We start from the raw sequence: 55,503 nt of genomic DNA on the forward strand, positions 1-55,503 counted from the left end.
CGACAGAGTGTGCACCTCGCGGTTCGGATCGAGCGGCAGATCGTAGGTCTTGAGGATGTCGCCGACGCGCTGCTGCAACTCGCGCCAGCTGAAGGAATGGTCGAGGCCGAGCGCGATGTTTTCCAGAACCGTCATCGCCTCGAACAGCGAGAAATGCTGAAAGACCATGCCGATGCCGAGCCGCCGCGCGGCCTTCGGATTGGCGATCGACACCGGCTCGCCGTCCCACAGCACCCGGCCTTCGTCGGCCTGCAGGACGCCGTAGATGATCTTGACGAGCGTCGATTTGCCCGCCCCGTTCTCGCCGAGAAGCGCGTGGATCTCGCCCGGCGCGACGGAGAAGCTCACATCATCATTGGCGAGAACGCCCGGAAAACGCTTGGTAATACCTTCAAGCGCGAGCCGTGGCGGTTTGCCTTCCGTCGCCATGTCTTTCCCTGCATGTCCGTGTGGCTATCGCATCCGCCTGCACGGATGGCCGTTTTTCCAACAAGCAGACCGCCACCTCCGCCGCGACGAGCGCGGCAATCACAGGCGGCCTCTTGTCCTTCAAGGTTCTGCTTCCGATCGGCAGGATCAGCCGGTCCACATTGGCGCGCGCGAGCCCTTCCCCGCAAGCCCAGCGCTCGAACTGTGCCCGTTTCGTTTTCGATCCGATCATCCCGGTATAGGCAAAATCGCGGCGTTTCAGTGCGGCATAGGCGACGGCGAAGTCGAGCGCATGGCTGTGCGTGGCGATGATCGCGGCCGAACCCGGCGCCGCCTCGGCGATGACGGCCTCCGGCAGCGCCGTCCAGACCGTCTCCACGCCCTCCGGCAGGTCGCTGAGCATTTCCGCGCGCGGATCGACGATGGTCGTGCGAAAGGGGAGTGGTGCCAGAGCCATGGCGAGCGCCCGGCCGACATGGCCCGCCCCGAAGACGACGACGCTCGGAGAGATCTCGCGCTCGGCCGTCTCACGAGCCTCCATCTCCGCCGCCAGCGCCCGATCGACGCGCCGGAAGGAGAGGCCGACACGGCCGCCGCAGCACTGACCGAGATCGGGGCCGAGCGGAACCTCGCGCGCGTCGGGGCCTCGCTCGCCCGCCAGCATCCGGCGGGCCTCGGCCAGCGCCCCGTATTCGAGCATGCCACCGCCGATCGTGCCGGCGAAGTCCGTCTCCGTCACCAGCATCGCCGCCCCCGCCTCGCGCGGCGTGGAACCTTTCGCCTCGTCGACTTCGACGAGGATCGCCGGCCGGCCTTCGTCGAGCGCGGCGCGCATCTTCTGGCCGAGCCCGCTCATGCGGCCGTCTCTCCCGCCGCCTGCCGGCGCACGTCGTCCACGGCAAAGAGAATGCGTTCGGGCGTCGCCGGCGCGTCGAGATCGGGGAAGACCTTGTAATCGGAGGCCGCCGAAACCGCGTCCGCGAGCGCGGAAAAAACGGAAATCGCCAGCATCAAGGGCGGCTCGCCGACGGCCTTGGAGCGATAGATCGTCTCCGCCTGGCTCTCGCCCTTCTCCCAGATCTTGATGCGCATATCGTCCGGGCGATCGTTCGCCGTCGGGATCTTATAGGTCGAGGGCGCATGCGTGGTGAGCTCGCCTTTGCCGTTCCAGCAGAGCTCTTCCGTCGTCAGCCAGCCCATGCCTTGAATGAAGCCGCCCTCGATCTGGCCCATATCGACGGCCGGATTGAGCGAGCGGCCGACCTCATGAAGGATATCGACGCGCAAGACCTTGTTCTCGCCGGTCAACGTGTCGATCGCGACCTCTGAACAGGCCGCGCCATAGGCGAAATAGAAGAAGGGATGGCCCGTCGCCGTCTCGCGGTCATAGGTGATACCGGGCGTCGCGTAGAAGCCCGTGGCCGACAGCGAGATGCGGGCGAGATAGGCCTCTTCCACGAGTTCGGCGAAGCTCATCTCCTCGTCGCCGATCTCAACCCGGTTCGGCCGAAAGACGATCTTTTCGCGCGACACGCCGTAAGCCTCGGCCGCAAAGGCAATGAGCCGCTCCTTGATGGTGCGCGCCGCCGCCTGCGCCGCCATGCCGTTGATGTCGGAGCCGGAGGAGGCCGCCGTCGCCGAGGTGTTCGGCACCTTGTCGGTGCGCGTGGAAGTGATCTTCACCCTGGCGAGGTCGATCTGGAACTCCTCCGCCACCACCTGCGCGACCTTGACGAAGAGCCCCTGCCCCATCTCCGTGCCGCCGTGATTGAGCATGACGGAGCCGTCCTTGTAGACATGGACGAGGGCGCCGGCCTGATTGAGATGCCGGGTCGTGAAGGAAATGCCGAATTTCACCGGCGTCAGAGCGAGCCCCTTCTTCACCACCGGGCTCGTCGCGTTGAAGGCGCGGACCGCCGCGCGCCGCGCGCGGTAGTCGGAGCTCTTTTCAAGCTCCTCCACCATCTCGGCGATGACGCTGTCCGTCACCTCCATATGATAGGGCGTGAGCGCACCGCCCCCCGCCGGATAGAAATTCGCCTTGCGGATATCGAGCGGGTCCTTGCCGAGCGCGAAGGCGATCTTCTCGATCATGCGCTCCGTCGCCACCATGCCCTGCGGCCCGCCGAAGCCGCGAAAGGCGGTGTTCGACACCGTATGCGTCTTCAGGCGCCGCGAGCGGATGCGCGCCGCGTTCAGGGCATAGGCGTTGTCGGCGTGAAACATCGCCCGATCGGCAATCGCACCTGAAAGATCCGCAGAATAGCCGCAGCGCATCGCCTGATCGAAGGCCGCGCCGGCAATGCGCCCCTCGCCGTCGAAGCCCACCTCGTAATCGATGAGGAAATCGTGCCGCTTGCCGGTCATCACCATGTCGTCGTCACGGTCGAGGCGGAGTTTGGCGGGCCTCCCCGTCTTCGCCGCGACAAGCGCCGCGATCGCCGCAAACAGCGCCGGCTGGCTTTCCTTGCCGCCGAAGCCGCCGCCCATGCGCCGGACCTCGATCGTCACGGCATGGTCGGGCAGACCCAGCACCTTCGCCACGTTGTGCTGCACCTCGCTCGGATGCTGAGTGGAGGAATGCACGACGATGTCGCCATCCTCGCCCGGCAGCGCATAGGCGATCTGGCCTTCCAGATAAAAATGATCCTGGCCGCCGATGCGCACGCGGCCTGAAACTCTGTGCGGCGCTTGTGCGAGCACGCCGTCGTAATCGCCGAGCCGCATTTCGTGCGGCGGCAGAAGATCGGCACCGGCTTCGAGCGCCTCGTCGAGCGTGATCACCGCATCGCGGTCCTCGTAGACGATCTCCGCTCTGTCGGCCGCCGCGCGCGCCAGCGCCAGCGTCTCGGCCGCCACCGCAAAAATCGACTGGCCGTGATACTCGACGATCTTGTCGGCAAACACCGGATCGTCGCCGAAGACCGGGCTTGCATCGTTTTCACCCGGAATGTCGGCGGCCGTCAGCACGCAGGCGACACCATGGGCGGCGCGCACGTTTTCAAGATCCAGCTTCTTGATCTCGGCATGGGCGCGGTCGCTCATCGCCACATAGATGTGCAGCGTGCCCGGCAATTCGGCCATGTCGTCGATGTAGCGCGCCTCGCCCGAGACGTGCCTTGCGCCGCTGTCATGCGGCTCGGGCCGGGCGACGCCGCCCGCAATCCTTTCCCGGCTCTCGTGCCGCGCCGCCGCATGCGGCCTCGCCTGCCGCGCGGTGCCGGCGACACCGCGGTCCTGGATGAGGTTTTCATCCATCAGGCAAGCTCCAGGACGCTGGGCACGCGCTCTCCGTCATCGGTTCGATCCATGGAAAACCGAAGGAGCAAATTCTGCGCCACTTTCAACCGGTAGGCGGCGGAGGCGCGCATATCGTCGAGCGGGGTGAAATCCTCCGCAAGCGCCGCCGCAGCCTTCCGGAACGCCGCCTCGCCGAAAGTCTCGCCGACAAGCGCCGCCTCGGCTGTCGCCGCCCGCTTCGGCCTCGCCGCCATGCCGCCGAAGGCGAGCCTTGCTGCAACGATCTTCTCGCCGTCAAGGTCGACGCGGAAGGCGCCCATCACGGCGGAAATATCCTGGTCGAAGCGTTTGGAGATCTTGTAGCAGCCGAAGCGTGCATTCTCCGGCAGCTTGTCGATCACCACTTTTTCCACGAATTCGCCGCGCCTGCGGTCCTGGCGGCCATAGGCGAGGAAGAAGTCTTCAAGCGGCAGTTGGCGTTCTTCGTCGCGCCGGCGCAGATGAAGACGGCTCCCAAGCGCCATCAACGCGGGCGGCAAATCGCCGATCGGCGAACCATTGGCGATGTTACCGCCGACCGTGCCGGTATTGCGGATCTGCACGGAGGCGAAGCGGCGCATCAGCTCGCCGAGATCCGCATGGATCACCCCGAGCCGCTCCGCCGCCCGGCGATGCGACACGGCCGCGCCGAACGACAGCGTCTCCTCGGTCTCGGCGATCTCCTGGAGCTCCTCGACCCGGGTGACGTCGATCACCGTCTTCAAAAACCGCCGTTTCTTCGTCACCCAGAGCCCGACATCGGTGGCGCCCGCAACCAGCACGGCATCGGGATAGCCGGAATAGGTGACGGCGAGTTCCTCGATGGAGCGCGGCGTGAACCAGCGCTGCTCGCGGCCCGTCTCGTCGCGGTGCGAAATGCGCAGCATGGCGCCGTTGTCGAGGCTTTTGAGTTTCGCGACCGTCTCCGCCGCCTCGGGCCGGCCCGCGCCGCGGCCATGGCCGCCGTCCTTCAGCGCGGCGACGCCGGCCTCGATGATCGGCCCATAACCTGTGCAGCGGCAGAGATTGCCGGCGATCCAGTCTTTCACCTCCTGCCGGCTCGTCGCCTCGCCCGTCAGAAAGCCAGCGTAGAGCTGCATGACGAAGCCCGGCGTGCAGAAGCCGCATTGCGAGCCGTGATGCGCGACCATCGCCTGCTGCACCGGATGGAGGCTGCCATCGTCACGTTTCAGATGTTCCACGGTGAGAAGCTGGCGCCCATGCAAAGAGGGCAGAAACTGGATGCAGGAATTGACGCTGCGATAGGCCATGCCACCCGTCTCGTCCGGCTCGCCCAGAACCACAGTGCAGGCGCCGCAATCACCCTCCGCGCAGCCTTCCTTGGTGCCCGGCAGACGTTCCTCCCGGCGCAGATATTCGAGGATCGTCTCCGTCGGCGGGCGATCCGTGACGCGGCGCGGCTCGTCGCCGAGAAGAAAGCAGATCGCCTTGCCCATCAGCTCCCCCGATAGGTGGAATAGCCGTAGGGCGAGACGAGAAGCGGCACATGGTAATGCGCGCCGGGATCAGCGATGCCGAAGCGCACGGGCACCACATCGAGAAAAGCGGGATCGGGCAGATCCACGCCGCTCCCGCGAAAATAATCGCCCACATGGAAAAGAAGCTCGTAGCGCCCCGCCTTGAAATCGGAGCCTTCGAGAAGCGGGGCGTCGCAGCGCCCGTCGGCGTTCGTGGAAACCTCGCGAAGCTTTTCGCCGGCCGCGTCGAAGAGCTCGATCCTGAGGCCCGATGCGGGACGGCCCGCGGCCGTATCCAAGACATGCGTGGTCAAACGGCCTTGGCTCATGCACACTCCGCGCGATCTTGTCTGCCCCTCTGCCCAAAGGTGCGCCACAGCCATTCTTTGCACAACCCCTTCGCGCAACGCCTCGCCCGTTTCCGCGCGGGAGGGGCTTGCCGAGGGGAGGCGCAGGGTCCGAAAAACCCGCCTCGATCCCGCGGCAGGCTCTCGCGCGACCGCCACGTGCGGTCGCGAGCGGATTGACGGGCCAGCGCCCGGGGGTGCAAACGCAAAGGCCCGCGCGGCAAGCCCTTCGCCGGCGGCAGGCCATCTCAGGCAAGAGCCTACGGATTTGACATCATGACCAGTTCCAACCGTTACCCTCGCGATCTCCTCGGTTACGGACGCACGCCCCCCAAGGCGAACTGGCCCCAAGAGGCCGCGATCGCGGTCCAGTTCGTGGTCAATTACGAAGAGGGCGGCGAAAACGCGCTTCTCCACGGCGACGAGGCCTCGGAAGCCTTCCTCTCCGACATCGTCGGCGCACAGCCCTGGCCTGGCCAGCGCCACATGAACATGGAATCGCATTACGAATACGGCTCGCGCGCCGGCTTCTGGCGACTGTGGCGGCTGTTCAGCCAGCGCCAGGTGCCGGTCACGGTCTTCGGCGTCGCGACCGCGCTCGCCCGCAATCCGGAGGCTGTCGCCGCCATGCAGGAGGCCGATTGGGAGATCGCCTCGCACGGCTACAAATGGATCGACTACAAGGATTTCTCCGCCGCCGACGAGCGCGTCCATATGGAAAAGGCGATCGCGCTGCATCAGGCGGCAACCGGCGAACGCCCCTTCGGCTGGTATACGGGCCGCTCGTCTGAACATTCGGCGCGGCTCGCGATGGAGGAAGGCGGTTTCGTCTATTCCTCCGATTCCTATGCCGACGACCTCCCCTATTGGGTGGAGGGGGAGACGGGCCCGCATCTCATCGTCCCCTACACGCTCGAAGCCAACGACATGCGCTTCGTCGCCGCGCAGGGGTTCGGCTCGGGCACCGATTTCTTCACCTATCTCAAGGACGCCTTCGACACGTTGCGTGCGGAAGGGCTCGCGGGCGAGCCCAAAATGCTGTCGATCGGGCTGCATTGCCGCCTTGCCGGGCGCCCCGGCCGCTTCGCCGCGCTGAAGCGCTTCCTCGGCTACATCCAGAGCCTCGACGATGTGTGGATCGCACGGCGCATCGACATCGCCCGCCACTGGCATGCCCACCACCCGCCGCATGGTTTCGTGCGGCCGAGCCAGATGGGCCGCGAGGCCTTCATGATGCGCTTCGGCAGCGTCTTTGAATCCTCGCCCTGGGTCGCCAAGCGCACCTATAAGAGCGAGCTCGGGCCGGCGCATGACACGGCACGCGGCCTCTTCGGCGCAATGGCGGCCGCCTTCCGTTCCGCCAGCGCCGAAAAACGCCTCTCGGTGCTCGAAGCCCATCCCGACCTCGCCGGCAAACTCGCCGAGGCGCAGGCGCTCACCGATGCCTCCACCGCCGAACAGGCCTCCGCCGGGCTCGACCAGCTCGATGCCGGAGAACGCGAGCATTTCCGCGATCTCAACCGGCGCTACCGGGAAAAATTCGGATTTCCCTTCATCATGGCGGTCAAGGGACGCAACAAGGACGAGATCCGCACCGCCTTCGAAGACCGCCTCGCGCATGACCGGGAGACGGAATTCGCGACGGCCTGCCGCGAGGTCGAAAAGATCGCTCTCCTGCGCCTTCAGGACATGCTGCCGGAGCGGCAGGCGTGAGCATCGCCGCCGGTCGCTCGTCCACCTTTGTCCACAGCGCCATCGGGCGGCGCGTTCCGTGGAGCCTTTCAAGCATCCAGCGGTTACAAACCTGCCTGGGCGGGCGTCCTCGCAGCCGCCGCAATCTCAGCCGCAACCTCACAGCAATCTCCTAAGGACCGATGCCGATGTTGGCCAAAGCCGAAGACATGTTGCGGCTTGCCGCGCAAGAAGGCGCCGACCTCGTCTTCGTGTCGGAATTCGTTCTGCCGGTGCGCATCGGCGCCTATCAGCGTGAGCGGCACGGGCCACAACAGGTGCGCTTCGACATGACGGTCGCGACGCGGCCGCGCGCGACCCCTCCTGCCGGCGAACCGGTGAAGCTCGACGACGTTCTCTCTTATGACGCTTTGACGGATGCGATCGAAACCATCGTCGCCGAAGGGCATTTCGACCTTGTAGAGACCCTGGCGGAGAAAATCGCCGCCCGGATCCTGGAAGAGCCGCTTGCCGCGATCGTCGCGCTTCGGGTGGAAAAGCTCGAACTGGAAAAGGCGCGCGCCGGCACCACGATCATCCGCCGCAAGGAGGCGCCCGGCGCGTAGGACGCTGAGGGCCCCCGCGGCCAGCCGAGGGAGCCTTTCATGGCCGAAACCCGCCGCTTCTCAGATCACGACGCCACCGCACAAGCCAAGACACGTCTGCCGGAATGGCGCGTCGAAGACGGCTATCTCTGCCGCAGCTACAAAACCAAGAATTTCGTCAAAAGCCTGCTCGCCGCAAACGCCATCGGCCATTTCGCCGAAGCCGCCGACCACCACCCGGACCTCACCGTCAAATACGGCACCCTCGACGTCGCGCTGCGCACCCACGACGCCGATTCCCTGACGGAAAAAGACTTTGCGCTCGCAGAGAAGATTGAGGGAGTGATGGGGTAGTCTGCCTCGACGCCGACACACAGGATAGGCTGGCGCAAACCAACTCGCGCTAGTTGGTTCTCGAACGGGGCGCGTCCCACTATCCAGCCGGAACCTATTGGCGCTCAAGCCACTGATGTGGGGGGGCATAGAGTAAGCTCGAACCCTCCAATCCCGCATGTCCGGAAGGATGCTTTCCGAAGCAATTCAGGGCCATGAACTCTTGATCAATCCTGGCGAACACATCCCATCTGCGACACAACGCGTCTTCTGGACTAACATCTAAAAATCGCCTTGCCATGGATGCTCAAATCAAGCCAGCATTAAATACTGATGTGTAAGTGGGGGAGATTGAGGCATGCCCAGTCACAAGAATTGGTTTCATGCGGCAAAGATTATCTGGCAACCCTTGGTCGAAGCAGCAACTTCCCGTTCACTGTTGCACTACGAGGATTTGGCACCTCTGATCCCAACCAACAATCTGAACGTAGGTCGGGCACTCGGCCCGGTGCAGACGTTCTGCATGGAAACCGCACGGCCCCCTTTGACTGCGCTAGTGGTAAATAAAAACGAGCTGGTTCCGGGCCCCGGCTTTATCGCTTGGGATATTGAAGACCTCGACAGAGCACACGCTGCTGTCTTCGACTACGATTGGCGGAGCCTCAAAAATCCGTTTGGCGAGATCACACCCGAGGATAGCCTCGAGTCGTTAACCGGTCAGCTGCTAGCCGACCCGCACCAATCAGAGACCGTCTACCGCCTCGTTCCAGATCGGGGCGTAGGTCAACAGGTCTTTCGTCACGCGCTTCTTGAGGCTTACGACGGGGCTTGCGCGATGTGCGGCCTAACCTTCCCAGAGGCTCTCAGCGCAGCGCACATCGTCCCTTGGTATCAGTCAAGCCCCCAGCAGAAACTTGACGTCAGAAACGGGCTGCTCCTCTGCGGGACCCATCATCTGCTGTTTGATCAAGGACTGATGCGAGTAACAACCGACTATCGGATCGTGTACAATAACAAATATCCCGATTTGAGCACGTACTCGGACTCGGACAAAGCCGCGACGCTGAAGCTCGACGGCCAGAAGCTGCGTCTTCCGGAAGACGAGCGCCTGCATCCACAATTCCCAGAATAAGCGAGAGAGCCTTACGGCAAGCAGGCCACCCAACGTGTTGGCAATGGTGCCGCAGGGGAGGATTGAACTCCCGACCTCACCCTTACCAAGGGTGCGCTCTACCACTGAGCTACTGCGGCTTTCGGTGACCGTGCCGTCCGAAAGGCGCCCGCGGGGCGTCCCGGACCGGCGCAACCGTTCCTCAGGCGCCCGGTCCATGCCACAAGCGCCCGCGCCATGCAACTGCGAAGGCGCGCAATCTCACGCCTGAGGCAAGCTCGACACAGGCCAGCCGCCTTTCCCCCGCTCAATTTGGGCCGGCGCCGTCATCCCCTGCGCCGGCTGGGACCCGGCCCTGGCCTGGCCTCTGCCCGTTCTTTGCGCCGCCGCAACGGCCCTGTCTCCGCAGGTTCGGCACCGCGTTTCGTCTCCCGTTCCGGCCTCTCGGCTCTTTCCAATCTCTCGGGTCTTCCCAGTCTCTCGGTCCGTTCCTCTCTCCCGGCATGGCGCCCTTTTGCCGCTCTTTGCGGCAGCCCGTCGTGGCCGACGCCGTTTCGGGCTCTGTTGCCCTCAGAACACGCAAGGGCCCGGCCTGCCGCTCCACCCCGCCCGAGCCTCGTTTTCGCCCGATTGCAACTGGACTTCCTTGCATGCGGCAGCTCGTCTATGAAGGATCGATGCGGGGCGCAAAACCGGACAAGAACGAGGCGCGAGACGCGGCGCGCAAGGCGCGCGAGCAAAGGCTCGCCGAGGCGCTGAGGGCGAATCTGAAACGACGCAAGGACAAGGCCCGCGCGGCAAGCGACGGGTCTGCGGCGGATCGATCCGCGGACGCGGTTTCCGACAAGACGTAAGCGGCAAAGCGGGACGAACCCGGGCGAGACGCCGCAAGAGGAGCATTGATGGATTGTATTCGCATTCGTGGCGGCAATCGCCTGAACGGGACGATCCCGATTTCAGGCGCCAAGAACGCCACCCTGCCCTTGATGATCGCAAGCCTCCTCTCCCGGGAGACGCTGACGCTCAAGAATGTGCCGAATCTCGCCGACGTGTCCCTGCTGAAGCGCATTCTCGGCAATCACGGCGTCGATCACACGGTGCGCGGCAAACGCTCCGCGCATGAGGTCGTGGCCGGCGAGACGGTGGAGCTTTCCGCCCGCGAGATCGTCGATACGACAGCGCCCTATGAACTCGTGTCGCGCATGCGCGCCTCGTTCTGGGTGATCGGCCCGCTCTTGGCCCGCATGGGCGAAGCGCGCGTGTCGCTGCCGGGCGGCTGCGCCATCGGCACGCGCCCGGTCGATTTCTATCTGCACGGGCTTCAGGCGCTCGGCGCGGAGCTGTCCGTCGAAGGCGGCTATGTGGAGGCGCGCGCGCCAAAAGGTCTCGTCGGCGGACGCGTGATCTTTCCGCGCGTCTCGGTCGGCGCGACGCATACGGTGATGATGGCAGCCGCCCTCGCCAAAGGCGAAACCGTCATCGAAAACGCCGCACGCGAGCCGGAAGTCGTCGATGTCGCCGAATGCCTCATGAAGATGGGCGCTCAGATCGAAGGCGCCGGCACCCGCGAAATCCACATCGAGGGCGTGCCGTCGCTCTCCGCGGCGGAGCATTCCGTGCTTCCCGACCGCATCGAAACCGGCACCTACGCCATGGCGGTGGCGGCGACCGGCGGCGAGGTGACGTTGACCGGCGCGCGCCCCGATCTCCTGCGCGCCGCGCTCGACACGCTCGTCGACGCCGGCATCGAGATCGCGGAGACCAACGAAGGCATCCGCGTGGCGCGCAATGGCGGCCCGCTCAAAGCCGTCGAAGTCACCACCCAGCCCTTCCCCGGCTTCCCGACCGACCTGCAGGCGCAGCTAATGGCCTTGATGGCGCGGGCGGACGGAACCTCGCACATCACCGAAACGATCTTCGAAAATCGCTTCATGCATGTGCAGGAATTGTCGCGTCTCGGGGCCGATATCCGTCTCGACGGGCAGACGGCGACCATCCGTGGCGTGGAGAAGCTGACGGGGGCACAGGTCATGGCGACGGATCTGCGCGCCTCCGTGTCGCTCGTCATCGGCGGTCTTGCGGCCGAAGGTGAGACGACGGTCAACCGCGTCTACCATCTCGACCGCGGCTTCGAGCGCCTCGAAGAGAAGCTTTCCGCCTGCGGCGCCGAGATCGAGCGCGTCCGCGCCTGAGGCATCCTGGACCGGTTCGCGCCTTGCCCTCACCGCGGCGAGGCCCTAGAGCCTAAAAGGGAGATTTGGGCCGGTATCGCGATGGCGGAGCGGCAGGCGCGAGCCTGCGGCTTCGCCAAGATCGGTGCGGCCACAACGGAAGCGGCCAATAAGGTCAGATCGGGAAGGGGTTCATGGCTTCGAGCGATCGTCTGCGTCTCATGGCAATGGACGAGGAAGATCTGCAGATCATCTCCGCGTATGTTCAGGATGCGGTGGTGAAGGTCGGCGACATCAAATGGCTGCCGCAGGAAAAGCGCCTCCTCCTCCCGATGAACCGATTTGCCTGGGAGGCGGCGCCCGAGCGGCGGGCCCTTTCGCGCGTCTTCGAACGGCGGCGCGCCGTCCTACATTTCGAGCGCGTGGAAGAGGCGAAAAGCTTCGGCATCGATCGCAACGATGGCGAACGCGTTCTGTCGCTGCTTGCCGTGCAATTCGCTCCGACCGCGGCTCCGGCCGGCGAGGTGACCCTCGTCTTTGCCGGCGATGCGGCCATCAAGCTTAAGGTCGAATGCTGCGAAGCGCGGCTTGCCGATCTTGGCCCCGCCTGGTCGACGCCGCGCCAGCCGCGTCACATGACATCCTGAAGATCGCGGGGCTTGATCCATGGCGCTCAGACTTTCCACGACGGATGAAGATTTCGAGACACGCTTCGCGGCGTTTCTCGCCACCAAGCGCGAGATGGCCGCAGAGGTCGACGAGGCCGTGCGCGACATCATCGCCGATGTGCGCGCCCGCGGCGACGACGCGCTCGCGGAGCTCACGGCGCGCTTCGACAAGGTCGATCTCGAGGCCCGCGGCACCGCGATCAGCCGCGCGGAGATCGAGCGCGCGGTCGAGGACTGCCCGAAAGACGTGCTCGAGGCGCTGACGCTCGCCCGCGACCGGCTCAAAGCCGGCCAGGAGCGGCTGATGCCGGAGGATACGCACCATGAAGATGCGCTCGGCGTCACGCTCGGCACGCGCTGGACGGCGGTCGATTCCGCCGGCCTCTACGTCCCCGGCGGCACCGCCGCCTATCCGAGCTCGGTGATCATGAACGCCGTGCCGGCGAAGGTCGCCGGCGTCGAACGGCTCGCCATGACGGTGCCGACGCCCGACGGCGTCTTCAACCCGCTCGTTCTCGTCGCGGCCGAGCTTGCCGGCGTCGATGAAATCTACCGCGTCGGCGGGGCGCAGGCGATCGCCGCGCTTGCCTACGGCACGGAGATGATCAGGCCCGTCTCCATCATCGTCGGCCCCGGCAATGCCTATGTGGCCGCCGCCAAGAGGCGTGTCTTCGGCACGGTCGGCATCGATATGATCGCCGGGCCGTCCGAAATCCTCGTCATCGCCGATGCCGAAAACGATCCGGCCTGGCTCGCCGCCGACCTTTTGTCGCAGGCCGAGCACGACAAGGTGGCGCAGTCGATCCTCGTCACGGACGATCAGGCCTTCGGCGACGCCGTCGCGAAAGAAGTCGATCGCCAGGCGGCACTCCTGCCGCGCCGCGAGATCGCCGAGGCGAGCTGGCGCGATTTCGGCGCCGTCATCACGGTCAAGCATTTCGACGAAGCGGCAAAGCTCGCCGACCGCATCGCGGCGGAGCATCTGGAGATCGCCATCGACGATCCGGAGCGGCTTCTGCCGAAGATCCGCCATGCCGGCGCGATCTTCCTCGGGCGCTTCACGCCGGAAGTGATCGGCGATTATGTCGGCGGTTCCAACCACGTCCTGCCGACCGGGCGCTCGGCGCGCTTCTCCTCGGGCCTGTCGGTGCTCGATTTCATGAAGCGCAGCTCCATCCTCTCCTGCCCGCCTTCGGCGCTTTCCGATCTCGGCCCGGCCGCGATCGCGCTGGCGCGTGCGGAGGGTCTGGAGGCGCATGCGCGCGCCCTCACCATCCGAATGAATCGGTGAGGCGGCCGGGTGATGGCGAATGCGGGGCAGAAGAACCGGCTCGTCGCTGTCCATCTGGATGAATCGATCGGGCGTGGCCCGCCCGATATCGAGCACGAGCGCGCCGTCGCCATCTTCGATCTGATCGACGAGAATTCGTTCGCCCCCGTCTGCAAGGAGGAAGGCCCCTACAAGCTCAATCTGGCGATCGCCGAACGGCGCCTCGTCTTCGACATCCGCAAGGAAGACGACACGCCGGTGATGACGCACATTCTGTCGCTGTCGCCGTTCCGCAAGATCGTCAAAGACTATTTCGTCATCTGCGAAAGCTATTACGACGCCATCAAGAGCGGCTCGCCGAGGCGCATCGAGGCGATCGATATGGGGCGTCGCGGGGTGCATGACGAAGGCTCCCGCCTCCTTCAGGAGCGCCTGAAAGGCAAGATCGAGGTCGATTTCGACACGGCACGCCGCCTGTTCACGCTGGTCTGCGTGCTGCACTGGCGGGGCTGACCCCCGTGGCGACGCAGGCTTCGACACAGCCGGCTTCGATCCTTTTTCTGTGCGGACGCAATGCGGTGCGCTCGCCGATCGCGGAGACCCTGGCACGCGAGGCCCTCGGACCCCATATCTATGTGGCGTCTGCCGGGGTCATGCCCGGAAGGCGCGATCCTTTCGTGGATGCCGTTCTCGCCGAAAAGGGGCTGGCGCTCAGCCAGTCGCGGCCGAAAAGCCTGGCGGAGCTGGAAGATCTCAATTTCGATCTTGCCATCACGCTGTCGCCGGAAGCGCATCACCAGGCCCTGGAGCTGACGCGCACGCTCGCGATCGACGTCGAATACTGGCCGACGCCCGATCCGACACAGGCGACAGGCAGCCGCGAACAGATCCTCACCGCCTACCGCGAACTGCGGGACAGGCTTGCCCGAAACATCGAGCAGAGGCTGGTTCAGCCCCGAAAGGGCTGACGAAAGCGGCCTCGACCCCTTAAGAACCGGTTCACACGCTGAAACGTTTGGGGTACGTATCCTCGCCAATCTAACCCAAGGTGATTGATGGCCAAAGAAGAGGTTTTGGAATTTCCCGGTGTCGTCACTGAGCTTTTGCCCAACGCCACCTTCCGAGTGAAGCTGGAAAACGACCACGAGATTATTGCCCACACCGCCGGGCGTATGCGCAAAAACCGCATTCGCGTGCTCGCCGGTGACAAGGTGCTTGTCGAGATGACGCCCTACGATCTGACCAAGGGGCGCATCACATACCGCTACAAATAGCCCGCTGCGGACGGCCTTTCGGCCTCCGCGCGCAGGATTTAAGCCGCCACGGCCAATGAACCGCCACAAGCAACCCCCCGCCCCCCTTGTGCTCGCCTCCGGCTCGCCGCGACGCCTGGCGCTGTTGGACCAGATCGGCATCATCCCCGATCGCCTTCTGCCCGCCGGCATCGAGGAAACGCCGGAGCGCAAGGAATTGCCGCGCTCGATGGCGCGGCGGCTCGCCCGGACCAAGGCGGAGGTGGCGGCCCGGGCCGCCAGACGCGACCCGGCGCTCGAAGGCGCCTATGTGCTCGCCGCCGATACGGTGGTGGCGGTCGGTCGGCGGATTCTGCCGAAGCCGGAAGTGACGGACGAAGCTGCAGCCTGCCTCAGGCTCCTCTCGGGGCGGGCGCATCGCGTCTATACGGCGATCTGCCTCCTGACGCCGAAGGGCGCGACGCGGCAGAAGCTCGTGGAAAGCCGCGTGCGCTTCAAACGTCTGTCGCGCAGCGAGATCGAGATCTATCTCGCTTCGGGCGAATGGCAGGGGAAAGCCGGCGGCTATGCCATCCAGGGCCGTGCCGGGGCTTTCGTCGTGAAACTCATCGGCTCTTATTCCAATGTCGTCGGACTGCCGCTGTTTGAAACCATGAACCTTCTCGCCGGCGAGCATTTCGACGTCTACGAACGCTGGACGGAGCCTGCGGCATGAGCGCACGCCCGACGCGGCCTCGTCGCGGCCCTGCCGTCGAACGCTGCCCGATCTGCGGCAAGCCGGCGAGCGCCGAGGAGGCGCCCTTCTGCTCGACCCGCTGTCGCGAGGTCGATCTCAACCGCTGGCTCGGCGGCGCCTATCGCATTCCGGGCGAGGCCGTTCGGGAGCCTGGCGGCAGCGACGACGAGGATTGAGGCCGGGGCGTCGCCTCAGGCCTGATATCGGGGCTCTTTCGGATGAACCGGTCGGTTGCGCCGCTCAGGCGGCGGCAAAGCCCACATGTGCGTCCATTTTGCCGGCGCGCGGTTCGACCGCGAAGGAGCGGACGGTGCAGCCATGCCGCTTCGCGAGGCGATCGCTGGCGCGTTTGGCAAGCTCGCTCGCCCGCTCCAGCTTGTAGCCGAAACGCCCGTCCTCCATGCCGCAGGGCACGAGATCGCGGAAAATCAGCCGCTCCAGCTCCTCGGCGCGCAATTCGCTGAGGGCGTAGTCGAGCGCGAGGATCAAATCCTCTTCCGCCTGCGATCCCCCCACGAAGTCGGAGACCACCACCTCGCCGCGGCCAGTCTTTTCAAGACGGACGAAGAAGAACGCATCGCCATCCGCGGTGACCTTCACGGAGAAGGCGTCGGCCGTGACGCTGAAGACGGACCGCTCTGTATCTTCAACTTCTTTTGGTACAGCGAATAGATGCGCCGCCATTGCCCCGTCTTCCGCTCAAGAATTTGTTAAGGTTATGCGGGGCTTCGGCGGCAATTTCAACGCCATCCGCCGCGCGAGCGTTCTCTGACCTCCCGCAAGAGGCGACTGCGGACGCGGCAGGCAGATCTTAGAAGCGATCTGAAACAAAGGGCAGTTCGTTGAAAAAGCGCACGGTCTCGTTCGGCCGTGGCGCCCGCGCTCGCCCCCTCGGAGGGAACCCGCAGACGATCACAGGGTGTGACGAATTTTCCCGTGAACCCGATTTTTCTGTGGGGATCGCAGCAGATTTCGTTGCGGCCCGCAAAAGAGGCGCGGGTCGCGCGGCTCAGCTCAGGGCCTGCTCCGGCCGGCGATTGAAGGGATCAAGGCCCGGCTGGCCGTCGAGCGACCGCAGAAGCGCGATGGTTTCGATGACCGTACGGAGATCGACACCCGGCAGAGCGACGACGAGGCTTTGCGGCCTTCGCGCCTCGGCCTCCGGCCCCTTCCGGCTCGCCTCGATCGGGTTGGCCCTCTCGGCCACCCCGGCTCCCACGTCTTTCGGCTTTGCGAGATCGCCCATCGCTTCGCTGCCCCCCGCACTCTCCTTGGACGCAGCGGCGTAAAATTAGCTTTAAGGGCGGCCCCCGCCGCGCTGCCAAAAGCGTGCCGACGGCGACGCGACAACGATCCGCGCCTTAACGCGCCAGACGGCTGGACAGCGGCGGCGACGTCTCCTATAAGGCCGATCGCTTCGGGCTGATCGCCCGAGCCGCCGGAGGCTCTTCGCCTCGCCGGCCATGCCCAGGTAGCTCAGTTGGTAGAGCAGCGGACTGAAAATCCGCGTGTCGGTGGTTCGAATCCGCCCCTGGGCACCATTCTCCCGTCTCCCTCTCGACAGTTTCAGGCACTTCGCACCCGGCTCAATGTGGCCGCAGCTGCCGTGATCCGATTCTGACGCGTGCGGAAAAACTCAAGACGGCCTCGCACCGGATGGCGTGCACCGCGAACGGCGGGGCAGAGGCAATCTTGTGCGGGGGCGCCACATTTATTAATATTTTTCTAATTTATTATTCAAATGCCTTGCTGAGCCTTGCCGGAGGTCGCCTTGCACAACGACACGGGAAGCTTCCTGACGCACCAATATGAGCTTTTGACCATATTGGATGGGAAGGCGTCCTGCCTTCTGTCGTTCAATGCCATCCTGCTTGCGGCCCTCTCCATCTGGCTCGGCTATATCCCGCTCAATTTTCTTCACCTGTCGCTCGACGTCGTCTTCATTCTCCTGTTGCTGTCCTCCCTCTGCCTGCTCAGGGTCATCCATCTCAAATGGTCCGACGGCGACCGCACGGCCCCCGAGCTCGACGAGGCCAGGCATATTCGCAGCGATTATTATCTCGTCGCCTGGCGCATGACGGCAGCCGGCACCCTGATCGTCATCCTGGTGTCTTCCATCCACACGATCGGCACCGCACTCACGGCGATTGATCGTTGCGATGGCGCCTGCGCACGCCTCTTCGATCAGCGCGTCTTCGGCAATCTCGACTACGCCGACAGATGAGCGGGCCTCACCCGCCGCGAAAGCCAGGCAACGCCGGGTCTCGTAACGCCCTCCGCCGGCACGGCCCCGGCCGCATCGACGGCGGAAGGCGTTCTCTCACCCGAGCGCTTTTTCGTATTCTTCCGGCTTGAAGCCGACGAGAAGCCCGGTGGGCGCCTCCAGAACCGGGCGTTTGATCATCGAGGGCTGCTCCAGCATCAGCGCGATCGCCTTGTCGCGATCGAGATCCGCCTTCTTCTCGTCCGGCAGCTTGCGGAACGTCGTGCCGGCGCGGTTCAGGAGCTTCTCCCAGCCGGCCCTATCCGCCCAGCCCTGAAGCCGCGGCTCCTCGATCCCCGCCGTCTTGTAATCGTGGAAGGCGTAATCGACCTGATGTTCGTCGAGCCAGGCGCGCGCCTTCTTCATCGTCGTGCAGTTCTTGATGCCGTAGATGGTGGTCAAAATCGTCCTCTCCGCTTGCCTGCGCCTTAGATTGCGCCCCGTTCCATAGCGCATCGGTGTCGCGGCGGCAGCCTCCGTCCCTCGCGCAAGGGTCACGCTCAGCCAGAGCGCCGTCGCCGGCCTCGCGCGGGCGCGGCGCTCGAAAGATCAGCCCCAGAAGAATCAGCGGAGAAAAGATCGTCCGCAAAGAGATCGCCCGCCGGAGGCGCCGCCTTCTTTCCGCGCGCCGCCTTCTTTCCGCGCGCGGGCTTGGCCGCGGGCGCGCCTTCGCTCCTGGCGTTCCCCGGCCGCCGTGCCGCCGCCTGCACCTCGCTTTCCCAGCCGAAGACGCTGCGCCCGCCATAGGCGACCGCATGGCGCATCTCTTCGCCGGTATATTCGGCAAGCGTCGGGCCGTCCGCCACGGCTTCGAGCCGCCTTGCCTCGCGGTCGAGGCGCTTGATCGCGTCGAGCTTGTCGTCCTGGCCGAGCTTTGCCCGATCGACGGCCCGCCGCATGACGCGGATCGTCTCGTCATAGACTTTTGTGGGCACCGGAAAGGGATGCCGGTCCTTGCCGCCATGGGCGAGCGAGAAGCGGGCGGGATCGGTGAAGCGGCAGGGCGCGCCATGCACCACCTCCGCCACCATGGCGAGCGAGCGCACCGTGCGGGCGCCGACGCCCGGCGTCAGAAGCAGCTCGGAAAAATCCTGCGGCCCGCATTCGGCGGCGGCGGCCAGCGCCCCATGGAGGCGCCGGCTCACCACATCTTTCGGGCGCACATCGTGGTGCGCGGGCATTATGAGATGCGGCAGAAGCGGCGCTTCTTCCTCGGCCGCCGAAGGCTCGGGCCTGCCCTCGAGGGCGGCAAATTCGCGGACGATGCCGGTGACGCCGACATCGCGCAGAAGATCGATCTGGCGCTCGCGCGAGGCGGCCGCGCGGCGGTCGGCGAGATTGACGATTCTGCCCTGATTGCGGCCTTCGATCGCCGCATGCGGCGCATCGACGAAACTCGTCAGGTCTTCCGACAACCAGTGATAGCGGCGCGCCAGACGCGTCTCGCCGTTCATCCCCTGCTGAATGACCACCCATTTGCCGTCGTCGGTGACGATAAAACCGTGCAGATAGAGGTCGAACCCGTCCTGCAGCGCGGCGCTGTCGACCTTGGCGACAAGGCGGCTCGCGCGCGAAAGCGCCGTCCCGTCGAAGCCGACACGCCCACCGATCGAAACGAGTTCGTCGGGGGTCTTGCGCGAATGCCGGCCGCGCCCGCCGCAAACATGCAGCCCGAGCTCGCCCGAAAGCGGCGCGAGCCCGCGCTTCAAGGCGCCGATGACGGAGGTGGTGATGCCTGAGGAATGCCAGTCCATCCCCATGACGGCGCCGAAGGACTGAAACCAGAAGGGATGGGAGAGCCGGCGCAGAAATTCGTCGCGGCCGTAATGGTGGACGATCGCCTCCGTCATCACCGTGCCGAGCGCCGTCATCCTCTGCCCGAGCCAGGCCGGGACACGGCCATTGTGAAGCGGCAGATCGGCACTGCCGGCGCGTCGGACCATCAACGGCTCCGTCAGGAACGAAAGAGGAACTTGTCTAGCATGCCGGCCGCGCCCTGCCTACCGCCTCGTCCACCGCTTCCCGCAACCGGAACGCGGTCAGGCAATCAGCGCCGCCGCCTTGGCGCCAAGGGCTTTGAGCGCATCGGCCGGTGCGAGCTCCACCATGACGCCGCGCTGGCCGCCATTGATGATGACCTGTTCATGCGCCATCGCCGCCTCTTCGATCGCGGCCGGCACCTTGCGCTTCTGCCCGAAGGGGCTGATGCCGCCGACATGGAAGCCGGTCAGCCGCTCCGCCGCCTCCGGCTTCATCATCTCCGCATGCTTGCCGCCGAAGGCCGCCGCGACCTTCTTCATGCTGAGCTCGTGGTCGGAGGGAATGACGGTGCAGACGGGCTTGCCATCGACCTCCACCATCAGCGTCTTCAGCACGCGCTCCGGCGCGGCGCCGATCGCCTCGGCCGCCTGCAGGCCGATGCGCGCCGCGTCGGGATGATATTCGTAAAGATGCACGGCGAAGGCGACGCCCGCCCGCTTCAGCGCCAGCGTCGCCTGGGTGGTCTTGGACATGCGCCTTCTCTGCCTCCTTCGTGCGGCCCGGCCAGCACCGCAAAGGCCCTACGAAGGGACGTGCCTGCAAGGCTTGCGGGAGGCGGCTGGCTGGTGGATAGGGCGTGGTCCGCGGCATCGTCAATCGTCCCGCAGGGCACACAGGCGACGCTTTCAGGTCCGCGCGGCGGATGATCCCCGCCACGGCACAGATAACACAGAGGAAACCGGCATGAGCGGCAGGCTCACTTTGGAGGAATTGAGGGCCCTTGCTGCGGCCGGGGAGATCGATACGGTCCTCTCCGCGCAGATCGACATGCAGGGGCGCCTCATGGGCAAGCGCTTTCATGTCGATTTCTTCCTCGACCACGCCTGGAAGGAGAGCCGCTCCTGCAGCTACCTGCAGGCGACCGATCTCGAAATGACCACCGTCGAGGGCTACCGGTCGGTGAACTGGGTGACGGGCTACGGCGATTACGTCATGAGGCCGGATCTTGCGACCCTCAGGCGTGTGCCCTGGCTCGAAGCGACGGCGCTCGTCATCTGCGACGTCCTCGATCCGCAAACCTTGGAGGAGGTGCCGCATTCGCCGCGCGCGCTGTTGAAGAAGCAGCTGAAGCGCCTGGAGGCGCTGGGCCTTCGCGCCATGACCGCCTCGGAGCTCGAATTCTTCATGTTCCGGGAGAGCTATGAAGAGGCGGAAGCGTCCGCCTTCCAGAAGCTCAACACCTTCAGCGCCTATAACGGCGATTACAACATCTTCCAGAGCTCCAAAGAGGAAGATGTCATGCGCGCCATCCGCAACAGCCTCGCCGGCACCGACGTGCCGGTGGAAGCGACCAAGGGCGAGGCGGATGCCGGCCAGGGCGAAATCAACGTCCGCTATTCGGATGCGCTGACGATGGCCGACCGCCACGCCATCATCAAGAATGCGGTCAAGGAGATCGCCTGGCAGAAGGGCCGCGCCATCACCTTCATGGCGAAGTGGGACACCGATCATGCCGGCAATTCTTCGCACATCCATCAATCGCTGACGAGTTTGTCGGGCGAGCCGGTCTTCTTCGACCCGGACGGCGAACACGGCATGTCGAAGACGATGCGCGCCTATGTGGCGGGCCTCCTCGCCCATACCCGCGAGATCACCTATTTCCTGGCGCCCTACGTCAATTCCTACAAGCGCTTCACGGCCGGCACGTTCGCGCCGACGCGGGTCTTGTGGTCGCTCGACAACCGCACCGCCGGCTACCGTCTGTGCGGCGAAAACGGCAAGGCGATCCGCATCGAATGCCGGATCGGCGGGGCCGATCTCAATCCTCACCTCGCCTTCGCGGCCCTGATCGCGGCCGGGATCGACGGCATCGAAAAGAATATGCCGCTCGAAGAGGTGTTTCTGGGCGACGCCTACAGCGCCGACGACCGCGCGGATCGCGACGTTCCGAAGACGCTGCGCGAGGCGATCGCCGCGCTCGAAGGCTCCACAATGCTGCGCGAAGCTTTTGGCGAGGAGGTGATCGAGCATTACCTCCATAGCGCGCGCTGGGAGCAGCACGAGGCCGACCGCATCGTCACGGATTTCGATCGCCGCCGCGGCTTCGAGCGCGCCTGAGGGCGTGCCGGCCTTTCGGCGGCCGGCGCGTCATCCGCCCGCCGTCTCGGCCTCGCACAATTGCGCCTGAAGCCATTCCAACAGGTTCTGCGTCAGCGTCACCTGCCAGAAGCGGCCGGCGAGCGTCAGGCGGAGCCGGCTCTTGTCCGCCTCGACCAGCCCCGCCCGCTGCCATTGGGCGAAGAGGGGCGCGAGCACGACGTCGCCTTCAAGCCCGGCGCGGCGTTCGAGCTGCGCCGACAGCCAGGCGACGTTGAGCCGCCCGAGCTCCATCTCGCTCTTGATCAGGCTGAAGAGGTCGTGGTTCTCCGGCTGCCGCGTCAGCCGGCCGACAACGCAATGACCCGCTGAGATCGCCTCCTGATAGGCGCGCAGATCATCGCCGATGCCATAGGAATAGCCGCCGAGAGAGCCTCCGGCGCCCGCCCCGAACGCGAGGCATTCCGCCCCCGATTTGACGGCGTGGTTGTAGATGTTGCGCTCGCGTTCGCCTTGCCGCCAATGCGTCGTGGAGATCGAATGCCAGCCCGCCCGTTCAAACACCTCGCTCGCTTCGGCATAAAAGAGGCCGAATTCGGCGCGGTCCATCGGCGGGAACTTGCCTTTGTCGATCGCGGCCCGCAGCGGCGCATGCGGGATGAGCTTCAACGAATAGACATCCGCCCCGTCGAGACCGATGGCGATCGCCGTCTCCACGTCGTTGCGAAAGGCCTCGAGGGTCTGGCCGGGCAGACCATAGATGAGATCGACGACGATCGCGCCGCCATCGGCTTTCACCAGCCGGTCGAGAAACGCGATCAGCTCCTCGCGCGAGGCGCGCCGGCCGAGCGAGCGGCGGAGGCGCGTGTCGAAGGTCTGGACCCCGAGCGAGACGCGGTTGGCACCGGCGTCGAAAATCGCCGCGATCTTGTCGTCATCGAAGCTGCGCGGCCGCCCCTCCACCGTGATCTCGCAATCGGGCGCGAGCGGCAGATATGTGCGCACCGCGGTGATGAGCCGGGAAAGATCGGGCGCCGAGAGGACGGTCGGCGTGCCGCCACCGAAATAGACCGCGTCGAGCGCGCCTTCCGCCTGATAGGGCAGATCGGCATCGCGCTTCAAATGCGCAATCAGCGCGTCGACATAAGCGGGGCCGGCCTCCGGTCTCCAGGCGTTCTGATAGAAGCCGCAGAACAGGCAATGGTTTTCGCAGAACGGTACGTGCAGATAGGCGACGCCGTTGCGGGCGCGCGGCCGGCGGGTGAGCTCCCGCCACGTCGCCTCCCGGCTCTCCTCCGGCACCCTCTGCGCGCCGAAGGAGGGATGCACCACGCGCTTTGCACCAAAGGCGTTGCGCAGCGGCGTGCCGTCTTCGGCGGCGAAGAATTCCTGCATGCGCCGCGCGGCCGGCGCCGTGATCTGAACGCTCTCCATCTCTGCCCCCAATTCTCATCTTTGCGGCCGCTTAAAGCGGCTGCGGAAGGCCCGCGGGGATGAGCCTCACCGTCCCCGCGGGCCTCCTCTGTCCGGCGGCTGGCCGTCCGAGTCAGCCACCGAAACGCAATGTGGCGCCGAGCTTCACGCTCAAGCCGGGCTCGTAGACGACCGACGTCGTGGTCGCGTTGAGCGGATTGGCGTAGCGCACATCGAAAAGGTTCTCCGCACGCAGGCTGGCGCGGAAGTTCTCGTTCACGTCGTAGCGCGCAAAAGCGTTCACGAGCGTATAATCCTTGGCGTATTCCGCCCCGTCCGGGGCGATGTTGTGCTCCACCTCGCCACCGAAGCTGAGGCGCTGTTCGAGCAGGCGAAAGCCGAGAGAGCCGCCGAGCTGCGACGCCGGAATGGAGACGATGTCTTCCTTGACCCCATCCGCCTTGCGCCAGCCGTCGATGATGGAGGCCGTCAGGCCGCCGAAAATCCAGCCGGCATCGTAGGCGGCTTCGAGCTCGAAGCCGTGCAGCCGCGCCTCGGCGAAGTTCTGGTACTGGAAGCAGATCGGCGCATAGGTCGGGCTGCCCAACAAATCCGGCCGCAGCGGACAGCCGCTCGTCGGATCGAAGGCCGACAGCGTCTGCCCGTCGATGAAATCGTCGACGTCGTTGTTGAAATAGGCGGCCTTCAGGCGCAGCCGATCGTCGGCGACGAAGAGCGAATCGCGCCGATAGTTGACGCCGAATTCCCAGGTCTTGCCGGTCTCCGGGCGCAGATCGGCATTGGGCAGGAAGGGAAAGGCGACGCCTGAAGGATGCAGACCGCTGATCAGGGTCTCCGTCGTCGTCGGCGAGCGGTAGCCTTCCGCGTAGGTGCCGTAGACCTGCAGCCCGCCGAGGACCGGCCCTTCGAAGGGCGAGACGCCGACGGTCAGGCGCGGCGACAGCCGGTCGCCGTCGCTGTCGACATCCGTGCCGTCGAGTTCATAGCTGTCGTAGCGCAGGGCGCCGATGACCTCGAACCAGTGCCAGGTGAGCTTGTCCTGGACATAGGCGCCCCACACCTTGCGATCCCCGGAGGGCGTATAGACATCGCTGCCGCCAAGCGGGCTCGATGTCGTCACCTCGTCTTTCAGCCAGTCGCCGCCATAGGTGAGCTCGTGCGCCAGCGCGCCGGTGTCGAAGCGCGACGTGTTCCACAGATCGATCCCGTAGGTGTCGAGATCGTAGCTGGTCTTGGAGCCCGCCGGAACGTTGATCACCTCGCCCGTCACGGGGTCGAACTGGCGCACATCCGTCAGATATTCCTGGTCGAGCTTCGCCTGGTTCCAGGAGCCGTTGATGTGGAGGTCGATCCAGGGATTGTCCGGGTCGTCGAGCGCGTAGCGCGCCGTCAGCGTGTTCTGCGTCAGATCGAGATCGGAGGCGCCGGATCGTTCCTCCCAGCCGTCGTCGGTGCCGATCCAGCCGAGACGCAGCTCGCTGTAATCGTTCGGGCGGATGCTCGTCTTCAGCATGCCGCTCAAGACGTCGAAGCCGGTGCCCGACACCTCGTCGCCATGGCCGTCGTCATATTCGGAATAGTCGCGCCAGACGAGATTGCCGAGAACGTCGATATTGTCGTTGATGCGGGCGGCCCCCGTCCCGCTCATCGTCCAGCCATTGCCGTTGGTCTCGTACTGACCGGTGAAGGAAATGGCGTATCGCTCCCATTCCTTCAGAAAATCGCGCGCATCCTTGGTCTCGAACATGACGACGCCGCCGATCGCGCCGGAGCCATAGGTGTTGGCGACGGGACCGCGGATGACATCGACCTGCTTCACCAGCATCGGGTCGATCCAAAAGGTGCTCTGCGTGCCGTGTCCTGAGCGCTGAAAATCCTGGCGCGCCCCGTCGACGATGACGGCGACGCGGCCGAAATCCTGCAGGCCGCGAATGTTGACGGAGGAGCTCAGGCGGCTCGAATCGGCCTGGACGGCAACACCCGGCACGCCCTGCAGCATTTCGAGCGGCGTCGTCGCCATCTTGCGATCGAGCTCTTCCTGGCCGAGCCGGCTCACCGATGCCATGGTCTCGATGGCGCTTTCGCCGGTGCGGCTGATGACGGTGATCTCGTCGAGCGTCGTCACCTTCGGCTGGGCCTCCTGCGCAGCCTCGGACGCGTCACGCTCTGCGACCGCCGCCTCCTGCGCAAAGCCCGGAGCGGACAGCGCCAGCGACGCGGCACTGGCCAGCAATGCGCCATGCCATTTCGGCCGATAACCCCAGCCGCGCCTTCCGCCCTCGTCCTCACGCCTACCCCAGCCCATGCCCTACTCCTCTTGCGGTCGGTGACGCCCGCGCTAAAACCTGACTTTTCACGTCATATATGAGCTGCGTAGAAAGTCTGATTTTTTTTGTCAACATTCTTTGGCAAGGAAGTTAGGATGCCCCCAACATCGAACCGACGACATCGAACGGATTGAGGACGGCCATGACGGACAGGACAGGGACCGGATCGGCAAGGTGCGGATCGCCAAGACGCGGATCGCCAAGATGCGGATCGCCAAGTCGGGACGCGCGCGGACTGAAGGCGGGACGCGTCAAAGCTCGCGCGCTTGCCATGGCGCTTCTCAGCTTCGCCCTCTTTGCCGCCCCGGCCGCGGCAGAGGATACGGCGAGCGCACAGACGCAGGCAGCCTTTGCGCCAAAAGCCTCGCTCGTCGCCATCGGCGGATCGATCACCGAGATCGTCTATGCGCTCGGCGAGGAGGACAGGCTCGTCGCCCGCGACACGACCAGCACCTATCCGGAGGCGGCCAAAGCCCTTCCCGATGTCGGCTATATGCGCCAGCTCGCCCCGGAGGGTGTTCTCTCCGTCAATCCGGGCGGCATCCTCGCCATCGAAGGCAGCGGCCCGCCCGACGCCGTGCACGTCTTGAAGGAATCCGGCGTGCCCTTCGTCACCATCGACGAGGGCTATGACCGCGACAGCGTGCTCGCCAAGATCCGTGAGGTGGGGAAAGCGCTCGGCGCCGAAGAAGAGGCTCAGGCGCTTTCCGATGAGGTCGGCGGCGAGTTCGACGCGCTTGACCAGGAGACCGCCGCCGTTTCCTCGCCCAAGCGCGTCCTTTTCCTCCTCTCCATGCAGGGCGGAAAGCTCCTCGCGGCCGGCACCGGCACGGCCGCCGACGCGATGATCCGGCTTTCCGGCGGCGAAAACGCCATCTCCGGCTACGAAGGCTACAAGGCGCTCTCCGAAGAAGCCGTCCTCGATGCGGCGCCCGACGCGGTTTTGATGATGGCGCAGGGCGCAAGCCACGGCATCGGCGCCGATCAGGTCTTCGCCAATCCGGCCCTCGCCGCGACACCGGCGGGCGAGGCGAAAAACCTCATCCGCATGGACGGGCTCTATCTTCTCGGCTTCGGTCCGCGCGCGGCGTCCGCCGCCCGCGAGCTCCACCGGGCGCTCTACGGCGCGCCGGCCTCCAACTGAGGACGCCTGCCATGACGCTCGACATCCTTCTGCCGGCGGCGGCGAAGCGCCGGTCGCTGCCCGTCGGGGATCGCTCCTTCGTGGCGAGGGCGACGATCGTTCTTCTGGCGTTTCTTCTCGGCGCCACTTTCCTCTTCAGCCTGACGGCCGGCGCCTCCGACGTCTCTCCCCTGCCGCTTCTGCGCGATCTCGTCTTCGGCGGCGGCGAGGTGTCGGCGCGCGACCGGCTCATCATCGGCGATATCCGCCTGCCCCGCGCCGTTCTCGGCAGCCTCGTCGGCGCGTCGCTCGCCGTCTCCGGCGCCGTCATGCAGGGGCTTTTCCGCAATCCTCTCGCCGATCCGGGCCTCGTCGGGGTCTCGGCCGGGGCCGGTCTCGGAGCGATCGTCATCATCGTTCTCGGCTCGGGCGTGCTCGCTCCGGTGATTGCGCCGCTCGGCATCTACGCGCTGCCGTTTGCGGCCTTCTTCGGCGGGCTCCTCACCACCTGGATCCTCTATCAGGTGGCGACCCGCCGCGGGCAGACGTCGATCGCCACCATGCTCCTGGCCGGTATCGCGCTCGGGGCGCTCGCCGGTGCCGTCTCCGGCATCCTCGTCTTTCTCGCCAATGACGCGCAGCTGCGCGACCTCACCTTCTGGGGGCTCGGCTCGCTTGCCGGCGCCAGCTGGGTCAAGATCGCCGCCGCCGGCCCGATCATCGTCGCGGCCCTTCTTGCCGCACCGTTTCTCGCCCGCTCCCTCAACGCCATGGCGCTCGGCGAGGCGGCGGCCCATCATCTCGGCATTCCCGTGCAGCGCATGAAACTCATCGCCATCGTCACGGTCTCGGCTGCGACCGGCGCCTCCGTCGCCGTCTCCGGCGGCATCGGCTTCGTCGGCATCGTCGTGCCGCATCTCCTGCGGCTTCTGATCGGGCCGGACAACCGCTACCTGCTGCCGGCCTCGGCGCTTCTCGGCGCCGTCATGCTGCTTCTCGCCGACGCGATCAGCCGCACCATCGTCGCCCCGGCCGAATTTCCGATCGGCATCGTCACCGCCGCGGTCGGCGCGCCCTTCTTCCTGTGGATCCTGCTGCGCCGGCGCGGCGTGCTCGATCTGTGAGGGCGAAAATGATCGAAGTGGAGGAGCTCTGCGTCACTTTGGGGCGGCGCCAGATCCTGAGCGATGTCGGCTTCACCGCCTCGGCCGGTGCCATGACCGTCATCGTCGGACCGAACGGCTCGGGCAAGACGACGCTCTTGCGCGCCATCTCCGGAGAGCTCGCCTCGACGGGAACGATCCGCATCAACGGCCGCGACAGCCGCGCCCTGAAGCCCTTCGAGCTTGCCGCTCTCCGTGGCGTGCTGCCCCAGGCGACGGCCCTTTCCTTCCCGTTCACGGTGCGCGAGGTCGTCGGCCTCGGTCTCAACGGCGCCTCGGCCAGACTGCCGCCCGAAGAGGTCAGGCGGCTGCCGGAGGAAGCCTTGCGGCGCGTCGATCTTGCAGGCTTTGCCGGGCGTTTCTATCAGGAGCTCTCGGGCGGCGAGCAGCAGCGCGTGCAGCTCGCCCGCGTCCTCTGCCAGGTCTGGGCGCCGATCGCCGACGGCGAACCGCGCTGGCTCTTCCTCGACGAACCCGTCTCCTCCCTCGATATCCGCCACCAGCTCGTGATCATGCGCCTTGCCGCCCAGTTCGCAGCCGCGGGCGGCGGCGTCCTCGCCGTTCTCCACGACCTCAACCTCACGGCCATGTTCGCCGACAAGGTGGTGATGATGCATGACGGGCGGGCGCGCGCCATCGGCTCACCGGCCGAGGTCATGATCGACGACCTTCTGGAAGACGTCTTCGAATGCCGGCTCGGCGTCGGCGTCGTTCCGCCCGGCCCCTTCGTGCTGCCGCAATCCGCGGCGCGCTAGCCGAGCTGGCACAGGGCGACAAGGCCCCCACAAGCGATTCCCGGCTAGAACTCCCGTTCAGCTCCGTTGAAGGCACGTGGTGCGCGCGCCTTTTAGACCCCGTTCATCGATTGTCCGTATGGAGCGAAAAAGAACATTGTGGGTTGAAACCTTTCATGTCCGGACCATCCGTGAAGAGGACCATCGCCTTCGTGCTCCGCCATAAATTCCGCTTCATCGATTTTTCGATCGTCCTGATCGCCACGCTTGCGATGCTCTATGTCGGCATCGTCATCGACATCTTTGCGAACGCGGCGGGCAACACGCCGGCGGAGATGAGCATCGAGCGCGACGAATTGATCGCCGTCTCGGTCGTCTTCCTGCTCGGCCTCGTCTGGGCCGTCCGCCGCATGATCCGCGAGCGCCAGGAAGCCGCCCGAAAAGCCCGCACGGCGCGGGAAATCCAGCGCCTCGCCTTTCATGACGCGCTGACCGGCCTGCCCAACCGCCGCCAGTTCGACGCCGCGCTGAAAGAGGCCGCGGCCTCGCCGCCCGGAAGCGATGCGAGCCATGCCGTGATGATGCTCGATCTCAACAGCTTCAAGCGGGTGAACGACGTCTTCGGGCATGCGGCCGGCGACGAAGTCCTGATGCAGGTGGCGGCCCGGCTGCGCCGAGCGGTGCGCGGCAACGATCTCGTGGCGCGTCTCGGCGGCGACGAATTCGCCGTGCTCGCCACGCATATTTCGGGCGCCGAAGCGGCGACCGGTCTCGCCCTGCGCATCATCGACGCGCTCACCCCGCCGATCCGCGCGGGCGGCGGGGAACACGCGGTCGGCACGGCGATCGGCATCTCGCTCACGCCCCAGGACGGCGGCGTGCCGGCCGAGCTCTTGCGCAAGGCCGACATCGCGCTCTACCGCGCGAAGGGCCAGGGCCATTCGGCCATGCGCTTCTTCGAAGAGGAAATGGATCAGCATGTGCGCGAACGCAGCCGCATCGAGGCGGCGTTGCGCGTGGCCATCCAAAAGCAGGAGATCACGCCGAGCTATCAGCCGCTCGTCGATATGAAGACGGGCACCGTCAAAGGCTTCGAGGCCCTGGCGCGTTGGGACGACCCGGAGCTCGGCAAGATCGGGCCGGATCGCTTCATCCCCGTCGCCGAAGACAGCGGCCTCATCGCCGCCTTGACCGACCTCCTTCTCAGCAAGGCCTGCCGCGACGCCGCCACCTGGCCTGACAAGACGATGCTCTCCTTCAACGTCTCGCCGCTTCTCCTGCGCGATCCGAATTTCGGCATCAAGGTCATCGCGCTCCTCGGCCGCACCGGCTTTCCGGCCGAAAGGCTCGAACTGGAGATTACCGAGAGCGCCCTCGTGCGCGACCTCGCCGCGGCGCAGGCGACGCTCGGAACGCTCCGCCAGGCCGGCGTCCGCATCGCCCTCGACGATTTCGGCACCGGCTATTCGAGCCTCTATCACCTGCGCAATTTCAAGCTCGACAGCATCAAGATCGACCGCAGCTTCATCCATTCGATGGCGACGGACCCGGAAAGTGCCGCGATCGTCAAAGCGCTCGTCGGCCTCGGCGCAGGCCTCGGCCTGGAGGTGACGGCCGAGGGCGTGGAAACCGAAGAGCAGCGTCTTCTTCTCGCCGAGCAGGGCTGCAACCAGGCGCAGGGCTTCTTCTATTCCGAGGCACTCGGAGCCCAGGAGGCTCTCAATCTCTTCGCCTCGATCGAGGCAGCCCGTCGCAGCGCCTGAAGCTCCGGATCGGCTCGCGGCGCGGCCGCCTGCCGAACACCGTTTCGCCGCCCACGCCGCAATGCCATAAGCGGCGGGACGAATCTCGAGGAGGCCGACATGGCAGACGGAAAAGTCGCGATCATCACCGCCGGCGGCAGCGGCATGGGCGCAGCGGCGGCACGCAAGCTCGCAGAAGACGGTTTTTCCGTCGCGATCCTCTCCTCCTCCGGCAAGGGCGAAAAGCTCGCAGAAGAGCTTGGCGGCTTCGGCGTCACGGGCTCCAACCAGTCGCCCAAAGATCTTGAGCGCCTCGTCGCCGGCACGATGGAGCGCTTCGGCCGCATCGACGTCCTCGTCAACAGCGCCGGGCACGGGCCGAAGGGGCCGATCCTCGACATCTCCGACGACGACTGGCACGCCGGTCTCGACGTCTATCTGATGAACGTCATCCGTCCGACGCGCCTCGTCACGCCGCACATGCTGAAATCTGGCGGCGGCACGATCATCAACATCTCGACCTACGCCGTCTTCGAGCCGGATCCTCTGTTTCCGACCTCCGGCGTCTTCCGGGCGGGGCTCGCCGCCTTCACCAAGCTCTTCTCCGACAAATATGCGGCCGACAATCTGCGCATGAACAACGTCCTGCCGGGCTTCATCGACAGCCTGCCGGAAAAGGAAGACCGGCGGGCGCGCATCCCGATGGGGCGTTACGGCCATGCGGAGGAAGTCGCCGCGACGATCGCCTTCCTCGCCTCCGACGGGGCCGGCTACATCACCGGCCAGAACATCCGCATCGACGGCGGCATCACCCGTTCGGTGTGAGGTCCGGGCGCGAATGCGCGGAATGATGTCCGCCGTCGCGACTGGCCTCCGCCTCCGGCACGGCAAGCGGGGCGAAACAGGCCTCCTTGCAGCTGCCGCGGCCGACGCAATCGACACAGGACGGCCGCCGCCGGAAGAGCTTTTTCTTCAGAAAGACGACGGCCAGAAGCACGATCGCTGCAACGGCAAGCCATTCGAAGCCCCCCGTCGCCGCCTCGCGGCTCAGATCGATCGCCGGCTGCGTTTCGGCGTTCATCGGCTCTCTCCCCTCATGACACGGCGCCTCGCGGCGAATAGCCCGGTGGCGGCAGCACCCGGCCGAAGGGGCGCTTGAAGAGACCGACGAGGATCACCGCCGCGAACGCCGTGAAGTAAGTGATCGTCAGCGTCTCAAGCCCCGACAGCGCGAACATGCCGCCGAGCGTGAAGACGGCGCTCGCGACGCTCAGGCCGAGAAAAGTCGGAAAGACGATCGAAAAGATCATCCAGCGATAGGATTGCGTCTGCACGCGCACCATGATCGTCGTGGCGAGACAGGGCGGATAGAGCGCGAAGAAGAGCATGAGCGCGACGGCACCGAGCGCCGAATAGCCGGCGGCGCGCTGCTCCGTTCCCATGCGCTCTTCGAGCGTGTCGTTCTCGCCATCCGACGGCTGGAAAAGAACGCCGAGCGTCGCGACCGAGCTCTCGCGCGCCGCGAAAGACGAGAGCAGCGCCACGTTGATCTTCCAGTCGAAGCCCGCGAACTGCGTCACCGGTTCGAGGCTGCGCCCGACCTGGCCGAGGAGCGAATTGACGATCCGCTCTTCCTTCATCTCGCGCCTCAGCGTCTTGCGCGTCGTCGCAAGCGTCTTCAGCGCCCGCTCTGCGGCGCGCGCCTCTTTGTCGGAGGAGCGTTTCAGGAACGGATAGAAGTCGGGATAGCGGGTTTCGTAGCGCGCATCGACGGCACTCGAGGCCTCCGCCCCCTGCGCCATCAGCTTCTCGGTCCGGTAATCGGTGTAAACGTTGACGAGGCCGGTGAGCGCCGCCTGATCGGGCACGGCGGCGAGATAGGGATTGCCCGCCATCTCGTCATAGAACTCCGCGATCGCAACCTCGGCTCGCCCCTCATAGACGGCTTCCTGTTCGGCACTGAGGCCCGGAAACTGCAACAGCACATAGACGACGACGGAAACGGCGACGACCACCGTGCCGACCTTCTTGATGTAGAGCCAGGTGCGGTCGATCGAACGGCGCACCACCCCCGTCAGCGTCGGCAGATGGTAATGCGGCAACTCCATCACGAAAGGCGCCGTCTCCTTGTGGCGCAGCACGGAGACGGAAAGGAGCTTGGCGACGAGCAGGGCGGCAAAGATCGTGATCGTCGACAGATAGAAGAGGACGAGCCCCTTCGCCTCGACGAAGTAGATGTTGATGAGAAGCGTATAGAGCGGGATCTTCGCCAGGCAGTTCATGAACGGCACGGTGAGGATCGTCGCAAGCCGCGCCCGCTCGTCCGGGATTCCCTTCGTCGCCATCACGCCCGGTACGGCACAGCCGCCGGCAAAGACGCCCGCCAGAATGAAGGGCAGCGTCGATTGCCCGTGCAGGCCGAAGCGGTGCAGGATCCGGTCGAGAATGAAGGCGATCCGCGCCATGTAGCCCGAATCCTCCAAAATCGCGATCAGCGCGAAGAGGATCAGGAAGATCGGCACGTAGTTCAAAAGCGTGTTCGCGGAATCGACCATCCACAGGCCGAGCGAGCGGATCTGCGGGTCGTAGAGAAAACCCGCCTCCGGCAGCCATTGCGCCGCGAAATTGCGCAGGGAGGCGAGAAACGGCCAGGTGACCTTGGTGAGCTCGTAACCCTGGACGATGGAGATCTCGTAGATCCCCCAGACGACCAGAACGAGGAAGATCGGCGCCAGAATCCGGTGCAGAAGCAGCCGGTCGACACGCTCCGACGCGGAGACCGCACCCTTGCGGCTCTCCCTCACAGAGGCGGTGACGATCTCGCCCGCAAAGCGGTCGCGGATGGCCGCGACATGATCGCCGGTCGAGAGATCATGCGCCGTCTCGAAATTCTTGCGCGCCTCGGCGACCTCCTCCAGGAACACGGCCTGACGCGGATCTTCGCGCACGAGCCGGACCGCCTCGGCATCGCCTTCGACGAGCTTGACGGCGAGCCCCCGCACGGCGGCGCCGGCATCGAGGCCGGAGGAATCGGCGAGCCGCTCCTCCACCCAGCCGATCGTCTCTTCGAGCGCGCGGTAATCGAGCCGCGCATCGGAAATCGCGGGAGAGCTGTCCGGCTCGTCGGCGATGCGGCGGATCGCGGCGCGCAGCTCCTCGCGGCCGACGCCCTTGCGGCCGATCGAGGCCACGACCGGCACCTTCAGCTTCCGCGCCAGCGCATTCAGATCGATCTTGAGGCCGCGCCGCTCGGCGACATCCATCATGTTGACGACGACGATGAGCGGATGGCCGAGCTCGATGAGCTGCGCCGTCAGATAAAGCCCGCGGCGCAGATTGGAGGCATCGAGCACGTTGACCACGACGTCGGGCCGCTCTTCGTAGAGAAAGCGGCGCACGACGCGCTCTTCCAGGGAGAACGACGTCAGGCTGTAGGTGCCGGGAAGGTCCACCACCTCCACCCGCCGGCCGTGGTCGAGGTAAAAGCCGCTCTTCTTGTCGACGGTGACACCCGGATAATTGGCAATGTGCTGCGCCACACCCGTCAGCGCATTGAAGAGCGTCGATTTGCCGGCATTCTGCTGCCCGGCGAGCGCCACGCGCAGGCGCCGCCCCGAAGCCCCCGCCGCGCCGGCCGTTTTCTCAGTCACGTTCCACCTCGATCGTCGCCGCTTCGGCGCGACGCACCGTCAAGACCGCATTGCCGACGCGGATCGCGATCGGATCGTTCAAGGGCGCGGCCCTGATCACCGTCACCTCGGCGCCGTTGACGAGGCCGAGGTCGAGAAGCCGCTGGCGGATGGCGCCACAGCCTTTCAGCCGGGCGACCCGGCAATGGGTTCCGGGCACGAGATCGTTGAGCGAGCAAAAGCCGTCCCGGCCGCATGGCGCCTCGCCTTGAAGCATCCCGCCCTGGCCTGCCCCCTGGCCCAACCCGGAGCAATGTCGGCGCTGGCGTCGGCGCAGTCGGCGCATCCCGAAGAACTGGCCTTTCATATCGATCCTCGACCCGTTTTCCCTCAGAACCGTCCTCCCCGCCGGCAAAGCGGCGGGGAGGACATCATTTTCAGTTGAGGTCGTAGGCGCGCACCCAGATGACCGCGTCCTGGCTCAATTCCTTGCCCTCATGCTCGGTCACGGGGCCCGAACCGAGCGCCGCGAAGCCCCAGAAGCCGGCCTTCGGAACGCCGAAGGTGAATTCGCCGTCCGCATCGGTCACCGCGACAAGGGCGCCGCCCGGCATCGGCGAGGCGGTCGGCTCGCCCGGCCTGTCGGCATCGATATCGGGCTCCGCCGCCATGTACTCGATCTCGATCTCCGCGCCCGGCACCGGCTTTCCCTCAGAAAGAAGCACACCGGAGAAGGTCGAACCGGCGACGATGTTGGTCGGCTTGTTCAGGGGCACGATCTCGGTCGCAAGGCCGATCGGCTCGTTCCAGCCGGTCGGAATGCCGCCCTTGTTGACGAAGGATTTCGTCAGCTGCTGGATGTAGATGTCTTCGCTCTGCTCGTAATAGGGCGCCGGCACCAGGGCGAAGATGTAATCGCCGTTGCGCTTCACCGGCACGGTCGCCTCGAAGGCCTTCGCCTCGTTACCGGCACCGTGGAAGGTGATCGGCTCCAGCGTCGGAGCGAGGTCCTGCCTCTCGCCCTTGAAGACCACGAAAAACTCCTCCGGGTCGCCCATATCCATGGCATGGCCGTTTTCCATCGGATGCCAGAAGATCATCTTGAGCGGCAGATCTCCGGGTTTTTCCAGGTTCACCTCGGGCGTGTAGACGAGCTGGAAATGCGCCAGCGCCGGGCTCGCCAAAAAAGCCGCAGAGGCGGCAAGAGCGAATAAGGTCGCCTTCATCGTCGTTCTCCGCATTGCTTCGCTATTCGACGATCTCGTCGCCCGGGACTTCGATCTGGTGGCCTTCGCCGCCGTCGAAGAGGACGGAATAGGCGCCGTCCGGCTTGTCGAACTCGAACTCCGAGTTCTCGTCCATCTTGCCCTCGCTGACGGTCTCGCCGTCGCCATTCCGGACCTTGACCGGCACGTTGGCGGCCGAGGCACCGTCGGAGAAACCACCCTCGCAGAGGACGGTCCCGTCACCATTGTCGTAGCAGGAGAAAAGCGGCGTATGCGCCAGAGCCGGCGTGAAACTGAAACCGATCGCGGCTGCGGCGATAACGGCTCCGACTGTCATCTCGTGGCGAACCTTCACGATTGCGTCCTTTCCGAAAGGGCTTTGCAACGATGGCGGCAGGCTGACGATGCGCATGCGCAGGTCAGCTCGGCCGCCCGACCTCATCCTGACTCTTATTCTCATATTATGATCTGAGAGGCCCTCCAATGCGACGGAGGGCTGATGCGCGCTTTCGCCACGCATTTGCAGAAGCGTTAAAAACTGGGTCGGAGGACCGCCCGCTCAGGCGGTTTCGCGCGCCGCCTCGGCGGGTGTCTCGGAGATCGGGAAGAAGCAGGCTGCCGCCTGCGTCTCCGACGGCCGGTCGGCCTCGAGCGTCGGCCGCTCTTCCCGGCATTTCGCCTGCGCATGGGGGCAGCGCGGCGCGAAGGCACAGCCCGGCGGCGGGTTCAGAGGATCGGGCAGTTCGGCCAGCTCCACCTCGCGGCGGATGCGCCTTTGCCCCGGCACCGGCGCGGCATCGAAGAGAAGCTTCGTATAGGGATGGCGTGGGCGCCGGAAGAGTTCGCGGGTTTCGGCGATCTCCACGATGCGGCCGAAATACATGACCGCCACCCGGTCCGAGACATTGCCGACGACGGAGAGGTCGTGGCTGATGAAGACATAGGTGAGGCCGAGCCGCCCCTTCAGATCCTCCAGAAGATTGAGCACCTGCGCCTGCACCGAGACATCGAGGGCGGAGACCGGCTCGTCGAGAACGATGATCTCCGCTTCCGCCGCGAGCGCGCGGGCGATGCCGATCCTCTGAGCCTGGCCGCCGGAGAATTCGTGCGGATAGCGGTCGAGGAAATCGGAGGCGAGTTTGACCGCCTCCATCAGCTCGTCCATCCGCGCCTTGCGCGTCTCCTTGTTCATGCCGAGAAGATGGATCATCGGCGCCTCCAGAATGGCGCGGATGGTCTTGCGCGGATTGAGGGCGGCAACCGGATCCTGGAAGAGATACTGGATCTTGCGCGCCGTCTCCAAAGAGCCGGTGAGCGGCGTGCCTTTGAGCGTGATCTCACCTTCCGACGGCCGGTCAAGGCCGACGAGCATGCGCGCGAGCGTCGACTTTCCGCAGCCCGATTCCCCCACAATCCCGAGCGTCTCGCCGTCCTTCACGGTGAGATCGACGCCCTGAACCGCATGTACGCGCGGGCGTGCGGCGCCGAACAGGGTGCGGCCGCCGCCGAAGAAGCGTTTGACGCCCGTCATTTCCAGAAGCGCGCTCATTGCCCCGCCTCCGCATGGGCGTCTGCAGGGGCGTCTGCAGAGGCGTCCGCATCGTCGACGAGCGGATAGAGGCAGCGCGCCATGCGCCCCGGCGCCACCTCGGCGAGCGGGATGTCGCGGGCCCGGCAATCGGGCTGCGCCCGCGGGCAGCGCGGCGCGAAGGCGCAGCCCTCCGGCAGCCGGTTGAGCGGCGGCGGCAGGCCCTCGATCGCATCGAGCCGCCGGTCGGGATCGTCGAGAAGCGGCACGCAATCGATGAGTTTTCGGGTATAGGGATGCGCCGGCGCGTCGAGCACCTCCTCGGTCCGCCCCATCTCCACGATGCGCCCGGCATACATCACCGCCACCCTTTCGCAGATTTCCGAGACGACGCCGAAATCATGGGTGATGAAGAGCACGGCGGTGTGCTTCTCGTGGCGGAGATCGTCGAGCAGCTTCAGAACCTGCGCCTGCACGGTGACATCGAGCGCCGTCGTCGGCTCGTCGGCAATCAAGACTTCCGGCTCGTTGACGAGGGCGATCGCGATCGCCACACGCTGGCGCATGCCGCCCGACAGCTCGTGCGGATAGCTCTTCGCCCGCTCTTTCGGGTTCGGGATCTGCACGGCGCCGAGAAGATCGACCGCCTTCGCCCAGGCCTCGGCGCGGCTCAAAGGCTGATGCGCGCGCACCGCCTCGGCGATCTGGTCGCCGACGGTGAAAAGCGGATGCAGGCTCGACAGCGGGTCCTGAAAGATCATCGAGATCTCGCCACCACGCAGGCGTCGGAGCTCGCCGTCGCGCATTTCGAGCACGTCGCGTCCCTCGCGCATCACCCGTCCGCCGACGATGGCGCCCGGCGGCGAGGGCACGAGGCTCGCGATCGACAGCGCCGTCACCGATTTGCCGGAGCCGGATTCGCCGACGAGCCCCAGGCATTCCTCCTTGCCGAGCCTCAGATCGACCCCGCCGACGGCGCGAAAGACGTCACGCCCGATCGAAAACTCGGTCTGAAGCCCGACGACATCGAGCGCACCGTCCTGCTCCGCCGGCATCTCCGGCACGTTGCGCCGCTTCACCTGCGTGCGTGCCGAAGGGTGGGCGAGCGCGCCGGAGCGCAGGCGCGGGTCGAGCACGTCGCGAATGCCGTCGCCCAGAAGATTGATGCTCATCACAATGATGAAGATCATCACGCCCGGAATGATCGACACGTAAGGCGCGGTGAAGAGGAGCTTCCGCCCCTCGCCCAGCATGGATCCGAGATCGGCCTGCGGCGGCTGCGCCCCGAGCCCCAGAAAGGAGAGCCCCGCGGTCTCCAGGATCATCCAGCCGACCGTGGTCGAGAGCGCGATGACGATCGTCGGCAGGACGTTCGGAAAGATCTCCGTCGCGACCACCCGGATCGGCCCCTTGCCGGAAAGCTTCGCCGCCTCGACGAAATCGCGCCGCGCGAGCCCCAGCGTGATGCCGCGAATGTTGCGGGCGAAGAAGGGGATGTTGACGACGGCGATCGCATAAAGCGCGTTCAACAGCCCCGGCCCCAGAACCGCGACGATGGCGAGCGCCAGGAGAATGTACGGAAACGCCATCAGCATATCGATGCCGCGCATCATCAGATGGTCGGTGCGCCCGCCCGCATAGCCGGCGACAAGCCCGATGAGCGAGCCGAAGAAGGCGGCGATCAGCGAGGCGGAGATGCCAACGGCCAGCGAGATCCGCGTCCCCCAGACGAGGCGCGAAAGAATATCGCGGCCGAGATGGTCGGTGCCGAGAAGGTGCCCCTCTGCGAGCGGCCGCTGCAGTCGTTCGGCCGGCGCCGTCGCGTCGGGCGGGGCAAGCGGCAGAAGCGGAGCCGCCAGCGCCACCAGAACGACGAGGCTGAGAAGAACGAGGCCCAGAGCCGCCAGCCGGTTGTTGGCGAGAAGCCGCCAGGAGGCGGGCCTGGACGAGCGTGCGGCTGCCGCGGGCGCGGCCTCTTCGCCGGTCTCTTCCGCCACGCTCATGGCTTCAGCCTCGGATCGAGCATCGCCTGCACGACGTCGGCGGCGAGATTGAAGAGCACGTAGCTCGCCGCCACGACGAACACGCCGCCCTGAACGAGGAGCACGTCGCGGGTCGAAATCGCCTTCACCAGCATGTCGCCGATCCCCGGCCACTGGAACACCGTCTCGATGTAGACGGCGCCGCCGAGCACGAAGCCCGCCTGAATGCCGATCACCGGAATGACGGAGACGAGCGCCGCCTTGAAGGCGTGACGATAGATCACCCGCCGCTCCGACAAGCCCTTGGCGCGGGCGGTGCGGATATAATCCTGGCGCAGAACCTCCAGCATCGAGGCGCGCGTCATGCGCGCAATCACGCCCGTCGCCACGACCGCGAGCGTCGTCGCCGGCAGGATCAGATGCTTGGCGAGATCGAGCGGCCCGCCGCCGCCATAGATCGCCTCCATGCCACTTGCCGGCAGCCAGCGGAGATCGACGGCGAAAACGAGAATGAGGAGAAGCCCGAGCCAGAAAGAGGGAATGGAAATGCCGATCAGCACCAGAAAGGTGATGATCCGGTCGGCCCAGCCGAACTGGCGCACGGCCGAAACGATGCCGGCGAGAAGCCCGAAGATCGAGCACAGAACGAGCGAGGTGCCGGCGAGAATGAGCGTGGCGCGAAAGCGCTCCAGCACCTCGTCGATGACCGGCCGGTTGAGCGAATAGGAGCGCCCGAAATCGCCCTGCAGCACATTGCCGATCCAGACGAGATACTGCTCCGGCAAAGAGCGGTGGAGGCCGAGCTGACGGTTCAATCGCTCGACATTCTCAGGCGTCGCATAGGAGCCGAGGATCGCCGTCGCCGGATCTCCCGGGATCGCCGCGATGATCAGGAAGACGATGATCGACAGTCCGAAGAGGACGGGAATGGCGGCGAGAAGCCGCCGGCCGATATAGGCAGTCATCGCCGCCCTCCCCCATTGCCCGAGCGCTCTTCTCGCCTTTGAGCGAAGGGCTGCTCCGGGCGGCTACCGGATACGGTGAGGACATGGTGCATCGGCGCGGCCCGATGGCACGGCGTCCTTCCTCTCCCTTGCAGGGAGAGGAAGGCAGACCGAGCAGAGCGAGGGCTGGCGGGTGAGGGCGCGGCGTTTCGACGAGATTGAGAGAGGTTGGGACGCTCCGAGCCCGCCCCCTCACCGCCCGCTGCGCGGGCACCTCTCCCCGACGGGGAGAGGAACGGCGTAAGAAGCACGCCCGACGCAACACACGACCCCGTCCGGCCGGCCGTCGGCCGATCCGGCGATGTCGACGCCGAGCCGCGAGCTCCCACGCGCCTCACTGCTTCGTCACGTCCTTCAGATGCAACAGGAAGGAGGGCTGCAGCGAAAAGCCGCCGACCCTTTCCGTCGTCACGGCGTTCTGCTTCCAATTGGCGATGAAGATCCACGGCGCATCGTCGTGGATGATCACCTGCGCCTCCTTGTAGAGCTCGGCACGCTCATCCTGATCGGTGGAGCGGCGCGCCTTCTCCAGAAGCTCGTCGACCTTCTCGTTGGAATAATAGCCGGAATTGAAGCCACCCTCGTCCGGCAGCGCGTCGGAGCGCAAGGTGAGATAAGGCAGCGTATCGGGATCGTTGGTCATCCAGGCCATCTCGGCCATGTCGGCCTTGCCTTCCAATCCCGGATTCACCTGCGCCAGGAACGTGTTCCACTCATAGCTTTCGATCTTCGCATCGAGCCCCACTTTCGCGAGATCGGCCTGAATGGCGGTGCCCATCGGCACGGGATCGAGCATGCCGGAGCCGCCTTCCGTCACGTAGAAGGTGAGCTCAGCCTTCTCCACGCCGGCCTCCTTCAGGAGCGCCTTCGCCTTTTCCGGATCGTAGGGATAGGGCTTCACGTCGTCATTGTGCGCCCAGGCGAAAGCCGGCGGCACCGGGCCGGCGGCGACCTCGGCGGTCCCCTGCAACACGTTGTCGACGAGCGAACGCTTGTTGATGGCGTAATTCACCGCCTGGCGGACGCGCTTGTCGGCAAACGGCCCGTCCTTGGTGTTCAAGATGACGTACCAGAGATGCGGTCCCGCCTGCTCGTAGACCTTGAAGGTCGGATCGTCGGCAAACGTCGCAAGGTTGTCCGGCGGCACTTCCACCATCACGTCGATACCGCCCGACAGCATCTCGGCGATGCGCGTATTGGCGTCCGTGATCGGGCGGAAGACGACGGCCTCGAGCGAGGGCGCCCCATCCCAGTAATCGTCGTTGCGGGAGAGCACGACGCGGGTGTTGGAATCCCAGGTCTCGAACTTGAAGGGCCCCGTGCCGACCGGATGGCGGCCGACATCCTTGCCGTATTCCTTCACCGCCTCGGGCGAGACGATGAGCCCCGTCGGATAGGCGAGATTGGAGAGGAAGGGCGCATAAGGCTCCTTCAGCTTGAAGACCACCGTCATGTCGTCGGGCGTGGTGATCTCGTCGACGGAGGAGAAGAAGAAGGCGAGCGGGAAGGGTCCCGTGTCGTGATAGGGATGGTCCTCGTCGAGCATCCTCTCGAAGTTGAACTTCACCGCCTCGGCGTTGAACGGCGTGCCGTCGTGAAAGCTCACGCCTTCGCGCAGATGGAAGGTGTAGGTGAGCCCGTCCTCGCTCACCTCCCAGGATTTCGCCAGCGCCGGTTCCGGCTCCAGCGTGCAGTCCTTGGTGCGCACCAGCCCGTCATAGAGATTGACGAGAATGCGGAAATCGTTCGACGCGGTAACGGCGTGCGGATCGAGCGATTTCGGCTCGGCGATCTGCCCGACGATGAGAACATTCGGGGGCGTCTGCGCCTCGGCGCTCGGCACGAAACCGGCGGCCAGAGCAAGCGCGCAAAGCCCGAACAGGGCGGTTCGCCAGAGACCTCGCATCGGCATTCTCCTCTATTTCTGTTCGCCTATTCCATCATGAGGCACACAGGGAAAGCAAACCCGCCCGCCTCCGAACCTCGCGGCCAAAACCCAGCAACCGCAATTTGCCGAGACATTGCAGGCGCTTCGGCAGGGCGAGGAGATTTCTGCAGCCAACAAGACCGCGGCAAAGTCGCCAGGATCGAACCGCGCCCCCCTTGCGTTCATCTCTTGGCGCCGCAGATGAGGTGCGTATCAGCACAATTTTTCAAGCTTTCGAGGATGCCTTTGCCGCAAAGCTCGACCGAAACCGACATGTCCCGTGCCCGCCCATCTCCGGATGACGAGGCCAGGCAGTCCGCAAGCTCGTTCGCACCCATCCTGGAGCCCGGGCACAATTGCTGGCGCATCGACAAGGCGCGGCGCGCGAGCCTCCTCATCGACGGTGCCGCGTATTTCCACCGTCTCGACGAGGCGTTGCGCAAGGCAAAGCACTCGATCCTCATCATCGGCTGGGACTTCGACGCGAGCGCGCAATTGCGCCCCGACAAGGAAGGCTCCGAAACGCTCGGCACGCTGCTGCGCTCGCTGGTGGAGGAAAAGGACGACCTTCAGGTCCAGATCCTGATCTGGAACCTGTCGCCGGTGCACACGCCGAGCGCGACCCTGCCGCTCATCGTCGGCGCCGATTGGGAAGAGCATCCGCGCATTGCGCTGCATCTCGACAACCATCACCCGGCCTACGGCGTGCAGCACCGCAAGATCGTCGTCATCGACGGCGTGCTCGCCTTCGTCGGCGGCATCGACCTCACCATCAACCGCTGGGATACGAGCCACCATAGACCGGAGGAGCCGGCCAGGCGCACCACCTCCGGCGATTCCTACGATCCGATCCACGACATGGTGATGATGGTCGACGGCCCCGTCGCCCGCTCGATCGCCGAGCTCGCCCGCGGTCATTGGGAGGCGGCGACGGAGGAGAAAGCGGCGATTCCCGCGGCGGAAAACCTGCCGGGAGACGGCAAATCAGGCGGCATCGAAGATCTCTGGCCGGAGGATCTCGATCCGGATTTCAGCGACATCGATATCGGCATCGCCCGCACCGTGCCCGCCATCGAGAAAGAGCGCGAGGTGCGTGAGATCGAGAGCCTCACCTTCGACGCGCTCAGATCGGCACGCGACACGATCTATATCGAGAACCAGTATCTCTCAGACGACAAGGTCGGCGATATCCTCGAAGCGCGGCTCGCCGAAAAGGACGGGCCGGAGGTCGTCGCCGTCATCACGCGCGCCAATCAGGGCATGATCGAAGGCTGGTTCATGGGCGGCAATCTGAACCGCATGATCCGCCGCATGCGCCAGTGCGACCGCTATGGCCGGTTCGGCATCTACCATCCGGTGGCCTCCGTCGATCCGCATCTGGAAATCATGGTGCATGCCAAGGTCCTCATCATCGACGACCGGCTGCTGCGGGTCGGCTCCTCCAATCTCAACCGGCGCTCCACCGGCCTCGACAAGGAATGCGATCTCGCCATCGAAGCCCGTGACGAGGATTGCCAAAAGGTCATCCACCGATTGCGCGACCGGCTGCTTGCCGAGCATCTCGATTGCACGCCGGACACGCTCGCCCAGGTGAGCGCGGAAGAAGGCACGCTGGTGAAGGTGATCGACCGGCTCAACACCCACAACAAGCGCCTCATCGATTTTCCCGAGGTGACGACGCACGGCGCCAAGAAGCTGATGCCCGGCACCCGCTTGTTCGATCCACGCGGCCCGATCGCTCTCTTCGGGCGCATCCGGCGCAAGGGCAGTCCGCATCGGCGCCGCAAAAGCGGCTAGGCCCGCAGTCTCGCCCGGAACCACAGCGCCCGGCCCCGCGTATGCCCAGGTGCAGACACGAGAGCCTTCCGAAACGACAGAAAAGCCGGGGCCCAAGACGCGGCTGCGCGTCATGACCTGGAACATTCATGGCGGCGCCCCCTGGGGCGGACGGCGCAATCTCGATCGCGTCAAGGAAATCGTCGCGGCGCACGACCCCGACATCGTCGCGCTGCAAGAGGTCGATTCCCGCCGCAGCGCAGCCGAGGCGATCTCCGCCTTCGACGACCTCGCTGCCGGCCTCAGCGATGGGCTCGGCGCCGGGCTCGGCAAAGGGCTCAGCGACGGGCTCGGCGCCCATGCGACGCATGCGAAGACGATCATCGCGCCGGACGGCGAATTCGGCCACATGCTGATCAGCCGCTTTCCCTTCGCCGGCACCCACACCCATGACATCTCCATCAAAGGCCGCGAGAGGCGGGCCGTCATCGACGCGCTTGTCGAGACGCCCGGCGGGAAGCTGCATGTCGTCGCCGCGCATTTCGGTCTCGGCTTCGCCGAAAGGCGCCATCAGGCGCGCTTCGCCGCCGAACTCACCCGCCCGGACGCGGCGGCCGCCATCATGCTCGGCGATTTCAACGAATGGCAGTGGCGCGGCGCCGTGCGGCAGGTTCTCCTTCAGGCCCTGCCCGAGCGCACGCCGGAGCGAACCTTTCCGGCGCATCTGCCGCTCCTGTCGCTCGACCGGATCTATGGGCGCCCCGCCGGCCTCATCGCAAAGAGCTTCGTCGACCCCGCCGGGCGGCGCGCCTCCGATCACCTACCTTTGATCGCCGATCTCGATCTGGCCGCCGCCGCCCGCGCCTGACGCCGTCTGCACCGCCACATCAAGAAAACCGGCGCTCTCCGCCGTCTGCCGGGCCTCCGCCGCACCCGCGTCCAAGCCTCGAAAACGGCACGCTGTGCCATTGCGTCACGTCGGCAACCCCCTTGCCGGGGGCCATTTGATTCCTACCGGCAAAGCGCCCGGCCGGCATTGCGCCTGGCCGGTATTGCGCCCGGACGGCGGGAGGAAAACATGGCTGATCAGGTTCTCGACGCGAAAGGGCTCAATTGCCCGCTGCCGCTCTTGCGCGCCAGAAAAGTCTTGGAAGAGCTGCCCTCCGGCAGCACGCTCGAAGTCGTCGCGACGGATCCCGGCACCGTCCGAAACTTTCAGGATTTCTGCCAGACGAGCGGTCACGAACTGATGGAATCGCGCACGGAGGGCGACGTCTTCACCTTCGTCATCAAACGCTGCAACTGATTTGAACTGACTTGAACGGCCTGCGGGGCGGGCAGACCTCATTCACGCCTTTTCCGTCACCGCAGGCGGCCCGCAGACGAGCGCCTTGAGCTCGCCGAGCGTTGCAATGACATGCTCGGGCGCGAGCGCCAGGCAGTCTGACGCATCGCCATAGCCGTAGCGGGCGAAACAGGCGGCGATGCCGGCCGCTTTCGCAAAGGCGAGGTCGGCCCGCGTGTCGCCGACCATCAGATAATCGCCGAGGGGCCGCGCGCCGAAACGCGGCACGACCCGCTCATGAAAGACCGCCGGATCGGGCTTCATCGGCGCGCCGGGCTCGGCGGCGATGATCGCGCTCACCTCGATCTCAAAGCGGGCGAGCGTCGCCTCGATGGCTCTCACGCCCTTGTTGGACAAGACCACGACCGCCATTCCCGCGGCGTTCAAGGCCGCGAGCGTCTCGTGTGCGCCCTCAAAAAGCTGCGTATGTTCGGCGTCGATCGCCGGATACTTGTCGCGATAGGTTTCAACGCAGCGAGGGATCTCCTCCGGCGCCAATTGCGGCACCAGGACCGCCACGGCCTCATCGAGCGGCAGGCCGGCCGCGATCACCTCTTGGATCTTCTCCTCCTCCGGCATCGCAAAGCCCGACTCGGCGAGCGTCCGGCCCATACAGGCAACGACCGATCGGCGGGTGTCGGCGAGCGTGCCGTCGAAATCGATGAGAACGATGCGGTAGGACATGGCGGCAAACTAGGACGATTCTTTCGCCGTTTCACGGCCTCACGAACGGGACCGTTCTCGCGCCGGATCTTGGGCCGCCTGTCCACGACCGACCCTTTGCGGATCAGTCACTTGGCTATGCAGTATTGGCTGCCGGCAGGGGCTTGAAAAGCCGTCGTCCGCGGCGCCTCGACAGTTTTTATCATCATTATAGCTTTCTCCAAGCAACTCACGCCGCTGTCGAAACTTACCTTCTTTGCGGACTAAGAAATTTTGCGTCACGCAGGTTTCTCGGGCTCGACAACAGGCTCACTCAGCGAGGGGATGGGATGCTGGACGCTGTTATCGATTTCACCAACGACATTTTGTGGAGCTACGTCCTCATTTACGGCCTTTTGGCCGTCGGAGTGTTCTTCACGCTCAGGCTCGGCTTCATTCAGTTTCGTCATTTTCCGGAGTTTCTGCGTGTCGTGCGCGGCTCGCGCTCCAGCGACAAATCCGGCATTTCGCCTTTGCAGGCGCTCACCGTGTCGCTCGCCTCGCGCGTCGGCACCGGCAACCTCGCCGGCGTTGCCGTCGCTTTGACCCTCGGGGGACCGGGGGCCATTTTCTGGATGTGGATGGTGGCGCTCGTCGGCATGGCGACGGCCTATGCGGAATCGACACTCGCCCAGCTCTACAAGGTGCGCAACGAAGACGGCGATTATCGCGGCGGGCCCGCCTTCTACATCGCCCGCGGCCTGCGCCTGCCCTGGCTCGGCGGGCTTTTCTCGGTCTTCCTGATCCTCTCCTTCGGCCTCGTCTTCAATGCCGTGCAGGCGAATTCGATCGCCGATGCGGTGGAGGCAGCCTTCGGCATTCCGAAACTCTGGATCGGGCTCGGCCTCGCCCTTCTGTCCGGCATCGTCATCTTCGGCGGCATCCGGCAGGTGGCGCGGGTGGCCGAGATCGTGGTGCCGTTCATGGCGATCGCCTATCTCATCGTCGCCTTCTATGTGCTCATCGTGCACTATGCCGAATTGCCGGGGGTTTTCGCGCTCATCGTCAAAAGCGCCTTCGGGCTCGAGGAAGTGGCGGGCGGCGTCACCGGCGGCATCGCCGCAGCCATGCTGAACGGCGTCAAACGCGGCCTCTTCTCCAACGAGGCGGGCATGGGTTCGGCACCGAACATCGCCGCCGTCGCCACGCCCGACCCGCATCATCCCTCCAGCCAGGGCATGGTGCAGGCGCTCGGCGTCTTCATCGACACGCTCCTCATCTGTTCGGCGACCGCGTTGATGATCCTCTTGTCCGGCGTCTACACGCCCGGCCAGGAGGTGACGGGGACGGAGCTGACGCAGAACGCGCTCTCCGCCCATATCGGCGATTGGGGCGTCTATTTCGTCGCCGTGGCGATCTTCTTCTTCGCCTTCACCTCCATCATCGGCAATTACTCCTATGCCGAAAACGCCATGACCTTCCTCGGTTTCGGCGGCAAGGGAGGGCTCACCGTCCTGCGCGTCGCCGCGCTCCTGATGGTGATCTGGGGATCGCTGCAATCGGTGCGCACCGTCTTCCACACGGCCGATGCGTCCATGGGCTTGATGGCCACCATCAACCTCATCGCCATCGTCGCCCTGTCCGGGACGGTCACCAAGCTCACGCACGATTACTTCAAGCAGAAGAAAGCGGGCCAGGAGCCGATCTTCGACAACGACTTCTATCCGGAGCTCGCCGGCAAGATCGACGGCACGATCTGGACGCGACATGGCGATCTCGCCAAGCGCGACACGGCACCGTCCGACGAAGAGATCGGGTCCGGCCGCGCCTGACCACCCGGTCATATCTGGGCCGGTCATGTCTGGGCAGTCACGCCTGGGTGGTCATGTCTGGGCGGCCATAATCACCCTGGGGGCGTCGGATCCGTGTCGGCGCCCCCAGTCTCGAGGCACGGATCGCTTTATTCTGCGGCTCGGAGCACCTATCTCGCCTGCCACATGGTCTCAAGCGATCCCTCGACCGACACCTGCTGGCTGTGCGGGCGCCCGCTCGGGCGACGCGTCGAATGGCATCATCCGGTGCCCAAAAGCCGCGGCGGGCGGGAGACGGTGCCGATCCATCCGATCTGCCACCGCACGCTCCACGCCGTCTTCTCGAATGCGGATCTTGCCCGCTTCGAAGCGGAGGGAACGCCCCTCTCCGCCCATCCGAAGATCGCCAAATTTCTCGCCTGGATCGCCAACAAGCCGCCGGATTTTCACGCCCCGACGCATCGCCGGCGCTGATTGCGCCCGATCGGTCGGCCCGCCACGCAGCCGCGCGGGCTCTCACAAAACCTCAGACGAAAACCTCGCGGTCGATGCGGCCCTTGGAGCCGAAGACCTTCAGATAGCGCTCGATCTCCTCTTCCGGCCCGCTCGCCTTTCGCGGATTGTCGGAGAGCTTGACGACCGGATGGCCGTTGGCGCTGCTCACCTTGCAGACGAGCGAGATCGGATCGAGCGCCCCGCAGGGCTCCGGCGCGCAGCCGCGGAAATCGTTGGTGAGATTGGTGCCCCAGCCGAAGGACATGCGCGCCCTGCCGGAAAAATGTCGGTAGGTCTCCTCGATCGTGTCGACATCCATGCCGTCGGAGAAGATCAGAAGCTTTTCCGCCGGGTCACGCCCTTTCGACCGCCACCAGGCGATGATCTCCTCGCCGGCGGGAATGGGCGGGGCGGAATCGGGGCGAAAGCCGGTCCAATCGGCGACCCAGTCGGGCGCATTCTTCAAGAACGCCGTCGTGCCGTAGGCGTCGGGCAGGACGATCAGGAGATTGCCGCCGTAGAGCGTCTCCCATTCGCGCAGCACCCGGTAGGGCGCGCCCCGAAGCGCCGCGTCGTCGGGCGACAGCGCCGCCTCCACCATCGGCAGCTCGTGCGCGTTGGTGCCGATCGCCTCCAGATCCGCATCCATCGCCAGAAGCACGTTCGACGAGCCGATGAAGGCGTCGCCCAGCCCCTCCTTCAAGGCCTCCACGCACCAGCGTTGCCACAAGAAGGAATGCCGCCGTCTCGTGCCGAAATCGGAGAGCCGCAAATTCGGCAGCTGGCGCAGCCGCTCCACCTTGTCCCAGAGTTTCGCCTTGGCGCGGGCGTAGAGCACGTCGAGCGCGAAGCGTCCCATCGGGCGCATGGCGGCGCGCGACCGGAGCTCGTTGACGATCGCGAGCGCCGGGATCTCCCACATCGTCGTGTGCGTCCAGGGGCCGTGGAAATCGAGCTCGAACTGCCCGTCCACCCGCTTCAGCTCGTATTCCGGCAGGCGAAATTTGGCGAGCCAGGCGAGGAATTCCGGCTCGAAGATCTGCGAGCGGCCATAAAACGAATTGCCGGCGAGCCAGATCATCTCCTTCTTGGTGAAGGTGAGCGAGCGGGCATAATCGAGCTGATCGCGCAGCTCCGCCTCGTCGATCTCTTCGGCGAGCTTCACCCGGCGCGTGCGGTTGATCAGCGAGAAGGTCACCTGCGTGTCGCGATGCAGACGCCAGATCATCTGCAACATCAAGAGCTTGTAAAAATCCGTGTCGAGCAGGGAGCGAACGATCGGGTCGAGCTTCCAGGTGTGATCGTAAACGCGGCTCGCGAGATCGGTCGTCGCCATTCAAGGATGTTCCGTCTTCTTCGACGCCAGGGGGGAGAAGGGCCGTCCCCGAAAGGCAAGCCCCTGGGGGCGGCACAGTCAAGCATTCCTGGCGTGTGGAGAAAACGGCGAAAGCCAAAAAGCCGCGCCGGTTCCGGGGGATGAAACCCGCCGGGTGGGCTTTGCGCACGGCGAACCGGCGCCAGCCGGCGACATGACCTCAGAAAATGATCGGCCTAACCTTTTCGGGCGGCGGGGTCCCGTCGTCGTCCACGTATTCCGGCCCGTAATCTTCCTTGTGCTGCAGGTTTTCCGGCGCCGGCTCCTCGGCCTCTGGAGCCGGCTCATCACCCTCCGAGGCCGCCTCATCAGTTTCCGACGCGCCCTCGCCGCTGTCCGATTTGGTCTCGGCGCCTTCCTCCTCGTCGCTCTCCGACGCCGCCTCGGTGTACCATTCATAGGCCGCCTCGACGGCGACGGTCGACGAGTTCGGCAGCACGCTGACATAGGCGGAATCATCGCCGGCCGGGGCCGGACGCTGCGACATGCGCCAGCCGGTATGGACCGCGATGATCGCAAAGAGCACCGCCAGGATGACCCAGAAGAATTGCGGGCCGGCGAGATCCATCGCCTGGCCGGTCATCAGCGGGCCCGCGATCGCGCCGACCCCATAGATGAAAACCATGCCGCTCGCCGCCGCCGGCATATCCTCGTGTTCGAGGTAATCGTTCGTGTAGGCGATCAGGAGCGAGTAGAGCGGGCTTGCCATGCCGCCCATGACGAGCCCGGCCGCCAGAAGCGCGATCAGATTTCCCGACAGCGTGAAGGCGACACCACAGGTCACAGCGCCGACCGCCGACAGCGTCAGGATCAGGACCCGCCGATCCATGAAATCCGACATTCGGCCGACCGGAAACTGAAACAGGAAGGAGCCGGTGAAGAGGGCGGCGACGAGCGCCGAGATCTCGCGCACATCGAGCCCGATCTTGGCGCCATAGACCGGGGACATGCCCATCTGCGCCGCAAACACGCCGCCGAGCACCAGCGTGCCGACCGCCGCCGTCGGCGAGCGATCGTAGAGTTGGCGCAGCGACATCGCCTTGGGCGATTGCACGGCCGGGATCGGCACGGCCGACAGGAGCACCGGCGTGAAGGCGAGAGAGACGAGGATCGACGCCCAGACGAACAGAGAAAAGCCCGCCGCATCGCCGAAATTCAAAAGCCCCTGCCCCGCCACCATGCCGAGCATCTGCGCCACCATATAGGACGACAACAGCATGCCGCGCGTCTCGTTGGTGGCGCGGTCGTTGAGCCAGCTTTCCGACGTCACATAGATGCCGGACAGGCAGAAGCCGAGCATCAGGCGCAGGATCGTCCACGACCACGGATCGGTCAGAAGCGGAAAGGCGATGAGCCCCGCCGACATCAAGGAGCCGAGGGCTGCGAAGACGCGCACATGGCCGACTTTGCGGATCATCTCCGGCGTCCAGCGCGAGCCGACCAGAAAGCCCAGGAAATAGCCCGACGTCACGAGCGACAGCTCGAACGTCGAAAACCCCTCGATATCGCCGCGCACACCCATCAGCGTCGACTGCATGCCGTTGCCGACCATGATCAGGAAGACACCGAAGAGAAGCGCCCAGACGCTCGTGACGAGCTGAAACATATTTTTTCCCCGATGCCTGAATGGATTTCGGTCGCCGATGTCGCGGCGTTCAATGTCACCGCGTTCACTTTCACCACGATCACTTTCACCGTGATCGCTTTCACCGTGATCACCGTCGCCACGCTCACGTTCAGCGCGATCACGTTGACCACGATCACCGCCCCCCGCCTTCACCCCGCCCGAGGTCTCCGGCCGGCTTTTCAGCCCAGCCTTCGCCCCAAGTCGTCGCTCGGCGGCTCGCTCGCACGCCGCGCAGGCGTGTCGACCAGGAACCTAGATTTCGCGGATTTTTGCGATGTCCAGCAAAGCGACGATGACAGCGGCCAGAACAACCCCGTCCTGAAAAATCAAGACAGGCTCAACCGGACCAAAACGTCGCCCGCACGAACACCGCCGCCCCCATGCCCGAGACACCCTCTGCAAGCTTGCCGGAAAGCGACACGCAGATGCCTCGGGGGCGCCACGGGGGTGAGAATGCGCCGTCAAACATTCCCGCCGTGCAGAGAAACGTTTCGTCAGCAAAAACCGCGGCGATGCCCTGGGGATGCAACCGGTCCGCCAGTTTGCGCGCCTCCTCGCCAAGCCTCTTGCGCCGGAGGCTGCAGCGCCGCGCCGACGTCCTCCTGGAGAATTCCCGGCGCTGATTCAGCGCGACCGACATGGCGCGGGGAGCGATCGAGCGCGCCTCGCCCCTCGGCCATGAGACGGACGCGGGGCTCGAAGAGGAGGGGGTGGACGAAACCGCGATCGGGGCGTTGAGAGATGAGCGGCCAGTTAGGGTGAATTCCGAGGTGAGCCCTGCCATTACTAAAATGATCCGGCCTCTATGGCCGGAGCCACATGCTCAGCCCATATGGGAAGAAGCGGGACGCAAACCAACAGATAGATAAAGCAGCATCCGTAGTAGACAGCTGGGTCACCACAACTCCCGTCTCCAATCTTGCCATGCGCAAACTCATGCCGGAGTGCAGGGCCAGGGCGGTGATTAAACAGCATATCGATGCTGAAAACGATATCTTCTCCGAAGATGCGGATAAGATCATCGTGATACATTTCAAGCAATGCGGAAAGAGATCTATCTTCCTGAGTTAGATCGCTCCTCATCTTGCTTGATTCGACGCTGCTATTCATCAATACATGGCGCACACACTGCTCAAGTTGAGGGATAATGATCGGGCCTGCAGATAGCATGTCGCCCTGCATCATTCTGGCGAAGCCCAAAGCAAACGTCTCTACGTGCGATCGGGGTATGAATGGGCTCTGCAGCGCGATGAACCGAAAATGCCGCTCTGAGAAGGGAAACTCACGAGCCAAGACTCGTCGTGCTGGCTCCAACTGCCCGGACACAGCAATCTCATAACGGAAACGCATTTGCTGGACCATCTTGCTCTTGAGCCAGTCCTCGCTCGGTTCGCCATCCAGCGGTGCGCCCTCGACCTCTTTGGTGATCTTCCCGTCGTGATCCAAGTGTGCGGCTCCGAACATCTCTGCGAGGCCGTGCGGCTCCAACGCCTTCTTGCGCAGTTGGTTTGCACTTGTGGGTCGGGCCAAGAGCGCAAATTCCTTCAGCGCATCCGAAAGCGTCAGCTTCTCGAATATCGCGATCGTTCCAGTTGCGATCTCCGTCAAATCCATAGGAATGGAGAACGAGCCCATCTCTTCTAGGGCCTTCTCCTGCAGTGAACGCATTGCGAGACGTAACTGCTCCCTCCGCTCCGCTGTGTCGGGAATAGTTCTCAGCTCGCCAATGGCTTCGCGATACCAATGGGCTTGAGCGGACGCCGACCCGACCTGCCCGGCCATTTGCAGGGTCTGATCCACTCCAGCTATAAGACAGCGTCGCTCTTCGTCCGAACGCCCAGCTTCCTGGTGGGCGAACGCAGCCAAATTCCAGAGCTGTTTTATGGCGAGAGGATAGGCGTCCGACCTTTTCTCGGCTGCCAATGCAGCCGCTTCCGCATGCGCGGCAAGCTCGTCCATACTGATTAGCGCGTGGCGGGACAGAAGCTCGGCCAGCCGCCTAAGCGGCACGATATCAAGGTGTTCTCGTGCTTGCTGATAGAGCTCCCTCAGTATGGACGCGATGCGCTCATGCAACGGAGAGCCGCGCTTGCTCGACCGCGAATGAATCTGCGCAGAGCGTTCGACGAGGTCAACTTCTTCAAGGGAAACCTTATGATCGCTTGGGAATCGGTCCTCGAAACGTTCCTCGACAAGGCCTTCGACGCACTCGCAATAAGTAAGGACAGCGATCTGCGCCGCGGTCCCCTTCCGCCGATCGTTAGTCCAGACAATATCGGCCAGACGTGCCCTCAGGCCGGGGTGCTCAACCTCCGGAAGTATCTCGGAAAAAACCTCGTTCTGCTCCCCTAGCCAGTCTTCAGGGATGGCGGACCGCCTCCCGTCCATGACTAATTGTGGGCCGAAAGGCCCAGATTTATCGTGCAGTCGAAAATGAAGACCGCACGCAGATGCTAACAGTCGGTACGCACTGAAGTCCGGCTCCTTCGTTAGATTATTGCGCGCTGCAGCCATAAAGGCCGCTTCGAGCTTGTGATCATACACTGATTTGAGATCTCGTATGACGGCATTGTAGTCGACGCTCTGAAAATCTGCGGTGCTAACAAACGCCTGAGGCGGCCATGGCGCCTCTGACGGTTCAGATTCCTCCTCGCTCACTTCGTCACCTCTTCAGCAATAACAAATAATTAACTATACTGGAAGGCGAACAATATTCACAATCCAGATAGATGCCTGAACATGTCAAATTATACTTGCTCCGCGAACAGGCAGAACACAGGATGGAGGTCCAGTGGGCGAAGGGTCACGCTGCGTCTTCAGCTCCCCTCCACCGCCGCATCACCCCCTTCTCCACCTCCAGCACGGCGAACAGCACAACCCCCACGCCGAGAATCATCGCGCCTTCGGCCACCGACAGCGGGCGGCTTTCAAAAATGAATTGCGCCGGCGGGGCGTAGGTGAAGAGAAGCTGCGCCGCGACCTGGATCGCGACGCCGATCAGAACGGCGCGCGTGCCCACCAGGCCGCGCCAGGTGAGCGAGGGGCCGCCGATATAGCGGATGGAGAAGAGATAGGCGATTTCCATCACCACCATGGTGTTGACGACGATGGTGCGCGCCGTCTCCACGCTCTCGCCGCGCCAGAGCGCGAGATTGAACATGCCGAAAAGCCCGACGACGAAGAGCCCCGAGACGAAGACGATCCGCCACAACAGGAAGGGCGAGACGAGCGGCTCGTCCGGCTTTCGCGGCGGCCTTGCCATGGTGCCGGGCTCCGTCGGCTCGAAGGCGAGCGTCAGCCCGAGGGTGACGGCCGTCACCATGTTGATCCAGATGATCTGGGCGGGCGTCACCGGCAGCGTCAGACCGAACAGCATGGCGCCGATGATCGCCGCCGCCTCGCCGCCATTCGTCGGCAGCGTCCAGGCGACGACCTTTTTGAGATTGTCGTAGACGGTGCGCCCCTCGCGCACGGCGGCGACGATCGAGACGAAATTATCATCGGCGAGCACCATGTCGGCCGCCTCCTTGGCGGCTTCCGTGCCCTTTTTCCCCATCGCCACGCCGACATCGGCCCGCTTCAGGGCCGGCGCGTCGTTCACCCCGTCGCCGGTCATGGCGACGACCGCGCCTTGCGTCTGCAGCGCCTCCACGATGCGCAGCTTGTGGGCGGGGCTGGCGCGCGCGAAGACGTCGGTCGCGGCGACGCGGGCGGGAAAGTCCGCCTCGCCGATTTCATCGAGCTCGGGTCCGGTCAAGACGGCGACATCGCCGCTCAAGCCGAGCCTGCGGCCGATCGCGCCGGCGGTCGCGGCATGGTCGCCGGTGATCATCTTCACGGCGATGCCGGCGCACTTGCAATCGGCGACGGCCTCGCGCGCCTCCTCGCGCGGCGGATCGATGAGCCCGACGAGGCCGATGAGGCTCAGCCCGCCCGCCACATCGGCCGGTGACAACGCGTCGACGCTGTCGCCCACCACTTTGGCCGCGAAGGCGAGAACCCGGCGCCCGTCCGCCGCCAGCATCTCCACATGGCTTTGCCATTTCGCCCGGTCGAGCGGCACTTCGCCGTCCGCGTCGACCTGGCGGTCGCACATCTGAAGCACGCATTCGGGCGCGCCCTTCACATAGACGATGCGGGCATCGTCCTCCTGGTGCAGCGTCGCCATGAACTGGGTGGTGGAATCGAAGGGCAGCTCGTCGCGCCGCTCAAAGGCGCCGCGCGTCGTCTCCCAGTGCCAGCCGGCGCGCGCGGCAAAGGTGACGAGCGCCCCCTCCATCGGGTCGCCCTCGACGACCCAGCCGTCCTCCGTCTGGCGCAGGCTCGCATCGTTGCAGAGAAGCGCGGCGCGGGCGAGAAGCCCGAGCGCGAAATGCGCCTCCGTGTCGACCGGCTCGCCGTTTCTGATGGGCTCTCCTTCCGGGGCATAGCCGGACCCCACGATCTCAATCTCACCATCGGCCAGGATCGCGGAGGAGACGATCATTTCGTTGCGCGTCAGGGTGCCGGTCTTGTCGGAGCAGATGACGGAAACGGAACCCAGCGTCTCGATCGCCGGCAGGCGGCGGATGATGGCGTTGCGGCGCGCCATGCGCTCCACGCCGATGGCGAGCGTGATGGTCATCACCGCCGGCAGGCCTTCCGGGATCGCGGCCACCGCAAGCCCGATCACCGCCATGAAGGCCTCTTCCCAGGCATAGCCGGTGAGGAAAACGCCCCACAGGAAGACGAGCGCCGCAGCGCCCAGAATGACCAAGGTGAGCTGGCGGGCAAAAATGTCCATCTGGCGCAGAAGCGGCGTCGTCAGCTGCTCCACCGAGGAGAGAAGCTGCGTGATATGGCCGAGCTCCGTCGCTTCCCCGGTCGCGACGACCACGCCCGCGCCCTGGCCGTTGACGACGAACGTGCCGAAAAACGCCATC

The 55,503-nt window shown here is 65.2% G+C and carries 54 protein-coding genes and 2 tRNA genes (2 of these 56 only partly in view); 26 read left to right on the plus strand and 30 right to left on the minus strand.

What is annotated here, in order from left to right; genetic code table 11:
- The 5 genes in view from L0F51_RS12960 to uraH are tightly spaced (each overlapping or abutting the next) and all read right to left on the minus strand, a layout consistent with a single transcriptional unit that may run on beyond the window.
- Positions 1–429: the 5' end (the start) of an ABC transporter ATP-binding protein gene (locus L0F51_RS12960; RefSeq protein ID WP_234629640.1), read on the minus strand. The gene continues 1,164 nt to the left of window position 1, outside the view; only the first 429 of its 1,593 coding nucleotides appear in the window; it begins with the start codon at positions 427–429; the stop codon falls past the left edge of the window.
- Positions 392–1,285, minus strand: a complete 894-nt coding sequence (gene xdhC / locus L0F51_RS12965; RefSeq protein ID WP_234629641.1) for a xanthine dehydrogenase accessory protein XdhC — start codon at positions 1,283–1,285, stop codon at positions 392–394. The genes L0F51_RS12960 and xdhC overlap by 38 nt, the downstream gene beginning before the upstream one ends.
- Positions 1,282–3,687 carry a xanthine dehydrogenase molybdopterin binding subunit gene (gene xdhB / locus L0F51_RS12970; RefSeq protein WP_234629642.1) on the minus strand — a complete coding sequence of 802 codons (2,406 nt, stop codon included), beginning with the start codon at positions 3,685–3,687 and terminating at the stop codon, positions 1,282–1,284. Before xdhB ends, xdhC begins: the two co-directional genes overlap by 4 nt.
- Complete coding sequence (gene xdhA, locus L0F51_RS12975; protein WP_234629643.1) at positions 3,687–5,165, minus strand: xanthine dehydrogenase small subunit; 1,479 nt, start codon at positions 5,163–5,165, stop codon at positions 3,687–3,689. Before xdhA ends, xdhB begins: the two co-directional genes overlap by 1 nt.
- Complete coding sequence (gene uraH / locus L0F51_RS12980) at positions 5,165–5,515, minus strand: hydroxyisourate hydrolase (RefSeq protein WP_234629644.1); 351 nt, start codon at positions 5,513–5,515, stop codon at positions 5,165–5,167. Before uraH ends, xdhA begins: the two co-directional genes overlap by 1 nt.
- A 294-nt stretch (positions 5,516–5,809) precedes the next feature.
- Here uraH and puuE point away from each other — a divergent pair, with 294 nt between their 5' ends.
- From puuE to L0F51_RS13000, 4 genes are all read left to right on the plus strand, one after another.
- On the plus strand, positions 5,810–7,246 hold the full coding sequence (puuE, locus tag L0F51_RS12985; protein ID WP_234629645.1) for an allantoinase PuuE: 1,437 nt from the start codon (positions 5,810–5,812) through the stop codon (positions 7,244–7,246).
- 167 nt (positions 7,247–7,413) lie between these two features.
- The gene (locus L0F51_RS12990) at positions 7,414–7,830 is read left to right on the plus strand and encodes a dihydroneopterin aldolase (protein WP_234629646.1); all 417 of its coding nucleotides are present in this window, start codon (positions 7,414–7,416) and stop codon (positions 7,828–7,830) included.
- A gap of 39 nt (positions 7,831–7,869) precedes the next feature.
- A complete protein-coding gene (locus L0F51_RS12995; protein WP_234629647.1) occupies positions 7,870–8,163 on the plus strand; it encodes a 4a-hydroxytetrahydrobiopterin dehydratase in 294 nt (97 codons plus the stop codon).
- Positions 8,164–8,500: 337 nt separating this feature from the next.
- Positions 8,501–9,274 carry an HNH endonuclease gene (locus L0F51_RS13000; protein WP_234629648.1) on the plus strand — a complete coding sequence of 258 codons (774 nt, stop codon included), beginning with the start codon at positions 8,501–8,503 and terminating at the stop codon, positions 9,272–9,274.
- A gap of 44 nt (positions 9,275–9,318) precedes the next feature.
- On the opposite strand, the gene L0F51_RS13005 is transcribed toward L0F51_RS13000, so the two are convergent.
- Positions 9,319–9,393 (minus strand) — tRNA-Thr (locus L0F51_RS13005).
- 510 nt (positions 9,394–9,903) lie between these two features.
- On the opposite strand from L0F51_RS13005, the gene L0F51_RS13010 reads away from it, so the two are divergent.
- From L0F51_RS13010 to yacG, 9 genes are all read left to right on the plus strand, one after another.
- The gene (locus L0F51_RS13010; RefSeq protein WP_234629649.1) at positions 9,904–10,107 is read left to right on the plus strand and encodes a hypothetical protein; all 204 of its coding nucleotides are present in this window, start codon (positions 9,904–9,906) and stop codon (positions 10,105–10,107) included.
- A gap of 48 nt (positions 10,108–10,155) precedes the next feature.
- A complete protein-coding gene (murA, locus tag L0F51_RS13015) occupies positions 10,156–11,445 on the plus strand; it encodes a UDP-N-acetylglucosamine 1-carboxyvinyltransferase (RefSeq protein ID WP_234629650.1) in 1,290 nt (429 codons plus the stop codon).
- A gap of 173 nt (positions 11,446–11,618) precedes the next feature.
- Positions 11,619–12,071, plus strand: a complete 453-nt coding sequence (locus L0F51_RS13020; protein WP_234629651.1) for a DUF2948 family protein — start codon at positions 11,619–11,621, stop codon at positions 12,069–12,071.
- A gap of 19 nt (positions 12,072–12,090) precedes the next feature.
- Positions 12,091–13,383 (plus strand): histidinol dehydrogenase, encoded by a 1,293-nt coding sequence (hisD, locus tag L0F51_RS13025; RefSeq protein WP_234629652.1) that lies wholly within the window; start codon positions 12,091–12,093, stop codon positions 13,381–13,383.
- 12 nt (positions 13,384–13,395) lie between these two features.
- On the plus strand, positions 13,396–13,875 hold the full coding sequence (locus L0F51_RS13030; protein WP_234629653.1) for a UPF0262 family protein: 480 nt from the start codon (positions 13,396–13,398) through the stop codon (positions 13,873–13,875).
- The gene (locus tag L0F51_RS13035; protein WP_255701479.1) at positions 13,872–14,330 is read left to right on the plus strand and encodes a low molecular weight phosphatase family protein; all 459 of its coding nucleotides are present in this window, start codon (positions 13,872–13,874) and stop codon (positions 14,328–14,330) included. The genes L0F51_RS13030 and L0F51_RS13035 overlap by 4 nt, the downstream gene beginning before the upstream one ends.
- A gap of 87 nt (positions 14,331–14,417) precedes the next feature.
- Entirely contained in the window at positions 14,418–14,636 is a 219-nt protein-coding gene (gene infA, locus L0F51_RS13040) for a translation initiation factor IF-1 (RefSeq protein ID WP_028482718.1), read from the plus strand.
- 55 nt (positions 14,637–14,691) lie between these two features.
- Positions 14,692–15,330: a Maf-like protein gene (locus L0F51_RS13045; RefSeq protein WP_128292190.1), complete on the plus strand. Its 639-nt coding sequence runs from the start codon at positions 14,692–14,694 to the stop codon at positions 15,328–15,330.
- On the plus strand, positions 15,327–15,527 hold the full coding sequence (yacG, locus tag L0F51_RS13050; protein ID WP_234629655.1) for a DNA gyrase inhibitor YacG: 201 nt from the start codon (positions 15,327–15,329) through the stop codon (positions 15,525–15,527). Before L0F51_RS13045 ends, yacG begins: the two co-directional genes overlap by 4 nt.
- A gap of 64 nt (positions 15,528–15,591) precedes the next feature.
- Here the strand turns inward: yacG and L0F51_RS13055 are convergent, their stop codons facing one another.
- Together L0F51_RS13055 and L0F51_RS13060 are read right to left on the minus strand one after the other, a co-directional pair.
- Complete coding sequence (locus tag L0F51_RS13055; protein ID WP_234629656.1) at positions 15,592–16,035, minus strand: hypothetical protein; 444 nt, start codon at positions 16,033–16,035, stop codon at positions 15,592–15,594.
- A 325-nt stretch (positions 16,036–16,360) separates the two neighbouring features.
- Positions 16,361–16,597, minus strand: a complete 237-nt coding sequence (locus L0F51_RS13060; protein ID WP_234629657.1) for a hypothetical protein — start codon at positions 16,595–16,597, stop codon at positions 16,361–16,363.
- A 219-nt stretch (positions 16,598–16,816) separates the two neighbouring features.
- On the opposite strand from L0F51_RS13060, the gene L0F51_RS13065 reads away from it, so the two are divergent.
- Together L0F51_RS13065 and L0F51_RS13070 are read left to right on the plus strand one after the other, a co-directional pair.
- Positions 16,817–16,892, plus strand: a tRNA-Phe gene (locus L0F51_RS13065).
- Between the two features lie 230 nt (positions 16,893–17,122).
- Positions 17,123–17,575, plus strand: a complete 453-nt coding sequence (locus tag L0F51_RS13070) for a hypothetical protein (RefSeq protein WP_234629658.1) — start codon at positions 17,123–17,125, stop codon at positions 17,573–17,575.
- Positions 17,576–17,671: 96 nt separating this feature from the next.
- Here L0F51_RS13070 and L0F51_RS13075 read toward each other — a convergent pair whose 3' ends face one another.
- The 3 genes from L0F51_RS13075 to ybaK form a co-directional block, all read right to left on the minus strand.
- Positions 17,672–18,019: an ArsC family reductase gene (locus L0F51_RS13075; RefSeq protein ID WP_234630343.1), complete on the minus strand. Its 348-nt coding sequence runs from the start codon at positions 18,017–18,019 to the stop codon at positions 17,672–17,674.
- Between the two features lie 95 nt (positions 18,020–18,114).
- Positions 18,115–19,557, minus strand: coding sequence for a DUF763 domain-containing protein (locus tag L0F51_RS13080; RefSeq protein WP_234629659.1), 1,443 nt, complete (start codon positions 19,555–19,557; stop codon positions 18,115–18,117).
- 96 nt (positions 19,558–19,653) lie between these two features.
- Positions 19,654–20,127 carry a Cys-tRNA(Pro) deacylase gene (ybaK, locus tag L0F51_RS13085; RefSeq protein WP_128292181.1) on the minus strand — a complete coding sequence of 158 codons (474 nt, stop codon included), beginning with the start codon at positions 20,125–20,127 and terminating at the stop codon, positions 19,654–19,656.
- Positions 20,128–20,338: 211 nt separating this feature from the next.
- On the opposite strand from ybaK, the gene L0F51_RS13090 reads away from it, so the two are divergent.
- The gene (locus tag L0F51_RS13090; protein WP_234629660.1) at positions 20,339–21,712 is read left to right on the plus strand and encodes a glutamine synthetase family protein; all 1,374 of its coding nucleotides are present in this window, start codon (positions 20,339–20,341) and stop codon (positions 21,710–21,712) included.
- A gap of 30 nt (positions 21,713–21,742) precedes the next feature.
- Here the strand turns inward: L0F51_RS13090 and hutW are convergent, their stop codons facing one another.
- The 3 genes from hutW to L0F51_RS13105 all read right to left on the minus strand — a co-directional run bounded on the left by hutW (position 21,743) and on the right by L0F51_RS13105 (position 25,725).
- Positions 21,743–23,125, minus strand: a complete 1,383-nt coding sequence (gene hutW, locus L0F51_RS13095) for a heme anaerobic degradation radical SAM methyltransferase ChuW/HutW (protein WP_234629661.1) — start codon at positions 23,123–23,125, stop codon at positions 21,743–21,745.
- Positions 23,126–23,237: 112 nt separating this feature from the next.
- Entirely contained in the window at positions 23,238–25,430 is a 2,193-nt protein-coding gene (locus L0F51_RS13100; protein WP_234629662.1) for a TonB-dependent hemoglobin/transferrin/lactoferrin family receptor, read from the minus strand.
- A 112-nt stretch (positions 25,431–25,542) separates the two neighbouring features.
- Positions 25,543–25,725: a hypothetical protein gene (locus tag L0F51_RS13105; RefSeq protein WP_234629663.1), complete on the minus strand. Its 183-nt coding sequence runs from the start codon at positions 25,723–25,725 to the stop codon at positions 25,543–25,545.
- Here L0F51_RS13105 and L0F51_RS13110 point away from each other — a divergent pair.
- From L0F51_RS13110 to L0F51_RS13130, 5 genes are all read left to right on the plus strand, one after another.
- Positions 25,724–26,596, plus strand: coding sequence for a hemin ABC transporter substrate-binding protein (locus tag L0F51_RS13110; protein ID WP_234629664.1), 873 nt, complete (start codon positions 25,724–25,726; stop codon positions 26,594–26,596). The genes L0F51_RS13105 and L0F51_RS13110 overlap by 2 nt on opposite strands.
- A gap of 11 nt (positions 26,597–26,607) precedes the next feature.
- A complete protein-coding gene (locus L0F51_RS13115) occupies positions 26,608–27,699 on the plus strand; it encodes an iron ABC transporter permease (protein ID WP_234629665.1) in 1,092 nt (363 codons plus the stop codon).
- Positions 27,700–27,707: 8 nt separating this feature from the next.
- On the plus strand, positions 27,708–28,493 hold the full coding sequence (locus tag L0F51_RS13120) for a heme ABC transporter ATP-binding protein (RefSeq protein WP_234629666.1): 786 nt from the start codon (positions 27,708–27,710) through the stop codon (positions 28,491–28,493).
- A gap of 155 nt (positions 28,494–28,648) precedes the next feature.
- On the plus strand, positions 28,649–30,235 hold the full coding sequence (locus tag L0F51_RS13125) for a bifunctional diguanylate cyclase/phosphodiesterase (RefSeq protein WP_234629667.1): 1,587 nt from the start codon (positions 28,649–28,651) through the stop codon (positions 30,233–30,235).
- A gap of 99 nt (positions 30,236–30,334) precedes the next feature.
- A complete protein-coding gene (locus tag L0F51_RS13130) occupies positions 30,335–31,039 on the plus strand; it encodes an SDR family oxidoreductase (protein WP_234629668.1) in 705 nt (234 codons plus the stop codon).
- On the opposite strand, the gene L0F51_RS13135 is transcribed toward L0F51_RS13130, so the two are convergent.
- From L0F51_RS13135 to L0F51_RS13175, 9 genes are all read right to left on the minus strand, one after another.
- On the minus strand, positions 31,023–31,295 hold the full coding sequence (locus tag L0F51_RS13135; protein WP_234629669.1) for a hypothetical protein: 273 nt from the start codon (positions 31,293–31,295) through the stop codon (positions 31,023–31,025). The genes L0F51_RS13130 and L0F51_RS13135 overlap by 17 nt on opposite strands.
- A 13-nt stretch (positions 31,296–31,308) precedes the next feature.
- Positions 31,309–33,864: a ferrous iron transport protein B gene (gene feoB, locus L0F51_RS13140; protein ID WP_234629670.1), complete on the minus strand. Its 2,556-nt coding sequence runs from the start codon at positions 33,862–33,864 to the stop codon at positions 31,309–31,311.
- Positions 33,857–34,120, minus strand: a complete 264-nt coding sequence (locus L0F51_RS13145; RefSeq protein ID WP_234629671.1) for a FeoA family protein — start codon at positions 34,118–34,120, stop codon at positions 33,857–33,859. Before L0F51_RS13145 ends, feoB begins: the two co-directional genes overlap by 8 nt.
- Positions 34,121–34,280: 160 nt before the next feature.
- Positions 34,281–35,069, minus strand: a complete 789-nt coding sequence (locus L0F51_RS13150; RefSeq protein WP_234629672.1) for a DUF4198 domain-containing protein — start codon at positions 35,067–35,069, stop codon at positions 34,281–34,283.
- A gap of 22 nt (positions 35,070–35,091) precedes the next feature.
- Positions 35,092–35,424, minus strand: a complete 333-nt coding sequence (locus L0F51_RS13155; RefSeq protein ID WP_234629673.1) for a hypothetical protein — start codon at positions 35,422–35,424, stop codon at positions 35,092–35,094.
- Between the two features lie 204 nt (positions 35,425–35,628).
- The gene (locus tag L0F51_RS13160) at positions 35,629–36,618 is read right to left on the minus strand and encodes an ABC transporter ATP-binding protein (RefSeq protein ID WP_234629674.1); all 990 of its coding nucleotides are present in this window, start codon (positions 36,616–36,618) and stop codon (positions 35,629–35,631) included.
- Complete coding sequence (locus tag L0F51_RS13165; protein ID WP_234629675.1) at positions 36,615–38,600, minus strand: dipeptide/oligopeptide/nickel ABC transporter permease/ATP-binding protein; 1,986 nt, start codon at positions 38,598–38,600, stop codon at positions 36,615–36,617. Before L0F51_RS13165 ends, L0F51_RS13160 begins: the two co-directional genes overlap by 4 nt.
- Positions 38,597–39,544, minus strand: coding sequence for an ABC transporter permease (locus tag L0F51_RS13170; protein ID WP_234629676.1), 948 nt, complete (start codon positions 39,542–39,544; stop codon positions 38,597–38,599). The genes L0F51_RS13165 and L0F51_RS13170 overlap by 4 nt, the downstream gene beginning before the upstream one ends.
- Before the next feature lie 373 nt (positions 39,545–39,917).
- Entirely contained in the window at positions 39,918–41,489 is a 1,572-nt protein-coding gene (locus tag L0F51_RS13175; RefSeq protein WP_234629677.1) for an ABC transporter substrate-binding protein, read from the minus strand.
- Between the two features lie 294 nt (positions 41,490–41,783).
- Here L0F51_RS13175 and L0F51_RS13180 point away from each other — a divergent pair, with 294 nt between their 5' ends.
- From L0F51_RS13180 to L0F51_RS13190, 3 genes are all read left to right on the plus strand, one after another.
- A complete protein-coding gene (locus tag L0F51_RS13180; protein WP_234629678.1) occupies positions 41,784–43,307 on the plus strand; it encodes a phospholipase D-like domain-containing protein in 1,524 nt (507 codons plus the stop codon).
- 112 nt (positions 43,308–43,419) lie between these two features.
- Entirely contained in the window at positions 43,420–44,154 is a 735-nt protein-coding gene (locus L0F51_RS13185; protein WP_234629679.1) for an endonuclease/exonuclease/phosphatase family protein, read from the plus strand.
- Between the two features lie 210 nt (positions 44,155–44,364).
- Positions 44,365–44,592, plus strand: a complete 228-nt coding sequence (locus tag L0F51_RS13190) for a sulfurtransferase TusA family protein (RefSeq protein WP_128292162.1) — start codon at positions 44,365–44,367, stop codon at positions 44,590–44,592.
- Positions 44,593–44,634: 42 nt separating this feature from the next.
- On the opposite strand, the gene L0F51_RS13195 is transcribed toward L0F51_RS13190, so the two are convergent.
- Positions 44,635–45,315 (minus strand): HAD family hydrolase, encoded by a 681-nt coding sequence (locus L0F51_RS13195; RefSeq protein ID WP_234629680.1) that lies wholly within the window; start codon positions 45,313–45,315, stop codon positions 44,635–44,637.
- Between the two features lie 311 nt (positions 45,316–45,626).
- Between L0F51_RS13195 and L0F51_RS13200 the strand changes: the two genes are divergently transcribed.
- Both L0F51_RS13200 and L0F51_RS13205 read left to right on the plus strand, forming a co-directional pair.
- Complete coding sequence (locus tag L0F51_RS13200) at positions 45,627–47,105, plus strand: sodium:alanine symporter family protein (RefSeq protein WP_234630344.1); 1,479 nt, start codon at positions 45,627–45,629, stop codon at positions 47,103–47,105.
- 93 nt (positions 47,106–47,198) lie between these two features.
- The gene (locus L0F51_RS13205; RefSeq protein ID WP_234629681.1) at positions 47,199–47,558 is read left to right on the plus strand and encodes an HNH endonuclease; all 360 of its coding nucleotides are present in this window, start codon (positions 47,199–47,201) and stop codon (positions 47,556–47,558) included.
- Positions 47,559–47,610: 52 nt separating this feature from the next.
- Here L0F51_RS13205 and pncB read toward each other — a convergent pair whose 3' ends face one another.
- The 6 genes from pncB to L0F51_RS13235 all read right to left on the minus strand — a co-directional run.
- On the minus strand, positions 47,611–48,915 hold the full coding sequence (gene pncB / locus L0F51_RS13210; protein WP_234629682.1) for a nicotinate phosphoribosyltransferase: 1,305 nt from the start codon (positions 48,913–48,915) through the stop codon (positions 47,611–47,613).
- Between the two features lie 199 nt (positions 48,916–49,114).
- Complete coding sequence (locus L0F51_RS13215) at positions 49,115–50,560, minus strand: MFS transporter (RefSeq protein ID WP_234629683.1); 1,446 nt, start codon at positions 50,558–50,560, stop codon at positions 49,115–49,117.
- A complete protein-coding gene (locus tag L0F51_RS13220; protein ID WP_234629684.1) occupies positions 50,509–50,718 on the minus strand; it encodes a hypothetical protein in 210 nt (69 codons plus the stop codon). Before L0F51_RS13220 ends, L0F51_RS13215 begins: the two co-directional genes overlap by 52 nt.
- 200 nt (positions 50,719–50,918) lie before the next feature.
- The gene (locus L0F51_RS13225) at positions 50,919–51,221 is read right to left on the minus strand and encodes a hypothetical protein (RefSeq protein WP_234629685.1); all 303 of its coding nucleotides are present in this window, start codon (positions 51,219–51,221) and stop codon (positions 50,919–50,921) included.
- Between the two features lie 146 nt (positions 51,222–51,367).
- Positions 51,368–53,239 carry a DUF4209 domain-containing protein gene (locus L0F51_RS13230; RefSeq protein ID WP_234629686.1) on the minus strand — a complete coding sequence of 624 codons (1,872 nt, stop codon included), beginning with the start codon at positions 53,237–53,239 and terminating at the stop codon, positions 51,368–51,370.
- A 145-nt stretch (positions 53,240–53,384) separates the two neighbouring features.
- Positions 53,385–55,503, minus strand: partial view of a cation-transporting P-type ATPase gene (locus L0F51_RS13235; RefSeq protein ID WP_234629687.1) — the 3' portion only. Its footprint extends 644 nt past the window's final position; 2,119 of the gene's 2,763 nt are visible here — the last part of the coding sequence; its start codon lies off the right edge, out of view; the stop codon is at positions 53,385–53,387.

It is taken from the genome of Afifella sp. H1R (assembly GCF_021462425.1).
GTDB lineage: Bacteria > Pseudomonadota > Alphaproteobacteria > Rhizobiales > Afifellaceae > Afifella > Afifella aestuarii.

What these genes read in the sequence shown, in the direction of transcription:
- xdhC (WP_234629641.1), bottom strand. Translation starts at nt 1,285, where the DNA reads ATGAGCGGGCTCGGCCAGAAGATGCGCGCCGCGCTCGACGAAGGCCGG.
- xdhB (WP_234629642.1), bottom strand. Translation starts at nt 3,687, where the DNA reads ATGGATGAAAACCTCATCCAGGACCGCGGTGTCGCCGGCACCGCGCGG.
- xdhA (WP_234629643.1), bottom strand. Translation starts at nt 5,165, where the DNA reads ATGGGCAAGGCGATCTGCTTTCTTCTCGGCGACGAGCCGCGCCGCGTC.
- uraH (WP_234629644.1), bottom strand. Translation starts at nt 5,515, where the DNA reads ATGAGCCAAGGCCGTTTGACCACGCATGTCTTGGATACGGCCGCGGGC.
- puuE (WP_234629645.1), top strand. Translation starts at nt 5,810, where the DNA reads ATGACCAGTTCCAACCGTTACCCTCGCGATCTCCTCGGTTACGGACGC.
- L0F51_RS12990 (WP_234629646.1), top strand. Translation starts at nt 7,414, where the DNA reads ATGTTGGCCAAAGCCGAAGACATGTTGCGGCTTGCCGCGCAAGAAGGC.
- L0F51_RS12995 (WP_234629647.1), top strand. Translation starts at nt 7,870, where the DNA reads ATGGCCGAAACCCGCCGCTTCTCAGATCACGACGCCACCGCACAAGCC.
- L0F51_RS13000 (WP_234629648.1), top strand. Translation starts at nt 8,501, where the DNA reads ATGCCCAGTCACAAGAATTGGTTTCATGCGGCAAAGATTATCTGGCAA.
- L0F51_RS13010 (WP_234629649.1), top strand. Translation starts at nt 9,904, where the DNA reads ATGCGGCAGCTCGTCTATGAAGGATCGATGCGGGGCGCAAAACCGGAC.
- murA (WP_234629650.1), top strand. Translation starts at nt 10,156, where the DNA reads ATGGATTGTATTCGCATTCGTGGCGGCAATCGCCTGAACGGGACGATC.
- L0F51_RS13020 (WP_234629651.1), top strand. Translation starts at nt 11,619, where the DNA reads ATGGCTTCGAGCGATCGTCTGCGTCTCATGGCAATGGACGAGGAAGAT.
- hisD (WP_234629652.1), top strand. Translation starts at nt 12,091, where the DNA reads ATGGCGCTCAGACTTTCCACGACGGATGAAGATTTCGAGACACGCTTC.
- L0F51_RS13030 (WP_234629653.1), top strand. Translation starts at nt 13,396, where the DNA reads ATGGCGAATGCGGGGCAGAAGAACCGGCTCGTCGCTGTCCATCTGGAT.
- infA (WP_028482718.1), top strand. Translation starts at nt 14,418, where the DNA reads ATGGCCAAAGAAGAGGTTTTGGAATTTCCCGGTGTCGTCACTGAGCTT.
- L0F51_RS13045 (WP_128292190.1), top strand. Translation starts at nt 14,692, where the DNA reads ATGAACCGCCACAAGCAACCCCCCGCCCCCCTTGTGCTCGCCTCCGGC.
- yacG (WP_234629655.1), top strand. Translation starts at nt 15,327, where the DNA reads ATGAGCGCACGCCCGACGCGGCCTCGTCGCGGCCCTGCCGTCGAACGC.
- L0F51_RS13055 (WP_234629656.1), bottom strand. Translation starts at nt 16,035, where the DNA reads ATGGCGGCGCATCTATTCGCTGTACCAAAAGAAGTTGAAGATACAGAG.
- L0F51_RS13060 (WP_234629657.1), bottom strand. Translation starts at nt 16,597, where the DNA reads ATGGGCGATCTCGCAAAGCCGAAAGACGTGGGAGCCGGGGTGGCCGAG.
- L0F51_RS13080 (WP_234629659.1), bottom strand. Translation starts at nt 19,557, where the DNA reads ATGGTCCGACGCGCCGGCAGTGCCGATCTGCCGCTTCACAATGGCCGT.
- ybaK (WP_128292181.1), bottom strand. Translation starts at nt 20,127, where the DNA reads ATGTCCAAGACCACCCAGGCGACGCTGGCGCTGAAGCGGGCGGGCGTC.
- L0F51_RS13090 (WP_234629660.1), top strand. Translation starts at nt 20,339, where the DNA reads ATGAGCGGCAGGCTCACTTTGGAGGAATTGAGGGCCCTTGCTGCGGCC.
- hutW (WP_234629661.1), bottom strand. Translation starts at nt 23,125, where the DNA reads ATGGAGAGCGTTCAGATCACGGCGCCGGCCGCGCGGCGCATGCAGGAA.
- L0F51_RS13100 (WP_234629662.1), bottom strand. Translation starts at nt 25,430, where the DNA reads ATGGGCTGGGGTAGGCGTGAGGACGAGGGCGGAAGGCGCGGCTGGGGT.
- L0F51_RS13110 (WP_234629664.1), top strand. Translation starts at nt 25,724, where the DNA reads ATGGCGCTTCTCAGCTTCGCCCTCTTTGCCGCCCCGGCCGCGGCAGAG.
- L0F51_RS13105 (WP_234629663.1), bottom strand. Translation starts at nt 25,725, where the DNA reads ATGGCAAGCGCGCGAGCTTTGACGCGTCCCGCCTTCAGTCCGCGCGCG.
- L0F51_RS13115 (WP_234629665.1), top strand. Translation starts at nt 26,608, where the DNA reads ATGACGCTCGACATCCTTCTGCCGGCGGCGGCGAAGCGCCGGTCGCTG.
- L0F51_RS13120 (WP_234629666.1), top strand. Translation starts at nt 27,708, where the DNA reads ATGATCGAAGTGGAGGAGCTCTGCGTCACTTTGGGGCGGCGCCAGATC.
- L0F51_RS13125 (WP_234629667.1), top strand. Translation starts at nt 28,649, where the DNA reads ATGTCCGGACCATCCGTGAAGAGGACCATCGCCTTCGTGCTCCGCCAT.
- L0F51_RS13130 (WP_234629668.1), top strand. Translation starts at nt 30,335, where the DNA reads ATGGCAGACGGAAAAGTCGCGATCATCACCGCCGGCGGCAGCGGCATG.
- L0F51_RS13135 (WP_234629669.1), bottom strand. Translation starts at nt 31,295, where the DNA reads ATGAACGCCGAAACGCAGCCGGCGATCGATCTGAGCCGCGAGGCGGCG.
- L0F51_RS13145 (WP_234629671.1), bottom strand. Translation starts at nt 34,120, where the DNA reads ATGCTTCAAGGCGAGGCGCCATGCGGCCGGGACGGCTTTTGCTCGCTC.
- L0F51_RS13150 (WP_234629672.1), bottom strand. Translation starts at nt 35,069, where the DNA reads ATGAAGGCGACCTTATTCGCTCTTGCCGCCTCTGCGGCTTTTTTGGCG.
- L0F51_RS13160 (WP_234629674.1), bottom strand. Translation starts at nt 36,618, where the DNA reads ATGAGCGCGCTTCTGGAAATGACGGGCGTCAAACGCTTCTTCGGCGGC.
- L0F51_RS13165 (WP_234629675.1), bottom strand. Translation starts at nt 38,600, where the DNA reads ATGAGCGTGGCGGAAGAGACCGGCGAAGAGGCCGCGCCCGCGGCAGCC.
- L0F51_RS13170 (WP_234629676.1), bottom strand. Translation starts at nt 39,544, where the DNA reads ATGACTGCCTATATCGGCCGGCGGCTTCTCGCCGCCATTCCCGTCCTC.
- L0F51_RS13175 (WP_234629677.1), bottom strand. Translation starts at nt 41,489, where the DNA reads ATGCGAGGTCTCTGGCGAACCGCCCTGTTCGGGCTTTGCGCGCTTGCT.
- L0F51_RS13180 (WP_234629678.1), top strand. Translation starts at nt 41,784, where the DNA reads ATGTCCCGTGCCCGCCCATCTCCGGATGACGAGGCCAGGCAGTCCGCA.
- L0F51_RS13185 (WP_234629679.1), top strand. Translation starts at nt 43,420, where the DNA reads ATGACCTGGAACATTCATGGCGGCGCCCCCTGGGGCGGACGGCGCAAT.
- L0F51_RS13190 (WP_128292162.1), top strand. Translation starts at nt 44,365, where the DNA reads ATGGCTGATCAGGTTCTCGACGCGAAAGGGCTCAATTGCCCGCTGCCG.
- L0F51_RS13195 (WP_234629680.1), bottom strand. Translation starts at nt 45,315, where the DNA reads ATGTCCTACCGCATCGTTCTCATCGATTTCGACGGCACGCTCGCCGAC.
- pncB (WP_234629682.1), bottom strand. Translation starts at nt 48,915, where the DNA reads ATGGCGACGACCGATCTCGCGAGCCGCGTTTACGATCACACCTGGAAG.
- L0F51_RS13215 (WP_234629683.1), bottom strand. Translation starts at nt 50,560, where the DNA reads ATGTTTCAGCTCGTCACGAGCGTCTGGGCGCTTCTCTTCGGTGTCTTC.
- L0F51_RS13225 (WP_234629685.1), bottom strand. Translation starts at nt 51,221, where the DNA reads ATGTCGGTCGCGCTGAATCAGCGCCGGGAATTCTCCAGGAGGACGTCG.